This window comes from Streptomyces sp. NBC_01551, assembly GCF_026339935.1.
In the GTDB taxonomy this organism is placed as follows: domain Bacteria; phylum Actinomycetota; class Actinomycetes; order Streptomycetales; family Streptomycetaceae; genus Streptomyces.
Window position 1 is genome coordinate 3,777,501 of the sequence record NZ_JAPEPX010000001.1, and the last position, 54,145, is coordinate 3,831,645.

Genomic DNA, 54,145 nt, shown 5'->3' on the forward strand with positions numbered 1-54,145 from the left:
AAGTCCGTGAAGCCGTTCCGGACCCTTCGGGGAAAGGAAAGTGGTGGAGCCGACGAACCAGACTTGTAGTAGGTAAGCGATGGGGTGACGCAGGAAGGTAGTCCAGCCCGGGCGGTGGTAGTCCCGGGGTAAGGGTGTAGGCCGAGGGGTAGGCAAATCCGTCCCTCATTAAGGCTGAGACCTGATGCCGAGCCGATTGTGGTGAAGTGGATGATCCTATGCTGTCGAGAAAAGCCTCTAGCGAGTTTCATGGCGGCCCGTACCCTAAACCGACTCAGGTGGTCAGGTAGAGAATACCGAGGCGTTCGGGTGAACTATGGTTAAGGAACTCGGCAAAATGCCCCCGTAACTTCGGGAGAAGGGGGCCATCACTGGTGATCGGACTTGCTCCGTGAGCTGGGGGTGGCCGCAGAGACCAGCGAGAAGCGACTGTTTACTAAAAACACAGGTCCGTGCGAAGCCGTAAGGCGATGTATACGGACTGACGCCTGCCCGGTGCTGGAACGTTAAGGGGACCGGTTAGTGCGCTTTCGGGCGTGCGAAGCTGAGAACTTAAGCGCCAGTAAACGGCGGTGGTAACTATAACCATCCTAAGGTAGCGAAATTCCTTGTCGGGTAAGTTCCGACCTGCACGAATGGCGTAACGACTTCTCGACTGTCTCAACCATAGGCCCGGTGAAATTGCACTACGAGTAAAGATGCTCGTTTCGCGCAGCAGGACGGAAAGACCCCGGGACCTTTACTACAGTTTGATATTGGTGTTCGGTTCGGCTTGTGTAGGATAGGTGGGAGACTTTGAAGCAGCCACGCCAGTGGTTGTGGAGTCGTCGTTGAAATACCACTCTGGTCGTGCTGGATGTCTAACCTCGGTCCGTGATCCGGATCAGGGACAGTGTCTGATGGGTAGTTTAACTGGGGCGGTTGCCTCCCAAAGGGTAACGGAGGCGCCCAAAGGTTCCCTCAGCCTGGTTGGCAATCAGGTGTTGAGTGTAAGTGCACAAGGGAGCTTGACTGTGAGACCGACGGGTCGAGCAGGGACGAAAGTCGGGACTAGTGATCCGGCGGTGGCTTGTGGAAGCGCCGTCGCTCAACGGATAAAAGGTACCCCGGGGATAACAGGCTGATCTTCCCCAAGAGTCCATATCGACGGGATGGTTTGGCACCTCGATGTCGGCTCGTCGCATCCTGGGGCTGGAGTCGGTCCCAAGGGTTGGGCTGTTCGCCCATTAAAGCGGTACGCGAGCTGGGTTTAGAACGTCGTGAGACAGTTCGGTCCCTATCCGCTGTGCGCGTAGGAATATTGAGAAGGGCTGTCCCTAGTACGAGAGGACCGGGACGGACGAACCTCTGGTGTGCCAGTTGTCCTGCCAAGGGCATGGCTGGTTGGCTACGTTCGGGAGGGATAACCGCTGAAAGCATCTAAGCGGGAAGCCTGCTTCAAGATGAGTATTCCCACCTCCTTGAGAGGGTAAGGCTCCCAGTAGACGACTGGGTTGATAGGCCAGATGTGGAAGCCCGGTAACGGGTGGAGCTGACTGGTACTAATAGGCCGAGGGCTTGTCCTCAGTTGCTCGCGTCCACTGTGTTAGTTCTGAAGTAACGACCGTGTTGTCATCCGGTTGATATCTTCATAGTGTTTCGGTGGTCATAGCGTTAGGGAAACGCCCGGTTACATTCCGAACCCGGAAGCTAAGCCTTTCAGCGCCGATGGTACTGCAGGGGGGACCCTGTGGGAGAGTAGGACGCCGCCGAACAATCATTGTGGGAAGCCCCGCACCAGGTAACTGGTGCGGGGCTTTTCTGCGTTTACGGGTCGGTGGGCCGTTCGCACCAGGCCCGGTCGGGTTGTCCTGCGGATGCCCGGCATGGGGTTCGGGTTGACGCGGTCTGACTACTCGTAATGTTGTGACATGGGCTACGACCTCGTCATCTTCGACAACGACGGCGTGCTGGTGGACAGTGAGCCGCTCGCCAACGGGATCCTCGCCGGGTACCTGAGCGAGCTGGGACACCCCACCTCCTACGACGAATCCCTCCGCGACTACATGGGGGCGGCCGTGCACCGGGTTCACGACGTCGTCTTCGAGCGGACCGGGGAGCGGTTGCCGGCCGAATTCGACGAGACCCTCCACGCGCGGACGTTCGCCGCGTTCGAGCGCGAGCTGAAGCCCGTGCCGGGTGTGGAAGACGTGCTCGGGGCGCTGACCGCGCAGGGGGTGGCGTACTGCCTGGCCTCCTCCGGGACCCACGAGCGGATCCGGGTCGGGCACCGGGCCGCCGGGATCGACGGGTGGTTCGAGGAGGAGTGGATCTACAGCTCGGAGGACGTCGGGCAGGGGAAGCCCGCCCCGGACCTGTATCTGCACGCGGCGGACCAGATGGGCGTCTTGCCCTCGCGGTGCGTGGTCGTCGAGGACAGCCCGCTCGGGGTGCGGGCCGCCGTCGCCGCGGGGATGGACGTGTACGCGTTCACCGGGATGCTGCCGGCCGAGCGGCTCCCTGGGGCCACCGGGTACTTCGGGGACATGAAGCAGCTGATCGGGCTGCTCGGACTGGAGGCCTGAGCCCGTCCCGTCACCTGCGGGCTGATCACAGCGGACATTGGTGTGTGATCTCTCTACCCACGGGTAGCCCGCGGCCCTACGCTGTGCCGCCATGACAGCTGATGTGCGGCTCCGGCGTGGGCGCGGGGCCCTGGGGTTCAGTTTCTTCGTGCAGGGCGTGACCTTCGCCCTGCTCGTGACCCGGATCCCGGCCATCCAGGACCGGTACGGGATATCCGACGGGCTGCTGCCCGCCTTCCTCGCCGCCGTGCCCGTCCTCGCCGGGGTCGCGAGCGTGGCGACCGAGCACCTCGTGAAGCGGATCGCGCCCGCCGCCGTACTGCGGTGGGCGCAGCCGCTGGTGCTGCTGTCCCTGCTCGGGGTCGGCGCCGGCACGCAGATGTGGCACGTGGCGGTGGCCCTGGGGGCGTTCGGGCTGTCGGTGGGTGCGCTGGACGCGTCCATGAACATGCTCGGCGTCAGTCTCCAGCGGGCGTACGGGCGCAGCATCATGCTCGGCTTTCACGCGTCGTACAGTCTCGGCGGGATCGTGGGGGCGTCGGCGGCCTGGGCCGGGGCGCACTGGCACCTCTCGCTGCTCGCCGGCTACGCCCCGGCGGTGGCCGCGCTGCTGCCGCTCGCGTTCTACGGGAGCCGGTTCTACGTCGGGCAGCAGGGGCAGGGGCAGGGGCAGGGGGAGGTCGCCGAGAAGGGGCTGGGGGCCGGCGGGTTCACGTTGTTGCTGCCGCTGTGCCTCGTGATGGCGTGCGCGTACATCGGGGATTCGACGGTCTCGAACTGGAGCGCCAAGTACCTCCAGGACGTGCTGGGGAGCTCGGAGCAGCTGGCGACGGTCCCGTACAACGTGTACATGGTGACGACCCTGATCGGGCGGGCCGTCGGGGACCTGGGCGTGCGCCGGTTCGGGGCGGTGGCCGTGGTGCGGGTCGGGACGGTGGTGGCCGCGGGCGGGTTCGCGGTGGTGGCCGCCGCGCCCGGGGCGTGGCTGGGGATGCTCGGGTTCACGCTGCTGGGGATCGGGCTGTGCGTGATCGTGCCGCAGACGTTCGCGGCCGCCGGCAGGTTGTTCCCCGGGGCGTCGGACACGGCGATCGCTCGGCTGAACATCTTCAATTACGTCGGGTTCCTGATCGGGTCGCCGCTCGTCGGCGGGATCGGGGACGCGTGGAGCTACCGGGGCGCGATGCTCGTGCCGATGGTGCTGGTGCTGGTGACGCTCTTCTACGCCCGCTCGTTCGGCGCGGAGGGCGCCCGATACGGTGTCCGGCATGAGCGGCCGCGGGTTGTTGATGTGGGACGAGGCGGTAACGAGGTATGACTTCGGACCGAGCCATCCGATGGATCCGGTGCGCCTGGCGCTGACCATGGGCCTGGTGCGCGCCTTCGGGCTGGACCGGGCGATGGAGGTACGGGCGGCCCCGGAGGCCGGGGATTCGACGCTGCGGCTCGTCCACCGCGAGGACTACGTGGCGGCCGTGCGCGAGGTGTCGGCGGATCCCGGGGTGGCCGACGGTTCGTACGGGCTCGGGACCATGGACGATCCGGCGTTCCACGGCATGCACGAGGCGTCCGCGCTGATCGCGGGCCAGTCGGTGGCGGCCGCGGAGGCGATCTGGCACGGGGAGGCCGAGCACGCGGTGAACTTCGCGGGCGGGCTGCACCACGCGATGCCCGGCGGCGCGGCGGGGTTCTGCGTGTACAACGACGCGGCGCTCGCGATCGCGCGGCTGCTGGAGCTGGGGGCCGAGCGGGTCGCGTACGTGGACGTGGACGTGCATCACGGCGACGGGGTGCAGGCGGCGTTCTGGGACGACCCGCGGGTGCTGACGATCTCCCTGCACGAGCATCCCCGGACGCTGTTCCCGCAGACGGGCTGGCCGGAGGAGACGGGCGGGCCGGCCGCCCAGGGCTCGGCGGCGAACGTCGCGCTGCCCGCCGGGACCGGCGACGAGGGCTGGCTGCGGGCGTTCCACGCGACGGTGCCGGAGCTGCTTGCGGACTTCCGGCCGCAGGTGCTGGTGACGCAGCACGGGGCCGATACGCACTTCGAGGACCCGCTGGCCCATCTGGCGGTGTCGCTGGACGCGCAGCGGGCCGTGCAGGAGGCCTGTCACCGGCTCGCGCACGAGCACGCGGGCGGGCGCTGGCTGGCGCTGGGCGGCGGCGGGTACGCGGTGGTGGACGTCGTACCGCGGTCGTGGACGCACCTGGTGGGGATCGCGGCGCACCGGCCGGTGGATCCGGCGGCGGTGGTCCCGGACGCGTGGCGCGACGAGGTGTACGCGCGGACCCGGCAGCCGGCGCCGGCCCGGATGACGGACGGGCGCGATCCGGCCTGGCGGGACTGGGACGCGGGCTACGACCCGGCGGACCGGACGGATCAGGCCGTTCTCGCGACGCGGCGGGCGGTGTTCCCGTTGCGTGGCCTGCTCACGTAAGCCGCTCGCGCGCCGCCCGGGCGCTGTGATGCATCGTTACGCCAACGGTGGGGCTCCTCAGCGGAATTGATGATCCGTCGGATTCGTTGCGGCAGCATCGGAGGGTGTTGAGCACCGCCGCGCTGCGCGCGCATCTGCTGGCCGCCCGGTTGGCCGGGCCCGTCGCGACGTCCCGGGAGGAGAGCCTGCGCAGTTACCGGCTGTTCGCGGCGCGCGATCCGCGGGTGATGCTGGGGCTCGATCCGGAGTGGTGCTGGGGCGAGGGTGACTTACTGCGGCTGATGGCGGACAAGTGCGGGGTCTCGGCGGACCCTTCGCACGTCAGCGGCCCGGACGTGATCGATCCGGAGCGGACGGTGGCGGCCCTGGAGGCGTTCGCGGAGCGGCTGCGCGAGGCGGCCGGGGCGCGGTCGCCCGTCCTGCTCGGGACGGGGCATCCGCACCGGCTCCTGGGCTTCTACGTCAGCTTGGCGCAGGCGTTGTCGGCGGCGGGATGTGATGTCCTCACCCCGGCGCAGGGGGCCGGTGTCGACATGGCGACCCGGTTCGGCGTACGCCCGCACCGCATCGATTACGTACGGGGGGTCGCACTGGTGCGGGAACCCGGCGCGCGGCCACCCGGGAGTGCCACCGGCGCGCACACCCATTCACCGCTGCCGGTTCGGATCGCGCTCGGGGCGCTGGCGGAGGCCGGCGGGCCGCTGCCGGAGCTGGTGGTGGGGGATCACGGGTGGGTCTGCGGCGCAGGTCAGCTCGGTGTGGACGCGATCGGCCTGGCGGACACGGATGATCCGGCGCTGTTCGTGGGAGAGGCCGAGGGGCGCGTCGCGGTGGCCGTTCCGCTTGATGACGGGGTGCGCTCGGACTACTACCGACCGCTCACTCGGTATGTACTCCATCGGGCGAGTCTTTCGGTGGGCCAGGAGTGGCTGTAGCTCCTCTTCCCCACTCGTATCACACGCCCCTACTCTGGGGAGTGAGCGTGCGACGACGAGGAGTAACCGGAGGGGAAGCCGGTGCCCGTCATGCGCGGAAGGTCAAGGTGTGTCATGGCTGCTGGCGAGAGGCCTCTCAGCGAGGTCGTGTTCCTGACCGTGGCAGAGGTTGCCTCGGTGATGCGAGTGTCGAAGATGACCGTGTACCGCCTGGTGCACAACGGTCATCTGCCCGCAATCCGGGTGGGCCGGTCCTTCCGGGTCCCCGAAAACGCGGTCCACGAGTACCTTCGAGAGTCCTATGTGGGGGTGGAGTCGGCCTGAGGGGGACACCTCGGCTCCCCGCGGATGCCCTCGGATTACAAGCTCAGAGCTCGGGCGGGTAGGCTAGGCCGACGTAGGTCGTGTGGGCCCAGACGCCCCGCACCGAGTGAAGAGAAGTGAGCGAGGGTAGTCGTGGGCTCTGTTATCAAGAAGCGGCGCAAGCGGATGGCTAAGAAGAAGCACCGCAAGCTGCTCAAGCGCACCCGCGTCCAGCGTCGTAACAAGAAGTAAACGGCAGCTGTACGTGTTCTCCGCAGCCCCTCCACCATCCTGGTGGAGGGGCTGCGGTGCAGCCGGGGGACTTCTTCGAGGGAGGCGCTGAGCTCGTGGGGAAGGTCGTGCTCGTCACCGGGGCTGCCCGGCAGCTGGGAGGCCGCTTCGTGCGCCGTATCCAGCGCGACCCGGAAGTGGACCGGGTGATCGCCGTGGACGCGGTGACCCCGCCGCACCGGCTCGGATCGGCCGAGTTCGTCCGTACGGACATCAGACAGTCGGCGATCGTGCGCGTGCTGGCCGAGCACGCCGTGGACACGGTGGTCCACCTGGCGGTCACCGGAGGCACCGCGGTGCCGGGTGGCGGCCGCAGCACCGTCAAGGAAACCAACGTCATCGGGACCATGCAGCTCCTCGGGGCCTGCCAGAAGTCCCCGACGGTCCGGCGGCTCGTGGTGAAGTCCAGTACCAGCGTGTACGGGGGCACCTCGCGGGATCCGGCCGTCTTCACCGAGACCACGCAGCCGAAGTCGCTGCCGTCGGGCGGCTTCGCCAAGGACGCCGCCGAGGTCGAGGGCTACGTACGGGGCTTCGCGCGCCGGCGGCCCGACGTGGCCGTGTGCGTGCTGCGTTTCGCGAACATCCTGGGGCCCTACGCCGACTCGGCGCTCGCCGAGTACTTCTCGATGCCGGTGATGCCGACGGTGCTGGGCTACGACCCGCGGCTCCAGTTCGTGCACGAGGACGACGTCGTGGACGTGCTGCGGCTGGCGGCGCGCGAGCCCCGGCGCGGGACGCTGAACAGCGGGACCTTCAACATCGCGGGCGACGGCGTGATGCTGCTGTCGCAGTGCTCGCGGCGGCTGGGGCGGCCCACGGTGCCGCTGCTGCTGCCCGCGGTGACGTGGGTGGGGGCCGCGCTGCGGGCGGTGGGGGTCACGGACTTCTCGCCCGAGCAGATCAGGCTGCTGACGCACGGGCGGGTCGTGGAGACCGCGCAGATGCGCGACACCCTGGGGTTCAAGCCGATGTACACCACCGCCGAGACCTTCCTCGACTTCGCGCGGAGCCGGGGGAACGGGCTGCTGCCGCCGGAGCGGGCGGCGCGGGCGGTGGACCGCGTGGCCGAGGTGCTGAACGCGGATCTGACGAGTGCCGGGGCTACGGCTGAGGGAGCGAAGCGATAGTGGCGGACGCCAAGGTCATTCCGTTCGACGAGGACCGGCCGAGGCGGCGTCCGCCGCGCCGGGTGCGGGTCGCCGCGGCGGCGGAGCCGGAGGCGGTGGCGCCGGACGCGGCGTCAGAGCGGCCCCTGGAGCCCGTGGAGGCGGGTGGCGGCAGCTGGGACCGGCGGATCGCCGGCGGGCTGGCGTTCCTGCGGCGGCGGGTCACCGGGGAGTACGAGGTCGACGACTTCGGCTACGACAAGGAGCTGACGGACCAGGTCCTGATGTCCTTGTTGCGGCCGCTGTACGACAAGTACTTCCGGGTCGAGGTCAAGGGCATCGAGAACATCCCGAAGGAGGGCGGCGCGCTGATCGTGGCGAACCACTCCGGGACTCTCCCGCTGGACGGCCTGATGATGCAGGTCGCGGTGCACGACCACCACCCGGCGCAACGGCACCTGCGGCTGCTGGCGGCGGACCTGGTGTTCATGCTGCCGGTGGTCAACGAGCTGGCGCGCAAGGCGGGGCACACCCTGGCGTGCGCGGAGGACGCGCAGCGGCTGCTGGAGGCCGGGGAGCTGGTCGGTGTCATGCCGGAGGGCTTCAAGGGGATAGGGAAGCCGTTCGGAGAGCGGTACAAGCTCCAGCGGTTCGGGCGGGGCGGGTTCGTGTCGACCGCGCTGCGGGCGGGGACGCCGATCGTGCCGTGCTCGATCGTGGGGGCGGAGGAGATCTACCCGATGGTCGGCAACGCGAAGACGCTGGCGCGCCTGCTGGGGGTCCCGTACTTCCCGATCACGCCGACGTTCCCGTGGCTGGGGCCGCTGGGGGCGGTGCCGTTGCCGACGAAGTGGACCATCCAGTTCGGCGAGCCGATCGCCACGGACGGGTATCCGCCGGAGGCGGCGGAGGACCCGATGCTGATGTTCAACCTCACGGACCAGGTGCGGGAGCAGATCCAGCACACCCTGTACCGCTTGCTCGTGCAGCGGCGGTCCGTGTTCTTCTGACCCCACGCGTCGAACGCCGGCGAGGCTGGATTGGCCTCGCCGGCGTTCGTTTACCCGGCCCGCTACTCCGGTGCGCCCTCCGCGCCCAGGCCCAGGCCCGGGAGGAGGCCCGGCAGGAGGGGTGGGAGGGTGATGTCCGGCTTCGGGAGTTCCGGGGTGACCGCCGAGGGGGCGGGGGACTGGCCCGAGGGCGGGTTCAGGAGCTCGCCCGTACCCCCCAGGAGGCCGCCGGAGGCCGGGGACTTGCTGGTGGCGCCCCCCGCCGGGGATGACGGACCGGCGGGGTGGCCGCCGGCCGTCGGGGTGCCCGGGGAGGCGGCGGGCTGCTGCTTCCCGGCGGGCGTGCTCGGCTTGGCCGAGGACGGTCCCGTCCCGCCGCGGGTCTGCTCCGGTGGCTTCGGGAGCAGGTTCTGTAGCGGCGCCACGTCTTCGTCTATGGCCTGGAAGACCGACTCCACCTCTCCGCCGACGTCGCCCAGCTGTGGCGGGAGCTTGTCGCGGAGCTTTCCCCACGCGTCGCGGTGCGAGCGGGAGAACGACGACAGGGCCTGGATCGGGCCGAGCGAGCCGTCCCGTTCGTACGCGGCCTGGAGGAGCCGGTGGCCCTCCGACGCGTCGTGCTTCATGCCGGCCAGCGCCCGGCGGATCTCGCCCAGGGACTCGTGGTCCAGGACGCCCGTACGGCCGCGCTCCATCAGCCGGCGGGCCTCCGACAGGCGGTTCGAGGCCTGGTCGAGATAGAGCTCGCCCCGGTCCGAATCGTCGTCGGCCATCCCCAGCTTCAGATCCTCCATGCCCCGCTTGACGGGGTAGAGGGAGTCACCCGGCAGGGCGTCCGTGCTGGCAGCGGCCACTCCGCTGAATGCCCCCGCGGCCACACCGACGGTGAGGCCGCCCGCTGCGATGCCCTTGGACCAGCGGGAGCGGGGCCGCAATTTCCGGAGCGAGGTCGCCCGGTGGGCGCCGCGGCCGGTCCGCTGCTCGGGCACCAGAGGGTCCGAGGCGGCACCGCCCCCGGCCCTCTCCTCCAGCACCATGGCCTCCATGGCGGCAACGAGCTGTGCTCGCTGCACCACTTTGACCTCGGGATCCAGCTCCGGGCGCGGCATACGTTCACCGAGCACGTTCGCCAGGGCCAACAACCGGTCGTGGTCAGCAGGTTCGGCAGGTGCCTCGGACTGCTCGGCCGCCGGGTCCGGTTCCGAAGGATCGGATGGGTTCCGATCCTCCAGGGCCTGGGCGAAGGCGTTCGCCCGCCGGTGCGGAGTCACGTTCGCGATCACTGGCGGCACCTCCTCTCGTCATGACGATCGACTCCCCAAGGTGTCCGGAAGGTTGCCTTCCTTGAGCACATCCACCCTTTCGGGTGAGCGGCTTCGGGCAGGGCGTGTCCACAGGGAGCCTGCATTCCGCACAACGAGCGGCGCGGCACTTGGGTTACGGACGAAGGATGATCGGACCACAGCGTCATCAGAGTCAGGTTGTTTTGTCGTGTAGGCGCGGCAGCGGGCGGGGGAGTGACGTCGGTGCGGGGGCACCCTCAGCGGGCGTCGTCCGGGAGAAGGCGGGCCAGGGTGCGCACCGCCCGGTACTGGAGCGTCTTGATGGCGCCCTCGTTCTTCCCCATCACACGGGCCGTCTCGGCGACCGAGAGGCCCTGGAGGAAGCGCAGGGTCACGCACTCCTGCTGCTGCGGATTGAGTTTCCGTACGGCCTCCAGCAGGGCCGCGTTGGACAGGGACTCCAGGACGGAGTCCTCGGGGGACCGTTCCACCTCGTTGGCGTCCAGCATTTCGCCGGTCGTCACTTCGAGCCGGAAACGGCTCGATTTGAAGTGGTCCGCGACCAGGTTGCGGGCGATCGTCACCAGCCAGGCGCCGAAGTCGCGGCCCTGCCAGGTGAAGGTGGAGATGCGGCGCAGCGCGCGCAGGAAGGTCTCGCTGGTGAGATCCTCCGCCGTCGCCTTGCCGCCGACCCGGTAGTAGATGTACCGGTACACGGTGTCGCTGTACTGGTCGTAGAGCCGGCCGAAGGCCTCGGCCTCTCCGGCCTGGGCGCGTTCGACCAGGTCCATCATGCGGGCCTGGTCGCTGTCCGCGGTGGGGCGGCGGGCGGTGGGGGCGCTCGTGCCGGTGGCACCGCCGCCCGCGTTCCCGGCCGTGCGACCGCGTCTGCCCACGGTCGCTCCGCCGTCGGTCAGGGCATAGCAAGGACCGGCCGGGCCGAGGCCGGCAGGGACGGCGGCGGCGAAGGCGGGGACGGCGTACGCGGTGGGGACGAAGCCGCGCAGGTGGTCGAGGACCGTTGCGCGCAGCGTAGCCAGGCCCGAGGCGTCAACCCCGACAGGTGGGTACACGGGACTCCCAGAGGCAGAGCTTCCATCACGTGCAGTGCGGGACCGTTCACCCGTCGTGGCGACAGATGGCCGGTGGCATGCGTTTGAGGAGAATAACGCTTCGTACAGGCAGCGCTACACCCAGTTGCTCAAATCACCGATTCCGACACTTCTGTTGCGTGTCGAGGGCATATTCAGTCGCAGTTGGTGATCGCTTCTTGATCGGTTGGCGGCGCGGAATGGACGCTTCCGAGGTGGCTCGCGACCGAGTCGGGCATGCCGGAGTGCCGTGCCGAAGGCACGGGTAGGGGTGAGGGATCGCTCCCGGGGCAGCGGGCCGGGAGGGCGGCGCGGAGCCGCCCGCGGGCGTGCGGGTGCTCCGGCGCAGGCGGGCGCCGGGTGCCGGTGCCCCGGTGTGTCAGCGGCGGCGGCGGTGCAGGGCGATGGCGGCGGCCGCGCCGCCCGCGATCGCGCCGACTCCGGCGGCGGCGGGGACGCCGACCTTCACGGCCTTGCGGCCGGTCCGATAGTCGCGCAGCCGCCAGTCGTTGGCCCTGGCATGCTTGCGCAGTTTTGTGTCGGGATTGATCGCGTACGGGTGCCCGACGAGCGACAGCATCGGGATGTCGTTGTGCGAATCGCTGTACGCGGCGCAGCGTTCGAGATCGAGTCCCTCGGCGGCGGCCAGCGCGCGGACGGCCTCGGCCTTCGCGGGGCCGTGCAGCGGCTCGCCGACGAGCCGGCCGGTGTAGACGCCGTCCACGGACTCGGCGACGGTGCCCAGGGCGCCGGTCAGGCCGAGGCGGCGGGCGATGATCGTGGCGGTCTCGACGGGGGCGGCCGTGACGAGCCAGACCTTCTGTCCGGCGTCGAGGTGGGCCTGGGCCAGGGCGCGGGTGCCCGGCCAGATCCGCTCGGCCATGTACTCGTCGTAGATCTCCTCGCCGATCGACATGAGCTCGCTGACCCTGTGGCCCTTGACGATGGACAGGGCGCTGTCGCGGGCGTCCTGCATGTGCTCGGGGTCCTCGACGCCGGCCAACCGGAACCAGGCCTGCTGCCACGCGAAGCGGGCGAGCTCGCGCCGCTGGAAGAACTCCCGCTTGTAGAGGCCGCGTCCGAAGTGGAAGATCGCGGCGCCCTGCATGACGGTGTTGTCGAGGTCGAAGAAGGCGGCGGCCAGTTCGTCACCGGCGACGGGGAACGGGGCCGGGGCGGCCGCGGCGGCCTCATCGGCCTCCGCCTGCGCCGTGTTGACCTCGGCGTTCTCGGTTTCCTCGGTGATTTCGGCATCCGGCGCACCGGTCAGAGCGGTCTTGCGGGCGGCCTCGGCCGAGGCCTCGCCTGCCAGCACGCTCCGCGCGGTCGCGGAGCGCCTACGGGGGGTGAGCCATCCCAGAGCGGCCATGACGCGAGCATAGCCACTGTGTTCGGGAGTTCCCGAACCGATGGGATGCGGAGGCGTGAACTCTTCGGGGCGGGGGTGTTACGGGCGGCGCGGGAGAATGGTGCGCATGAGCCCTTTGCTGCGCCGTAAGGAAAAGAAGCGCCCCGAGGACCGGATGGTCACGCTCATCGGGAAGCCGGGGTGTCATCTCTGCGATGACGCACAGGAAGTGATCGAGAAGGTGTGCGCCGAGACCGGTGCACAGTGGGAGAAGAAGGACATCTCGCAGGACGAAGAGCTCTACCGGCTCCACTGGGAGCAGATCCCGGTGGTCCTGGTCGATGGTGAACAGCACACCTTCTGGCGGGTGAACCCTGAGAGGCTTCGCCGGGCATTGGGAGCCTGACCGCCCGGGCGGTTACCATCATGGGCGATTTATGGGGACTCGGGGGCGTATCGATGAGGAGTGTGTACGGTTTTGCCCCCATCCGGATTTGAACGGGTTCGGCCCGTTCCCGGTTCCCGCCCTGTGCGCCCGGACCGCGTGACCCCGGTCACTTTGCTCGGACAAAGCGGACACAATCTTTGTGCACGCGTTCACAAAGACATAGCCTGCTTTCGACGGGGCGGTCTAGGGACAAGTGACCGCCTGCAGCCCCGCTCATCCCGCAGGAGCATCGTGGCAACTGGCCGAACTCACCGACCGGCGACCCGCAGCCGAGGTATTCCCGAGGCCACGGTCGCCCGGCTTCCGCTGTACTTGCGCGCCCTCACCGCGCTCTCCGAGCGATCGGTGCCCACGGTGTCCTCCGAGGAGCTCGCGGCCGCCGCCGGAGTCAACTCCGCGAAGCTGCGCAAGGACTTCTCGTACCTCGGCTCCTACGGGACGCGCGGTGTCGGCTACGACGTCGAGTACCTCGTCTACCAGATCTCGCGCGAGCTCGGCCTGACGCAGGACTGGCCGGTTGTCATCGTCGGCATCGGTAACCTCGGCGCCGCCCTGGCCAACTACGGCGGTTTCTCCGCGCGCGGGTTCCGCGTCGCGGCCCTCATCGACGCCGACCCGGCCATGGCCGGGAAGCCGGTCGCCGGCATGCCCGTGCAGCACACCGATGATCTGGAGAAGATCATCTCGGAGAACGGCGTCTCGATCGGCGTGATCGCGACCCCCGCGGGCGCGGCGCAGCAGGTCAGCGAGCGGCTGATCGCGGCGGGCGTGACCTCCATCCTGAACTTCGCGCCGACCGTGCTGTCCGTGCCCGAGGGCGTGGACGTGCGCAAGGTCGACCTGTCGATCGAGCTCCAGATCCTGGCGTTCCACGAGCAGCGCAAGGCGGGCGAGGAAGCGGCGGCCGCCGGGATCGTCGACGCCGGCGAGGCGGACGGCGGCGCGGGTGCCAGCGCGGGTGCCGGCGCGGGTGCCGGTTCCGGCGATGACGCCGGCGTCGGCACGGGGGCGGCTCCGGCCGCGGCCCTGATGCCGCCCGCCGGGCGCGGCGCCGCCGCCGCGCGCAAGGGCGGTCCCGAGGGCGACGTTCCGGCGGTGATGCCGGCATGAGTCTGCTCGTCGTGGGGCTGAGCCATCGCAGCGCGCCGGTCAGCGTGCTGGAGCGGGCCTCCCTGAACGCCGACGCCAAGGTGAAGCTGCTGCACGACACGCTGGCCGCGGAGCCGGCGGCGGAGGCGGCGGTGCTCGCCACGTGCAACCGGATCGAGCTGTACGCGGACGTGGACAAGTTCCACGCCGGTGTCGCCGAGCTGTCGACGCTGCTCGCGCAGCACAGCGGGGTGGCTCTGGAGGAGCTCACTCCGTACCTGTACGTGCACTACGAGGACCGGGCGGTGCACCACCTGTTCTCGGTGGCGTGCGGGCTGGACTCGATGGTGGTCGGCGAGGGCCAGATCCTCGGCCAGATCAAGGACGCGCTGGCGCTGGGGCAGGAGCTGCACACCGCCGGGCGCCTGATCAACGATCTCTTCCAGCAGGCGCTGCGGGTCGGCAAGCGGGCGCACTCGGAGACCGGGATCGACCGGGCCGGACAGTCGCTGGTGACGTTCGGCCTGGAGCAGCTGGCCGTGCACCTGCCGGTGGGGGAGTGGGCCGCCGGCAAGCGGGCGCTGGTCATCGGGGCCGGATCGATGTCGTCGCTGGCGGCGGCGACGCTGGCGCGGGTCGGCGTCGCCGAGGTCGTGGTGGCGAACCGGACCGCCGAGCGGGCGGAGCGTTTGGTCGAGATTCTGGTTGCCTCGGGCACCGGGGTGCGGGCCCGTTCTGTCGCGATGGCGTCCGTCGCCGATGAGCTGACACGTGTTGACGTGGTCGTCTCCTGCACGGGGGCCACCGGGCTGGTGCTGACCGGGGACGACGTGGCCGCCGCGCTGGCCGCGGGTGGCCCCGCGGGGCTGATCCCCTCCCCGCCCCTTCCCGATTCCCGGGGCTTCGCCCCGGCCCCCGCGCCTCAAACGCCGATGGGGCTGGATGTGGCCGGCGCCGTTGACGCCGGGGTCGTGGCGCGGCTCGCGGCTGCCGCCGCGGCCGGGGTGCGGCTCGCCGACGGTGGCGTCGCGCGCACCATCGCCCCCGGCGCCGACCGCGACGGCTGCCCGGTCGACGCGCCGGCCGGCGACGGTCGCGCCGCGATCGCCGGGGTGGACGCCAGTTCGCTCGAACTGCACGGGACCTGGGCCGACCAGGGGGAGGCCGCCGCGCAGCGGCAGCCCCGGCGTGGGGTGCGGGCGCACGTGGACGGGGTCGCCGTGCGGCTCGCGCTGCTGGACCTGGCCATGCCCCGGGACATCGACGCCGCCGTGCACCGGATCCCCGGGGTGCGGCTCGTGGACATCGAGTCGCTCGCCGAGGCCTCCGCCGACGCGCCCATGGCTGCCGATGTGGACGCCGTACGTGGGATAGTCGCCGAGGAAGTGGCCGCCTTCGGCGCCGCGCAGCGGGCCGCTCACATCACGCCCACCGTCGTGGCCCTGCGGGCGATGGCCGCCGAGGTCGTGGCCATGGAAGTGGCCCGCCTCGACGGGCGGGTCCCCGACCTCGACGAACGGCAGCGGGCTGAAGTGACTCAGACCGTGCGGCGCGTCGTGGACAAGCTGCTCCACGCGCCCACCGTGCGCGTCAAGCAGCTCGCGAGCGAGCCCGGCGGCGCCGGGTACGCGGAGGCGCTGCGCGAACTCTTCGATCTCGACCCGCAGACGGTGGCCTCCGTCAGCCGGGCGGACGCGGCAGACAAGAACGACGACTCAGGACGGGCATCATGAATCCACGTCTCGACCAGCCCCTGCGGCTCGGCACGCGGCGCAGCAAGCTGGCCATGTCCCAGTCCGGCCATGTCGCCGACGCGGTACGGGCGATCACCGGTCGGCCCGTCGAGCTCGTGGAGATCACGACGTACGGGGACGTGTCCCGTGAGAACCTCGCGCAGATCGGCGGCACCGGCGTCTTCGTGACGGCGCTGCGCGACGCCCTGCTGCGCGGTGACGTCGACTTCGCCGTGCACTCGCTGAAGGACCTGCCGACCGCGCAGCCCGACGACCTCGTGATCGCGGCCATGCCGCTCCGCGAGGACCCGCGCGACGCGCTCGTCGCCCGGGACGGGCTGACCTTCGAGCAGCTGCCCGACGGTGCCCGCATCGGCACCGGTTCGCCGCGCCGCACGGCGCAGCTCAACCACTACGCGCGGGCCCTCGGCAAGCGCATCGAGACCGTCGCCATTCGGGGGAATGTCGACACCCGGATCGGGTTCGTGCGCGACGGCGAGCTCGATGCCGTCGTCCTCGCGGCCGCCGGGCTCAACCGGATCGGCCGCAGTGATGAAGCGACCGACCTGCTGTCCGTGGACAGCGTGCTGCCGGCTCCGGGCCAGGGCGCCCTGGCCGTGGAGTGCCTCGCGTCCAACGCGGAGCTCATCGCCGCGCTCGGCCGGCTCGACGACCCGCACACCCGGGCCGCCGTGACCGCCGAGCGTTCCCTGCTCGCCGCCCTGGAGGCCGGCTGCAGCGCCCCCGTGGGCGCGCTCGCCGACCTTCTGGCCGACGGGCAGATTGTCAATGAAATGCGCCTGCGCGGCGTCGTCGGCACCCTCGACGGCTCGACGCTCGTGCAGCTGTCCACCACCGGACCCGTGCCCCAGTCGTACGACGAGGCCATGGCGCTCGGCCGCGAACTCGCGGACGAGATGCTGGCCAAGGGCGCGGCCGGTCTTATGGGGGAGCGATCGCTTTGAACCCCTCAAGTCCGACCACCTCCGCCTTTCCGGCCGTCGCCGCACAGGGGCACGTCACCTTCCTCGGTGCCGGCCCCGGCGATCCGGGTCTGCTGACGCTGCGCGCCGTCGAGGCGCTCACCGCCGCGGACGTACTGATCGCGGAGCCCGAGGTGCTCGACGTCGTACGGACCCATGCGCGCGCGAGTGTCGACACGCCGCAGCTGACGGTCGCTGACGAGGCGTCAGCAGCCGCCGGGATCCCGGCGATCCGGGACGCCGCCAATCTTGTCATGGAGGCCGCGCGCTCCGGCAGGCGGGTCGTGCGTGCCGTCACCGGAGACCCCGGGCTCGACGGGAACGCGGCCCAGGAGATGCTCGCCTGCGCCACCGCGGGGATCCCCTTCGAGGTGGTTCCCGGTGTCGCGACCGCCGTCGGCGTGCCCGCCTACGCGGGCGTTCCGCTGCGCGGCGAGCAGGGCGCGGACGTCCGCTTCGTCGACGCCCGTACCGCCTCGGCGCGCTGCTGGAGCGAGGTCGGCGCCAGCGACGGTGTCCTCGTCGTCTCCGCGACCCTGGAGACGGTGTCCGCCGCGGCCGCCGAGCTGGTGAGCGCCGGGCGCAAGCCCGACACCCCGCTGACCGTGACCGTGGGCGGCACGACGACCCGCCAGCGCACCTGGTGCGCGACGCTCGGCACCATCGCCGCGGTGTTCAAGCAGGGCAAGGTGCTCCCCTCCCCCGAGGGCGGCCGCCCGGTGATAGCCGTGGTCGGTGAGCACGGTGCCACCGCGCGCCGCGAGGAGCTGGCCTGGTTCGAGTCGAAGCCGCTGTTCGGCTGGCGGGTGCTCGTGCCGCGTACCAAGGAGCAGGCCGCTTCGCTCTCCGACCAGCTGCGTTCGTACGGCGCGGTGCCGCACGAGGTGCCGACCATCGCCGTGGAGCCGCCGCGCACCCCGCAGCAGATGGAGCGGGCCGTGAAGGGGCTCGTCACCGGACGCTACGAGTGGATCGCCTTCACCTCGGTCAACGCCGTGAAGGCCGTCCGGGAGAAGTTCGAGGAGTACGGGCTCGACGCCCGCGCCTTCGCCGGGATCAAGGTCGCCGCCGTGGGCGAGCAGACCGCCGCCGCGCTCGTCGAGTTCGGCGTCAAGCCGGACCTGGTGCCCAGCGGCGAGCAGTCCGCGGCCGGGCTGCTGGAGGACTGGCCGCCCTACGACCCGGTCTTCGACCCGATCGACCGCGTCTTCCTGCCGCGCGCCGACATCGCGACCGAGACGCTGGTCGCGGGCCTGATAGAGCTCGGCTGGGAGGTCGACGACGTCACGGCCTACCGCACCGTCCGGGCCTCGCCGCCGCCGGCGGACACCCGTGAGGCGATCAAGGGCGGCGGCTTCGACGCCGTTCTCTTCACGTCGTCCTCGACGGTGCGCAACCTCGTCGGCATCGCCGGCAAGCCGCACAACGTCACCGTCATCGCCTGCATCGGACCGGCGACCGCCAAGACGGCGGAGGAGCACGGCCTGCGCGTCGACGTCCTGTCGCCCGAGCCGAGCGTCAGCAAGCTGGCCGAGGCCCTCGCCGAGTACGGCGCGGCCCGCCGTGAGGCGGCCAAGGAGGCCGGCGAGACGGTGTTCCGCCCGAGCGAGCGCCGCCCCGGCGCGCGGCGGCGCCGCACCACCTGACCGGTGGGCAGAGGCTGATCAGGGCCCGGACGCACCGCGTCCGGGCCCTGACCCGTGCCGGGGGGGGCGTCCGCGCGGCGGGCCCGGCCGGGAGCGCCGTCGGGCACGCCCTACGCTGGATCCCGACTGTTCTCGAAGCTCGAAGAGGCGACTGAGTATGAGCGCGTACGGATCCTTCCCCGGCTCCCGGCCCCGCCGGCTGCGGACCACCCCGGCGATGCGGCGGATGGTCGCGGAGACCCGGCTGCACCCCTCGGACCTGATCCTCCCCGCGTTCGTGCGCGAGGGCATCAGCGAGCCGCTGGCCATCTCCGCGATGCCGGGCGTGGTCCAGCACACCCGGGACACGTTGCGGAAGGCCGCAGTGGAGGCGGTGGAGGCGGGCGTCGCGGGCATCATGCTCTTCGGCGTCCCGGCCGACGAGAACAAGGACGCGCTGGGCACGGCGGGCACCGAGCCGGACGGCATCCTCCAGGTCGCGATCCGCGACGTGAAGGCGGAGGTCGGCGACGACCTCGTCATCATGTCCGACCTGTGCCTGGACGAGTACACCGACCACGGCCACTGCGGCGTCCTGGACGAGCACGGCCGCATCGACAACGACGCCACGCTGGAGCGGTACGCGGAGATGGCCCAGGTCCAGGCTGACGCGGGCGTCCACGTGGTGGGCCCCAGCGGCATGATGGACGGTCAGGTCGGCGTCGTCCGCGACGCCCTCGACGAGACCGGCCACGAGGACGTCGCGATCCTCGCCTACACCGCGAAGTACACCTCCGCCTTCTACGGCCCCTTCCGCGAGGCCGTCGGCTCCTCGCTCCAGGGCGACCGCAAGACGTACCAGCAGGACCCGGCGAACGCCCGCGAGTCCCTGCGGGAGCTGGCGCTGGACCTGGAGGAGGGTGCCGACATGGTCATGGTCAAGCCGGGCGGCCCCTACCTCGACATCCTCTACCGGGTCGCGCAGGCCGTGGACGTACCGGTGTCCGCGTACCAGATCAGCGGCGAGTTCGCGATGATCGAGGCGGCGGCCGAGAAGGGCTGGATCGAGCGCGACCGCGCCATCCTGGAGTCCCTGCTCGGCTTCAAGCGGGCGGGCGCGGACACGATCCTCACCTACTGGGCGACCGAGGTCGCCGGCTGGCTCCGCCAGGAGCGCTAGGCCGACTGGCCGTACCCCGGTGCCGGGCGCACCCTGGAGGGATAGAGGTCGACCTCTGGAGGTGAGTCACCATGTCCACGCTGGTCGGGTGGCATGTGGAGCTGGAATTCACCGAGGAGGGCAACCGCACGAGCGCGGCTGCCCTGGTCAGACTCGGGGACGGCTCCGAGATGAGGGCGCGCGGCTACGCCATGCGCCACCCCACCGACCCGGAGCAGCTGCGGGTCGGCGAGGAGATCGCGGGATCGCGAGCGCTGATGGATCTCGCGTCCCAGATGCTGCAGAAGGCGCACGCCGAGATCGACGAGGTCTCCGGCAGACATTCCTATCCGCTGACCCAGTGAGTCAGACCCGTCCAGGTTGAGGGCGAGAGCGTGAGGGTCGGGCCGTGCGGGACTTTCGAGTCCCGCACGTGCACTTCGTCTGCCGACGTGCAGGGGGCCACCTCGACGCATGCGCCGCCCTCGCTGCCGCTGTAGCTGGACTTCCGCCAGGCGATGGCGACCTCCAGGCACTGGCCGCCCTCGCTGCCGCTGTAGCTCGACTTGAACCACTTGAGATGGGTGCTCATCACTCTCCTAGCAGCTGGTCCAACAGGCCTTTCGTCTGAACGACGTTGAGGGCCTGGGATCGCAGCATTGCATACTTCTGGGAGAGGATGCTGACCTCGTTGGGGTCCCGAACGAGGATGCTGCCGCGCTGGGTCTCCGAGTACGCGAGGCGCTGGAGGTCGGGGGTTTCCAGGAGGATGAACGGTCCGTCGAGACCGGCGTGAGCGGTGATGCCCAGGGGCAGGACCTGGAGCGAGATGGTCGGGCGGTCGGCGCAGGCCCGCAGGTGGCGCAGCTGCTCGCGGTAGATCTCCTCGCCGCCGATCCGGTCGCGCAGGGCGGCTTCCCAGACGACGAACCCGAGGGTGGGCGGAACCGGGCGGCCCAGTATTTCCTGGCGCTTCATGCGACGGGCGGTCTGGAACTCGATCTTCTCCTCTCCCATGTACGGGACGCGGCAGCGGAACACGGCGCGGGCGTAGGCCTCGGTCTGGAGCAGGCCCGGGACGATCAGCGTGTCGTACCAGGACAGGGAGAAGGCCTCGGCCTCGCGCTCGAAGTACTCCTCCGCCCACGGCGGGATCGAGTCCACCTCGGGCATCTTGTTCGCGGCGACCGCCAGGAGCCCGGGCAGCCCCAGGATCCGGTCCATCCGCTCGGCGACGTCGGGCATCAGTACGCGTCTGCCCTGCTCGATGGAGGCGAGCGTCTCGATGTCCATCACGACCTGCTCGGCGAGCTCGCGCTGGGTCAGTCCTTTGGCGACGCGGGCGGCGGCAACCAGTGCGCCGACCATCTTCATCGCCGTCGCATTGGGCCGGGGCCTTTTCCTGGGTGGCATGAACGTGAACTCCCCACCTGGGCATGAGAGATAGCCGTACCAACCCGTACTCGGCAATCAGTACGGGTTGGACGTCTCACTCACGCTAGTCACGGACGGCGACGATCGTCAGGTGAATCTGAATATTCAACCCGCCCTGATGCGGGACCGCCTCTACCCGCGCAGTCGCCAAACCATCGGCTCTGCCAGGGAGTTCACCGGTGTCACCCTTGACGCGTGGGGTGTGACATCGCGCCGGTACGACCTGTTGCTCTGCGTGAGCGAGCTCGCCACCAACGCCCTGCTGCACGGCGTACCGCCCGGCCGGGGCTACCGGCTGCGGCTGCTCCGGTTCGAGGGCGTCGTGCGGGTCGAGGTCCACGACAGCGGCGCCGGGCGGCCCCGGATCGCCGAGCGGGACCCGTCGGCCGAGCGGGGGCGGGGGCTGCTGCTCGTCGCCGCGCTCGCGGACCGGTGGGGGGTCGGGGTGCGGACGCCCGGAAAGGTGGTGTGGGCCGAGTTCGACGGCTGACGCCGGGGCTCAGCCGAGCCGGGCCTCCAGGCGGGCCATGGCGTCGGCCAACTCGGCCGCCGCGCCCAGCGGGACGATCGCCGCCCGGCCCGGGACGCGGACCCCGCCCGTCAGGGCCACGCGGGTGCCGCCGCCCGGCTCCGGCGCGGCGGCCATGCCGATGATCAGGAACCGGCTCTGCAACCAGCACCAGCCGGGCCGCAGCACGCCCCGGAAGTGGGCCCGCAGCCCCCACCGGCTGCGGGCCAGCGCCTCCACCCGGTCGCCGGTCACCCGCAGCACGCGGACCCGGCGCATGTCCGGCTGGAAGCGGCCGAACTCGCCCTCCAGGTCGGACATGACCGCCCACACCCGCTCGACCGGCGCGGGCAGGACCCGTTCGACGACCCGGGCCCCCCGGATGCCGGCCGCCATGATCCGCAGCCGGGCCACCGTGTCGATCGCGGCCGCGCCACTCGCGTACGCCGTCATGAGAACCACGCCTTCCGAAAGCTCGAACGGGCCCGGTGCAGCCGGGATTTGGCGGTGCCCGCCGGGACGCCGAGGAGGGCCGCCGCGGACTCCTCGTCCAGGCCCTCCACGTCCCGCAGGACCAGGACGGCCCGGTGGCCGGGAGAGAGCCGGGCCAGCACGTCGTCGATGTCGGCGGCCAGCTGCGGATCCCCGCGCTCCGGTACGTCGGCCAGCTCGGCCGGGACGGCGCGCGCCGCGCGTTGGGCGACCCGTACCGCCTCGCGCACCGCGATGGCCCGCACCCAGCCGTACAGGGTCTCCGGCTCGCGCAGGCCCCGTAGCGCCTTGAACACGGCGACCAGCGCCTCCTGCGTGGCGTCCGGGCCGTCGGCCCGCGCGATCGGGGTGCAGATCCGGGCGACGTACGGGGTGAGGTGGTCGAGCAGGTCGTCCATCGCGAGGGTGTTCCCGGCACGGGCCGCCCGGGCGAGGGCGATGCCGCGGTCCCGGTCGGCCGGGCTCACCGGGCGCGGGCCAGCCGGGCCGCCGCCCAGCCCAGGCCGAGGCAGGCGGGCGTGTACAAGGCGAGGTTGAGGAAGCGGAACGGGCCGGGCGGGGTGTCGAGGAGCCCGGCCGCCCAGCCCAGGCCCGCCAGGCCCCGTACGGCCAGCCCGCCCGCGACGGCGCCCGTGACCAGCCGGGTCGCGGCCCCGCCGCGGCCGTGGGCGTGCGCCAGGACGGCGCCGGCGGCCGTGAGGGTCAGCGCCGCCAGCGGGAGCACCACGCGCGGGGCGAAGGACACCTCCGTGCCGAGCACGGCCAGCGACAGCGCCCGCTCGCTCGCGGCGGGCCAGGTCAGGCCGGTGGCCCAGTACAGGTGCGCGAGCCCGTCCGCGGCCAGTACCGCCGCGGCCGCGATCCCCGTACGGCGCCTCCGTGCTGTCTCGTTCATGAGCGCTCCCCCTCGGTGTGGACGGCCGACACCCAAAGGAGGAGGCGCACAGGGAGAAGGTTCCCTGTGCGCCTCGTCACACCGGCGGGGCGAGGGCCGTCAGAGGCGCTCGGGGGTCCGGATGCCCAGCAGGGACATGCCCTTGGTGAGCGTGCGGGCCGTCAGGTCGCACAGGAACAGGCGGTTCTCGCCGACGACGAGCTCCGGCTCCGGCTTGATGACCGGGCACTGGTCGTAGAACGTCGTGAACAGCGAGGACAGCTGGTAGAGGTACGCGGCCAGCTTGTGCGGGGCGTGCTCGGCGGCGGCCTCGGCGATCAGCTCGCCGAACCCGTCCAGGTGCAGGCCCAGCGCACGCTCGGCCGGGGCCAGCTCCAGCTCCGGGTGCGCGACCGGGGTGCGGTCGCCCGCCTCGGCCGCCTTGCGCAGGATCGACTTGATGCGGGCGTACGCGTACTGGAGGTACACGGACGTGTCGCCGTTGAGCGAGACCATCTGGTCCAGGTCGAACTTGTAGTCGCGCGCGGCCGAGGTGGAGAGGTCCGCGTACTTCACGGCGCCGATGCCCACGAACTGGCCGTTCTCGACGATCTCCGCCTCGGACAGGCCGACCTTCTCCGCCTTCTCGCGCACGACGGCGGTCGCCCGGTCCACGGCCTCGTCGAGGAGGTCCACCAGCCGGACCGTCTCGCCCTCACGGGTCTTGAACGGCTTGCCGTCCTTGCCGAGGACCGTGCCGAAGGCGAGCTGGACGGCCTGGACGTCCTCGTTCAGCCAGCCGGCGCGGCGGGCCGTCTCGAAGACCATCTTGAAGTGGAGCGACTGGCGCGCGTCCACGACGTAGATGAGGGTGCTTGCCTTCAGGTTGCCGACGCGGTCGCGGATCGCCGACAGGTCGGTCGCGGCGTAGCCGAAGCCGCCGTCCGACTTCTGGACGATCAGCGGGGTCGGGTTGCCGTCCGGTCCCTTGTACTCGTCGAAGAACACGCACAGCGCGCCGTTGGAGCGGACGGCGACGCCCGAGTCCTCCAGCAGCTTGCAGGTCTCCGTCAGCATGTCGTTGTAGCCGGACTCACCGACCACGTCCGCGTCCTGGATGTCCATGTCCAGCTTGTTGAAGACGGAGTAGAAGTAGATCTTCGACTCGTCCACGAACCGCTGCCACATGGCGAGGGTCTCGTCGTCACCGGCCTGGAGGTCCACCACCCGGGCCCGGGCCCGCGTCTTGAACTCCTCGTCGGAGTCGAAGAGCGCGCGCGAGGCCTTGTAGAGGCGGTTCAGGTTGGACATGGCCTCCTCGCCGGAGACCTCGATGTCCTCTTCGGCGCTCGTGGCGGCCTTGTGGTCCAGCTCGTGCGGGTGCTCGATCAGGTACTGGATGAGCATGCCGAACTGGGTGCCCCAGTCGCCGATGTGGTGGCGGCGGACCACCTTCTCGCCCGTGAACTCCAGGATCTCGACCATCGCGGCGCCGATCACGGCGGAACGCAGGTGGCCGACGTGCATCTCCTTGGCGACGTTCGGCTGCGCGTAGTCGATCACCGTGGTCCCCGCGTTCGGGGAGTACGGGACGCCGAGCCGGTCGTCACCTGCGCGCGCGGCCAGGGTCTCGATGATCGCCCGGTCGGAGACGGTGATGTTGAGGAAGCCGGGGCCCGAGACCTCGATCTCCTTGATCACATCGCCCTCGCCGCCGGTCGGGATCCCCCCGACCACGGTCGTCGCGAGCTCGCGCGGGTTGGCCTTGGCCTTCTTCGCGAGCGCCAGGATGCCGTTGGCCTGGAAGTCGGCCCGGTCGCTTCGTCGCAGCAGCGGGTCGGCGGCGCCGGCCTCCGGCAGGGCGGAGGCGAGGGCGTCCGCGACGCGCTGATTGACGGAAGAAGCGAGGGAAGGGACCGATGCCATGAGCTGCCGTTCCTGTGAGGTGGGGGTGGGTGCTGCGATTGGTTGTTCCGACAAGTGCCGAGTATCCCACGCGTGCGCCATCCGTTTCGCGGCATAAAACAACCACGGAGCGCCCTGTGACGTCTGGGAGAATGGCTGAAGCCAGCATTCGAGATAGAAGGACGTGTCGTGGCTCAGAGCAGCACCGAGACCGACTGGGTCTCCCGTTTCGCGGACGAGGTCATCGCCGAGGCGGAGCGCCGAGCACCCGGCAAACCTGTCGTCGTCGCGTCCGGACTCTCCCCCTCCGGCCCCATCCACCTGGGCAACCTGCGCGAGGTCATGACCCCGCACCTGGTCGCCGACGAGATCCGCCGCCGCGGCATCGAGGTCCGGCACGTCCTGTCCTGGGACGACTACGACCGCTACCGCAAGGTGCCGGCCGGCGTCGAGGGCGTCGACCCGTCGTGGGCGCAGCACATCGGCAAGCCGCTGACCGCGGTCCCGGCCCCGGCCGGTTCGGCGCACGGCAGCTGGGCCGAGCACTTCAAGGCCGCCATGGTCGAGGCGCTGGCCGAGCTGGGCGTCGAGTACGACCCGATCAGCCAGACCGAGCAGTACACCACCGGCGCGTACCGCGAGCAGGTGCTGTTCGCGATGAAGCACCGCGGCGACATCGACGCCGTGCTCGACCAGTACCGGACGAAGGTCAAGCCGGGCGGCAAGAAGCCGCAGCAGAAGCCGGTCGACGAGGCCGAGCTGGAGGCCGCCGAGGGCTCCGGCGCGGCCGCCGAGGACGACGGCAGCGCGGCGGGCTCCGAGTACTTCCCGTACAAGCCGTACTGCGGCGAGTGCGGCAAGGACTTCACCAAGGTCACCTCGTACAACGACGAGACGACCGAGCTGACCTACGTCTGCACCGAGGACGAGTTCACCGAGACGGTCAAGCTCAGCGAGTTCAACCGCGGCAAGCTGGTCTGGAAGGTCGACTGGCCGATGCGCTGGGCCTTCGAGGGCGTGATCTTCGAGCCGTCGGGCGTGGACCACTCCTCGCCCGGGTCGTCCTTCCAGGTCGGCGGGCAGATCGTGCACATCTTCGGCGGCGAGCAGCCGATCGGCCCGATGTACGCGTTCGTCGGCATCAGCGGCATGGCCAAGATGTCCTCCTCGAAGGGCGGGGTCCCGACTCCGGCCGACGCGCTGAAGATCATGGAGCCGCAGCTGCTGCGCTGGCTGTACGCGCGCCGCCGCCCGAACCAGTCCTTCAAGATCGCGTTCGACCAGGAGATCCAGCGGCTCTACGACGAGTGGGACAAGCTGGAGGGCAAGGTCGCCGACGGCTCCGTGCTGCCGGCCGACGCCGCGGCGCACACGCGCGCCGTGCGGACCGCCGCCGGTGAGCTGCCGCGCACCCCGCGCCCGATGCCGTACCGGACGCTCGCGTCCGTCGTCGACATCACCGCCGGGCACGACGAGCAGACCCTGCGCATCCTGTCCGACCTGGACCCGACGACGCCGCTGACCTCGCTCGACGAGGTCCGGCCGCGCCTGGACCGCGCCGAGAACTGGATCACCACCCAGGTCCCGGCGGACCAGCGCACGCTGGTGCGGGAGGACGCCGACACCGAGCTGCTGTCGTCGCTGGACGACGAGGGGCGGGAGTCGCTGCGGCTGCTGGTCGACGGGCTCGACTCGCACTGGTCGCTGGACGGGCTCACCACCCTCGTCTACGGCGTGCCGAAGGTGATGGCGGGGCTGGAGCCGGACGCGAAGCCGACGCCGGAGCTGAAGGTCGCGCAGCGGACGTTCTTCGCACTGCTGTACCGCCTGCTCGTGACCCGGGAGACCGGGCCGCGCCTGCCGACGCTGCTGCTGGCGGTGGGGGCGGACCGGGTGCGCAAGCTGCTGGCCGCCTGACCCCGTAGGCACGGCATGTGAAAGGGCCCGCACCCCGAGGGGGCGCGGGCCCTTTCGCATGCCTTGGTGTTTTCGTCAGGCGATGTGCTCGCTCTCCAGCTCGCGCTGGTAGCGCATCTTCAGGCCCGGCATGAGCTTGCGGATCATCGAGGAGCTGCGGGGGTGCTCGATCCCGTGGCGGTCGGCGAGGTGTATGTCCACCTGCTCCGGGGTCGGGAAGTCGGAGTGCTCGTCGAGGTAGGAGCGGAACACCTCGTAGGCCGCCTCGTTGAACTTGACCTGGTCGAAGCCGGAGTCGTCGTCATCGGCCGTCGCGGGTGCGTCGGCGTCGGCGTCGGCGGGCGGCTCGGGGAGCTCCTCCTGCTGCGGACCCTCCGCCTCCGGAGCCGGCTCCCCGGGGTTGTAGCCGCCCTCGTACGAGGCCTGCGGGGCGAGCGGCGCCGCGAACCAGGCGCTGTTGTGCGCGGCCGGCATGGCGGTCGGATCCACCGCGAACGCGGGGGGAAGGTGCCCGTTCGCCTGGCCGGCGCTCTGACCCGGGAACGGGCCGTTCACCGGGCCCTGGCCCTGGCCCTGGTTGTTCCCCTGGCCGGGGAACTGGCCGCTGAGCTGGCCGGCGGCCTGCGCCTGGAACTGCCCGTTCGCCTGGCCGGCGAGCGGGCCTCCGGCCTGACCCGGCACCTGGCCATCGGCCTGGCCGTTCGCCTGGCCGTTCGCCTGGCCCGCGAACTGACCGTTCGCCTGGCCGTTGATCTGCCCGGGGAACTGGCCTGCGAGCTGGCCGTTCGCCTGGCCCCGGCCCTGGGCGTCGGGCTGGCCGGGGATCAGACCGTTCGCCGCGCCCGCGAGGTGGCCGGTCGTCTGGCCGTTGATCTGCCCGGGTATCTGGCCTGCGGCCTGACCCGCGACCTGGCCCGGGCCGTTCGGCTGCCCGGTCAGCGGGCTCGGGGCCTGGTCGTTGGCCTGCCCCGCGACCTGGCCCGCGAGTTGCCTCGCGGTGGCCTGGTCCTGCCCGGCCAGGGCGGCGGCAGCGGCGGGGTCCTGGTCCCGCCCGGCCAGGACAAGGGTCTCGTCCCGCCCGGCCAGGGCAGGGGGTACCGGCTTCACCGGGGGGAGGAGGACCGGGTCTATGCCCGCCGCGGCCAGGCCTTCCGGGGCCGTCTGGGAGAGGGGGACGCCGATGCGGGCCAGCCGCAGCGGCATCAGCGCCTCGACCGGGGCCTTGCGGCGCCAGGCCCGCCCGTAGCGCGCCTGCAGGCGGGCCTGGTAGATCAGCCGGTCCTGCTCCATCCCGACGGCCTGCTCGTAGGAGCGCAGCTCCCACAGCTTCATCCGGCGCCACAGCTTGAACGTGGGGACGGGGGAGAGCAGCCACCGCGTGATGCGGACGCCCTCCATGTGCCGGTCCGCGGTGATGTCCGCGATCCGGCCCACGGCGTGCCGGGCCGCCTCCACCGTGACCACGAACAGGATCGGGATCACCGCGTGCATGCCCACGCCCAGCGGGTCCGGCCAGGCCGCCGCGCCGTTGAAGGCGATCGTCGCCGCCGTCAGCAGCCACGCCGTCTGCCGCAGCAGCGGGAACGGGATGCGGATCCAGGTCAGCAGCAGATCCAGCGCCAGCAGCACGCAGATGCCCGCGTCGATGCCGATCGGGAACACCAGCGAGAAGCTGCCGAAGCCCTTCTGCAGCGCGAGCGCGCGCACCGCGGCATACGATCCCGCGAAACCGATCCCCGCGATGACCACGGCACCGGCGACCACGACACCGATCAATATGCGGTGCGTACGAGTCAGCTGCATCGCGGCCACCCGCGATCCCCTCCCCTTAATGAGCTATGGCAGGCACAGCGTACGGCCTGTCGTCAGGAGGTCGACTGCGACGGCTGCGGGGACTCCTTCTTGGGCTCTTCCTTGCTCTCTTCCTTGGCCTCGCCCTTGTTGGCCGCCTCGACCGACGCGACCGTCTCCTTGGCCGCCGCGATGGCGTTCTCCATCAGCTTCGCCTGGTCGGGGGCGTCGGCACCCTCGTAGGACGCGCCGTTGTAGTCGACCGTCACGACGACGTTCTGGGTGCGCGCCACGATCGTCGTGTTGAAGAACTGCACGTCCTTCTTCACGCCGTACACGACCGACGTGCCCTCGTCGCCGATGCTGCCCGCCGGCTCCACCTTCACGTCGGTGGCGTCCTGCGTCGCCTTCGCCGTCTCGACCTGCTTCTTGTACTGTTCCTCGGCGCGCTTGTTGCCGCTGCCGAGCGACGCGTGCGACTCGTAGCGGATCAGCGAGACCGAGAGCCAGCGGTACTTCGAGCCCTTCAGGCCGTCCACGTCGAGGCCGTTCCAGGAGCAGCTGGCGCGGCTGGACAGGTCGTTCGACTTGGTCGCCGTACCGCTCTTGTCCTTCGCCTCCGGGACGAGCGAGTCGATGCTCTTCTCGGCTATGGCCTTGCAGGGCTCGGGCAGCGTGGCGTACGCGACCTTCTCCAGCGCGGCGGAGCCCTTCGGGTTCGGCTTGGAGGAGGACGCGGACGACCCGGACTTCTTGCCGTTGTCCGAACCCGAACCCGAGTCCTTGCCCGAATCGGAGGAGCATCCGGCGACGGTGAGGATCACCGGGACGGCTGCGCAGGCGAGAACGCGGGTGAGGCGCGAGGCTGATCGGTGCATGGTTCCTTCAGACGTTGTGGGTCTTCATCGGTCTTCGTACGGGCGTATCGAGGGCACGGGACCCGAGCAACGGTAGCCCGACGCGGCGCGAGCCTGCTGTGCGCGCCGTCACGCGGACCCCCCGTACGCCCCCGGTCACTCGCTGAACCGCTCCGCCAGGGCCTGCGCCAACTGGCGCGCCCGGTCCTGGGTTTCGGTGCTCGGCGGGACGGCGCCGGCCGGTGAGGGCTGGACGCTGTACTCGACGGTGACCAGGACATTGGAGGTGCGGAACACAATCCGCACGCTGCGCGCCTGCGCGGCGGTGGCGCCGGCCGCGCTCAGCTTGTCCTCGATGAAGGCCTCGTCGCCGAGGTCCTCCAGGACGCGGGAGCCGAGCTCGGGCGTGGGGGTGGGGGTGGCGCTGCCGGGGCTCGCGCCGGGGCTGCGGGGGCCGGTGCTCGCGCTCGCGCTGGGGCTCGCACCCGCACCCGCACCCGTACTGGCACTCGCGCTCGGGCTCGCGCTGGGGCTCGCGGTCGTTCCGGGCGTGGGGCTCGTGCCGGTGCTGGGGCTGGTGGTGGGCCCGGGGAAGGGCAGCTTCGCGTCCGTCAGCCGGCGCACGTACACCTGGCGGGCCCGGTCGTCGTCGCTGGCGGTGGCGCGGTCGTACGAGACCACGCGCTCGAATCCGACGTACAGCAGTCGCGTTTCGGCGGGCGTGGTCGCGGTCCAGCGGCAACCGACGTGCCGGTCGCCGTCGTAGGAGGTGTCCGCGGTGCCGGCGTAGAGCTTGTCGAGCGTTTCCTCGGTGAGGGAGTCCGGAGCCGGCAGCATCGCCTTGAGGCGCTTGCTTTCGGGGGCCTTGCAAGGGGAGGGCAGGCTGCGGTACTTCCCGGCGGGCGCGGGGGCGGGGTTGCCGCCGGCCTTCGCGTCGTTGACGGCTCCGCCGCCGCTGCCGCTGGTACACCCGGTGAGACCGACGGTCGCGAGCGCGGTGAGCATCGCGATGCCGGGCAGGACTCGTCGTACTGCATTGGCCGCCTTGGCTGCCTTGCGCTGCACGTCCACTGGCTCCCTTCGACCGGCCGGTCGCCCGGGCCGGTCAGGAAAATGCGTTGCCGCGGCTGGGGCGCGGCTGGACACAATGTCTATCGCACACGCTGGTGCCGGCGCCGGTCCGCTGTCTGTTTTGGGGCTATGAGCGAGGCTTTTGCGTATTGAGACTTTTCTTTGATTAACGGGGTATTGGGGCTGTTATGTCGTATGTAGAGGTGCCCGGGGCGAAGGTCCCGATCCGGATGTGGACCGACCCGAAGTCGGTCGAGCCCGGTGCGATGCAGCAGCTCCACAACGTGGCGACCCTCCCGTGGATCAAGGGCCTGGCCGTGATGCCGGACGTCCACTACGGCAAGGGCGCCACGGTCGGCTCGGTGATCGCCATGAAGGACGCGGTCTGTCCGGCGGCGGTGGGCGTGGACATCGGCTGCGGCATGTCGGCGGTCAAGACGTCCCTGACGGCGAACGACCTGCCGGGCGACCTGTCGGCGCTGCGCTCGAAGATCGAGCGGGCGATCCCGGTCGGGGCGGGCATGCACCGGGATCCGGTGGACCCGGACCGGCTGTACGGGTTTCCGGTGGACGGGTACGGGGGGCTGTGGGAGCGGTTCGACTACCTGGCGGACGAGGTGAAGTTCCGGCGAGAGCGGGCCCTGCGGCAATTGGGTAGCTTGGGCACGGGAAATCACTTCTGGGAGTTGTGTATTGATGTGTCCGGTTCGGTGTGGATCATGCTGCACTCCGGTTCCCGGAACATCGGCAACGAACTCGCCGAGCACCACATCGGCGTGGCCCGGGGGCTCTCGCACAATCAGGGTCTGGTCGACCGCGACCTGGCGGTGTTCCTGGCGGCCACCCCGGAGATGCAGGCGTACCGGAACGATCTCTTCTGGGCGCAGGAGTACGCCAAGTACAACCGTGCCGCGATGATGAGCCTGTCGAAGGAGGTCATCCGCAAGGAGTTCCGGAAGGCCAAGGTCTCCTTCGGTGAGGAGATCAGCTGCCACCACAACTACGTGGCGGAGGAGCGGTACGACGGCATGGACCTGCTGGTCACGCGGAAGGGCGCGATCCGCGCCGGCAGCGGGGACTACGGGATCATCCCGGGCTCCATGGGGACGGGCTCGTACATCGTGAAGGGCCTCGGGAACGAGAAGTCCTTCAACTCGGCCTCGCACGGCGCGGGGCGGAAGATGAGCCGGACGGCGGCGAAGAAGCGGTTCTCGGCGCGGGACCTGGCGGAGCAGACCAAGGGCGTGGAGTGCCGTAAGGACTCGGGCGTCGTGGACGAGATCCCGGGTGCGTACAAGTCGATCGAGCAGGTCATCGACCAGCAGACCGATCTGGTCGAGGTCGTGGCGAAGCTCAAGCAGGTCATCTGCATCAAGGGCTGAGGCCCGCCGGTGCAGTTGTCGGGGGAGTGGAAGGGCCCGGACCGATCTCTCGGTCCGGGCCCTTCCGCGTCGCTCCCCGTGTCCGTCTTTGTCCCCGTCCGCCCCGCCTCAGCCGGGCGGTATCGGGCCGTCCGGCACCTTGTCGGTCCAGTCGGTGTCGAAGACCAGCTCCGCCAGCCGGAAGACGACGCGCGTGCGCGAGAGTCTGCTGTAGACGCGGACGTAGTACGCGTCTTCGCCGCCGTACCGGAACACCATGCGCCGCTTGGGCGATTGCGGGATCCCGGCCACGTACCCGGACTCGGCGACGGCCCGCAGCTGCGCCTGCGCCTCCTCGCGGGTGCCGTCGAACTGCTTCACCGTCTGGAACGCGTGCATGTCGGAGTCGTGATTCTCCGCGGTGATCACCCACTGGGCCATACGGTCCCCCCTGTCAGGTCGTGTGACGTGCCGACGGTGATCCAATCAGACGACCCCGCCCTCAGGGCGCCGTGAGGCCAGGCCGCGCGGCGCGGACGGGGTGGTCGGTGTGGGCGGGGGCAACTGCCTCCGGGCGCGCGGGGTTTTCGGGTCAAGAGACTCTCCGGCGGGGGTTGACGGGGCGAGTTGGTCTAGACCAGGGTGGCGGGCATGTGGAGATCTCGTGTGCTCGTCACCGCGTTCGCTTCGTTGTCGCTCGCCCTTGGGACGGTCGGGTCCGCAGGGGCGGCTCGGGTTGGGTTGCCGCCCGTCGTGTCGCACGTGCCGACCGGCGAGAAGGTCGTCTTCATCACGATCGACGACGGGTGGGTGCATGACCCGGCCGTCGCGCGGAGCCTCGTGGAGAAGCAGATCCCGGCGTCGCTGTTCCTGCTGCCGGGGGCGACCTCGTACGACACCCCGTACTTCACCGGGCTCGTGGAGCGGGGGCGGGTGAGCGTGGAGAACCACACCGTCAACCACCCGGACCTGACCACGCTCGACGCTGCCGGGAAGGACGCCGAGGTGTGCGGCGCCGGGGAGCAGCTGGCGGCGACGTTCGGGCGGGAGCCGAAGCTGTTGCGGCCGCCGTACGGGGCGGTGAACGACGAGGTGCGGCTCGCGGCGAAGGCGTGCGGGGTGAAGGCGCTGGTCACGTGGACGTACGACTTCACGACCTGGGGCGAGACGCCGCCGACTCCGCGGCTCGTGGCGGGGGACATCGTGCTGCTGCACTTCACGCCGACCCTGGGGGCGGACCTGCAGCGGGCCCTGGACGCGGCGAAGGCCGCCGGGTTGAAGCCGGCGGCCCTCATGCCGCATCTCAAGGCCGCGGGAGTCGTGTAGCGGCTGGTCTGCGCTACAGCTCGCGGTGGACCTTCGTGTTCGAGGCCTGGGCGCGGGGGCGGACCACGAGGAGGTCGATGTTGACGTGGCTGGGGCGGGTGACGGCCCAGGTGATGGTGTCGGCCACGTCGTCGGCGGACAGGGGCTGGGCGACGCCCGCGTAGACCTTGGCGGCCTTGTCGGTGTCGCCGCGGAAGCGGGTGGTCGCGAACTCCTCGGTCTTGACCATGCCGGGGGCGATCTCGATGACGCGGACGGGCTGGCCGACGATCTCCAGGCGGAGGGTCTCGGCGAGGACGCGGGCGCCGTTCTTGGCGGCGACGTAGCCGGCGCCGCCCTCGTACGTGGAGTGGCCGGCGGTGGAGGAGAGGACGACCACCGTGCCGTCGCCGGAGGCGGTGAGGGCGGGGAGCAGGGCCTGGGTGACGTGGAGCGTGCCGATGACGTTGACCTCGTACATCGTGCGCCAGTCGGCGGGGTCGCCGGTGGCGACGGGCTCGGCTCCGATGGCGCCGCCGGCGTTGTTGACGAGCACGTCGCAGCGGTCCAGGGAGGCGGCGAAGGCGTCGACGGCGGCGCGGTCGGTGACGTCGAGGGCGTACGCGGTGGCGGCGCGGCCGGCGGCGGTCAGCTCGGCGGCGAGGGCCTCGATGCGGTCCTTGCGGCGGGCGGTGAGGACGACGTGGTAGCCGGCCTCGGCGAGCTGCCGGGCGGTGGCCGCGCCGATTCCGCTGCTCGCGCCGGTGACTACGGCGGTTCGGGTGGCGGCCGTGCTCATGTGCGGGCTCCTCGGTCGTTCGTACGGGCGATTACTCGCCAGCATAGGCGGGGGTCAGCGGCCGCGCGGGGCGTACATGATCACGGCCATGCCGGCCAGGCAGACGAGGGCGCCGGCGATGTCCCAGCGGTCTGGGCGGTAGCCGTCGGCGACGGCGCCCCAGACGAGGGATCCGGCGACGAAGACTCCGCCGTAGGCGGCGAGGACGCGGGCGAAGTCGCCTTGGGGCTGGAGGGTGGCGGCGAAGCCGTAGAGGCCGAGGGCGATGACTCCGGCGCCGATCCAGGCCCAGCCCCTGTGCTCGCGGACGCCCTGCCAGACGAGCCAGGCGCCGCCGATTTCGAGGAGGGCGGCGAGGGCGAAGAGGGCGGCGGAGCGGGCGATCAGCATGGCCGGAAGCCTACGAGGGGTGGCGCGGCGGGCGGTGCGGCGAATGGGGGAGGCTCGCCCTCGTTCGTGTGATGGTCCGACCGGCGGGCGGGTGTGCTGGCTAGCGTCCGCGCGTGGAGGTGGTGGCGGTGCGCCGTGGTGCCGTACGAAGTGTGGTGGTGGCGGGTTCGCTGGTGCTCGGTGTGGCGGGCCTGGCCGGTGGTGCGCAGGCGTCGGCCCGCGACGTCACAGGCGCGTGGGCCGGGCCCGAGGCCGACGTGTCGTATCACGGGCGGGTGAAGCTGACCCAGGGCCGGCTCCGCGTGTGGCTGGTCCCGGAGAACGACGGGCCGTCGGCGCTGCCCAACGCCACGGTGCGGGTGCGGCTGTCGGCCGACCTCGCGGACCGGCAGGCGCTGTCGGAGGGCTGCGCGCGGATCGGGACGCGCGAGGTGGTGTGCGAGACGGGGGCGCTGCCGGAGCACGGGCGGGGCCGGCACATCACGCTGGCGCTGGAGCTGCGCGAGCGCCCGCCGGAGGTGTCGGTGCGGTTCGACACCTGGTGGAACGGCGGCGCCTCCGACCGCAACCGCTCGAACAACGAGCTCGCGGTGCTGGCCCTGGACACGGGCGACTCCTACGCCTTCTGAGCCGGGCGGGGGCCGCTTGGCCGGTCCGGCCGGTCTGGCCGGACGGCCGGTCCTACTGGTCCGACTGGTCCGGCCTGGGCGGCCCGTCCGCCCCGACGGGCAGCAGCCAGGTCCCCACGGCGGCGGCGAGTTCGGCGTCCGTGGCCGCGGGGGCGCTCCAGGCGAGGTATCCGTCGGGGCGTACGAGTGCGCAGGAGCTACGGCTGCTCGTACGCCAGTGCACGTGCGTGAGCGGGGTCGCGGGCGGGGTGGCCGCGCCGGGCGGGGTGATGAGGACGAAGCGGCCCGCGCGCAGCGCCTCGTACAGCCGCTGTCCGCCCGCGAGGGCGACGTCGGGGGCGCGCCGGCCGGCGGGGCGGTGGGTGCCGGGCAGGGGCGGGTAGGAGATGCCGAGGCCGGAGATGGTGCCGAGGGCGCGGTCCTGGGCGGGTCCGATCCGGCCGAGGAGGGAGGCGCCGAGGTCGCGGACGGTGCGCTGGATCGCGCCGCGGGCCATGACGACGCGGACGAGGGCGCCGCTGACGCGCAGGACGAGGCGGCCGACGGGGTGGCGTTCGCGGTGGTAGCTGTCGAGGAGGGCGCCCGGGTCGGGGGCCTGGCCGTGGAGGACGGCGGCGAGCTTCCAGGAGAGGTTGGCGGCGTCCTGGAGGCCGGTGTTCATGCCGAGGCCGCCTGCGGGGGAGTGGACGTGCGCGGCGTCGCCGGCGAGGAAGACGCGGCCGACGCGGTAGGTGGGTACCTGGCGTTCGTCGCTGCGCAGGCGTGAGATCCAGCGGGGGTCGTGCATGCCGTGGTCGGTGCCGAGGGCGGCGGTGGCGATGGCGCGCAGTTCTTCGAGGTCGGCGGGGTCGCCTTCGGCCTCGTGGGCGTCGCGGTGCCAGGCGATGGCGCGGTACCAGCCGTCGCCGAAGGGGACGAGGAAGGCGAAGGCGTCGGCGGTGCCGTTGACGGCGAGGAGGTCCTCGGGCGGATGGGTCAGGCGTACGTCGGCCAGGATCATGGAGCGGATGACGGCCTGGCCGGGGAAGGGCAGGCCGAGGGCCTGGCGGACGGTGGAGCGGACGCCGTCGGCGCCGACGGCGTGGCGGGCGTTGATCCGGCGGATGCCGTCGGGGGTGCGGAAGTCGACGGTGACGCGGCCGGGTTCGCGGTCTTGGTGGAGGCCGATGACCTCGCGGTCATATCGGATGACCGCCCCTGTGGACAGCGCGCGGCGCTCCAGCAGTTTCTCTGTCTCATATTGAGGGGTGATCAGCACGAACGGGTAGCGGGTCCGCAGTCGTTGGAGGGAGAGGGCGGTGCCACCGAAGGGGCTTACGCGGTCGATCTTTCGGCCGGTGGAGACGAGTTCGTCGGCGAGGCCGCGCGCGTCGAGGAGTTCGAGCGTGCGGGCGTGGACGGCGAAGGCGCGGGTGAGGTTGGCGGCGGTGCGGGCGCGTCGTTCGAGGAGGATGACGTCGAGTCCGGCGGCGGCGAGGTCCCCGGCGAGCAGGAGCCCGGTGGGGCCGGCGCCGACCACGACGACATCGGCGGTTTCGGTGATTGCGGCTGCGTCCTCGGCGGCGGTCATGCTTCGGCAGTGTGCCAGCCGGGCGCCTCCGGGTGGTGGTGCTACGCGGTGCCGACGCCGCCGAATTCGGCGACCGCGTCGTCCACGATCCGCTCCAGGCGGGCGTGGTGGGCGCCGCGCCAGTAGACGCGCTCGCAGTCGGTGCACTGGGCGAACACGTCGTACGAGCGGTGCGTGCCGTGTTCGAGGCGGTCGCCGACGCTGTCCTTGTCGGCTTCGTGGAGCGGGCCGTTGCAGGCGGTGCAGCGGGTCCACGGGGCGAGGGTGGGGGCGAACCGGCTCAGGACGTCACGCAGTTGCTCGTCGGGGTTGTCGCTGTAGACGTACGCGCCGGCGAAGATCTCGCGGCGGCGCAGCAGTCCGCGGTCGCGGGAGAGCAGTACGCGCTGCTCGGCGGCCGAGCGGGTGGCGAGCGCGGGGTCGCCGATGTCCTCGTTCTCGTACGCGGCGTCGACGCCGAGCAGGCGCAGGCGGCGGGCGAGGGTGCCGAGGTGGACGTCGAGGAGGAAGCGGAGCGGGGCGCCGGGGATCTGCTGCGGGCGGCTGACTCCGAGTACTTCCACGGACTGGCCGGCCCGGGGCACGTAGGAGACGGGCACTTCCTCGCCGTCGACGAGGAGGCGGCCGACCTCGGTGAGCGGGACTCCGGCCGATTCGACGACGTGGCCGATGCTGGACGCGCCGTCGGTGCTGGTCGCAACGCGGTCGGCGCGCCGGCTGGGCGGCGCGAAGATGCGCAGTTCAGGGGCGAGGGTGAGCTCAATGCCGGGTCCGTTCACGGGCCCAGCATGCCATTGGCCGGCGGCGCGGTGCGGCGGATTTACGCGGATGCCGGATTTACGCGAGCGCTTCGTCGTAGGTGTCGCCGTGCGCTCACCTGGCCCGTCTGGTGGCCGGAACCCGCCCTTGACGCCGCCCCGCGCCAAGGAACCCGCTCCGGCGCGTGCCGGCTCCGGCCCGCGGCGTCACGCACGCTCGCCTTGCGGTGGCGGCGACCGCGAAGGGGCGGGTCGGTTCGGGCGGCGGCTACGGCCAGACCAGGCAGTACGGCTGGTGGCCGGCTTCGTGGAGGCGGTGGGAGAAGTCCTGCCACTCGTGGAGCAGCTGGTAGACGTTGAACGCGTCGCGCGGGCCGCCGCGGTCGGGGACGGTGGACCAGATGAAGGCGGCCGCGCCGACCGACTCCTCGCCGATGCCGCGCAGCGGGTCGACGACCGTCATCGGGAGCTTGACCACGGCGTAGTCGGGGTGGAGGACGACCAGTTCCAGCGGGGGCACCTTGTGCAGGGGTATGCCCTCGATGCCGGTCAGGACCATCGCGGCCACCGTTTCCGGCTTGATCTTGGTGAACATGCCGCCCATGCCGAGCTCGTCGCCGCCCAGCTCCTCCGGCCGCATCGTCACCGGCACCCGGGCCGCCGTCGCGCCGTCGGGGGCGCCGAAGTACTTGTAGGTCACGCCCATGCCGCGGCCCCTGGGCACGCCGTCCTGGTCGTCGTCCTCGGGCGACTGGAACGGGCCCGGTACCGCGTCCGCGGCGTCCGTGGCGCGCCTGCGGTGCTTGCCGCGGCGGCGCGCATCGCGGGCGCGCTGCGGGTCGAGGCCGTCCGTACCCTCGCCCGGTCCACCACCGCGTTGCATATCTCCACCCGACTGGTATTGCCTGCCCCGGCCCCGCGGCCCCCGCCACGCAGCCTGATCATCATGGCAGTGACCTCCCCCGGGGCGGCGCGGTGAAACGCCCGTCCGCAAGTCAGTCGCGGCCTCTGAGACCATGGCTGGTGTGAGCTACCCGTATCCGTATGAAGCCCCAGTCTCGCAGAACCTGTTTACGCGTGCGTCCCTCGTGACGCCGGGCGGCGTGAACTCTCCCGTGCGCGCCTTCCGCGCCGTGGGTGGAACGCCCAGGTTCATGGTGTCTGGTACCGGTCCCTATCTGACCGATGCCGACGGCCGCGAGTACGTCGACCTGGTCTGCTCGTGGGGTCCGATGATCCTCGGACACTCCCACCCGGCCGTCACGGAGGCGGTCATGGCCGCCGTCGCCCGCGGCACCTCCTTCGGTACGCCCGGCGAGGGCGAGGTCGCGCTCGCCGAGGAGATCGTCGCGCGCATCGAGCCGGTCGAGCAGGTCCGTCTGGTGTCCTCGGGCACCGAGGCGACCATGTCCGCGATCCGGCTGGCCCGCGGCTTCACGGGCCGGGCGAAGGTCGTGAAGTTCGCCGGCTGCTACCACGGCCACGTGGACGCGCTGCTGGCCGCCGCCGGCTCGGGCCTCGCGACCTTCGCGCTGCCCGACACCCCGGGCGTGACCGGCGCGCAGGCCGGCGACACGATCGTGCTCCCCTACAACGACCTCGACGCGGTCCGGGCGGCCTTCGCCGCGCACCCCGGCGAGATCGCCTGCGTGATCACCGAGGCCGCGCCCGGCAACATGGGCGTCGTGACCCCGGCGCCGGGCTTCAACCAGGGCCTCGCGGCCGTGTGCCGGGAGAACGGCGCGCTCTACATCTCCGACGAGGTCATGACGGGCTTCCGCACCTCGCGCGCCGGCTGGTACGGCGTGGACGGGGTCAAGCCCGACCTGATGACCTTCGGCAAGGTCATGGGCGGCGGCTTCCCGGCCGCGGCGTTCGGCGGCCGCGCCGACGTCATGGGCCACCTGGCCCCGGCCGGCCCGGTCTACCAGGCGGGCACGCTCTCCGGTAACCCGATCGCCACCGCCGCGGGCCTCGCGCAGCTGCGGCTGCTCGACGAGGCCGCGTACGAGACGGTCGACGCGGTGTCGGCGCAGGTCCAGGCGCTCGTCACCGAGGCGCTGACCAAGGAGGGCGTGGCGCACCGGCTCCAGACGGCCTCCAACATGTTCTCCGTCTTCTTCACCGAGGACGAGGTCACGAACTACGACGACGCGAAGAAGCAGGAAGCATTCCGCTTCAACGGGTTCTTCCACTCGATGCTGGCGCAGGGCGTCTACCTGCCGCCCTCCGCCTTCGAGTCCTGGTTCGTGTCCACGGCCCACGACGAGCAGGCCATCGAGCGCATCGCGGCCGCGCTGCCCGCCGCCGCCCGCGCGGCGGCCGAAGCCACGCCGGAGGCGTCCGCATGAGCGAGATCACCGTCGTCCACCTGATGCGGCACGGCGAGGTGCACAATCCGGACGGCGTCCTCTACGGCCGCCGCGCCGGCTACCACCTCTCCGAGCTCGGCCGCCAGATGGCCGACCGGGTCGCGGAGCACCTGGAGAGCCGGGACATCACGCACGTGGTGGCCTCCCCGCTGGAGCGGGCCCAGGAGACGGCCGCGCCGATCGCGAAGCTGCACGGCCTGGAGCTGGCCACCGACGGCCGCCTCATCGAGGCGGGCAACGTCTTCGAGGGCAAGACCTTCGGCGTCGGCGACGGCGCGCTGCGCAAGCCGGGCAACTGGAAGCACCTGACGAACCCGTTCAAGCCGTCCTGGGGCGAGCCGTACGTCGAGCAGGTCGTGCGGATGATGAGCGCCATCGAGGCCGCGCGCGACGCGGCCCGCGGGCACGAGGCGGTCGCGGTCAGCCACCAACTGCCGATCTGGATCGTGCGCAGCTTCGCGGAGAAGCGGCGGCTGTGGCACGACCCGCGCCGCCGGCAGTGCACGCTGGCCTCGCTGACCTCGTTCACGTACCAGGGCGACGCGCTGGTGTCGGTGGGGTACAGCGAGCCGGCCCGGGACCTGGTCCCGGCGCACCTGCTGGCCGGGGCGAAGCCGGTGAAGGGCAAGTCCAAGGCGTTCGGCGCCTGACCGGCACGAGCGCTGCTGACCAGCGCCTCGGCACCCCGTCGGGGGGCGCGGAAGATCGGCAAATCGCCCATGCGAAACTTTTCACATGAGCCTTAGCCGCGCCCCCCGTCGCCGCCGCTCGACCAGCGGCCGCGCCATCCTGCTGACCGCGGTGACCCTCGCCGGCGCCCTCACCCTTGCGGCGTGCGGCGATTCGGGCAGCGGCAGCAAAAGCGCCGGTTCCGCCGGCGGCAACTACGTGACGGGCCCCAGCGGCATCTCCACCGTCTCCAAGGCGGACCGCACGGACGCGCCCAAGCTCGACGGCGAGACCGTCGACGGCAAGACCCTCGACACCACCACCCTCAAGGGCAAGGTCGTCGTCCTGAACGTCTGGGGCTCCTGGTGCCCGCCGTGCCGGGCCGAGGCGCCGAACTTCGCCAAGGTCTCCAAGGAACTCGCGGACGCCGGCAAGGACGTCGCCTTCGTGGGCATCAACACCCGCGACAACAGCAAGCAGAACGCGGCCGGCTTCGAGGAGACCTTCGGGATCACCTACCCGAGCCTCTACGACCCGGACGGCAAGCTGATGCTCCGCTTCCCCAAGGGCACGCTGAACGCGCAGTCGATCCCGTCCACGATCGTCCTCGACAAGGAGGGCAAGATCGCCGCCCGCACCCTCGTCGCGGTCAACGAGGAGCAGCTGCGCTCGATGATCGACCCGCTGCTCGCGGAGAAGTGACCTCGTGGTCACCGAACTCTCCCCGCTCCTCCTCGCGGCCGAGCAGACCGGCGTGAACACGACGGTCATGAACGGCGCGCTGCTGCTGGCCCTGCCGCTCTCGCTGCTGGCCGGGCTGGTCTCGTTCTTCTCGCCCTGCGTGCTCCCGCTGGTCCCCGGCTACCTCTCCTACGTGACCGGCGTCGGCGGAGCCGATCTCGCCGAGGCCCGGCGCGGTCGGATGCTGGGCGGCGCGAGCCTGTTCGTCCTGGGCTTCTCGGCCGTCTTCGTCTCCACCGGCGCGCTCTTCGGCTACTTCGGGGACACCCTCGCGGCGAACAAGGACGTCATCTCCCGGGTCCTGGGCGGCCTGGTCATCGTGCTCGGCCTGTTCTTCATGGGGGCGATCCCCGGCCTGACGATGCGGGAGTTCCGCTTCCACAAGAAGCCGGCGGTCGGCCTGGTCGGCGCGCCCGTGCTCGGCGTGCTCTTCGGTGTCGGCTGGACCCCCTGCATGGGCCCGACGCTCGCGGCCGTCAACACGCTCTCCCTCGACCAGGCGACCGCCGGCCGCGGCGCGCTGCTGACCGTCGTGTTCTGCCTGGGACTCGGGCTGCCCTTCATCCTCACCGCCCTCGCCTTCCGCAAGGCGCTCGGCGCGTTCGGCTGGGTGAAGCAGCACTACGCGTGGGTGATGCGCATCGGCGGCGGCATGCTGATCCTGACGGGTCTGCTGCTCGTCACAGGAATGTGGAGCAGCATCGTCGGCGAGATGCAGAGCTGGACCAACGGCTTCACGGTGGGGATCTGAGGACTACACGGACATGAGTAAGAACGACTACGCGCCTTCCGAGGCGCCACGCGACTCCGCCGCGGCCTCGGCGGAGGACTCCGCCGAGGCCGCCGCCGGGGCCCAGCTCTCCACCGCCCCCCTCGACGACGCCCCCGCCGACCCCGTCGGCATCGGCGTCTTCGGCTGGGCCCGCTGGTTCTGGCGTCAGCTCACCTCCATGCGGGTGGCGCTGATCCTGCTCTTCCTGCTGTCCCTCGGCTCCATCCCCGGCTCCCTCATCCCGCAGACGCAGGTCGATGCCCTCAAGGTCGCCCAGTGGAAGAAGGAGCACGCCTCCTGGGTCGGGATCGCCGAGAAGCTCCAGCTCTTCGACGTCTACAGCTCGGTGTGGTTCTCCGCGATCTACCTGCTGCTGTTCATCTCGCTGATCGGATGCATCCTGCCCCGCTCCTGGCAGTTCGTCGGCCAGCTCAGGGACCGTCCGCCGGGCGCCCCCAAGCGGCTCGACCGGATGCCCGCGTACGCGACCTGGCGCATGCACAAGCCCGCCGACGAGGTCCTCGCGCAGGCCAAGACGCTGCTCGGCGGCCGGCGCTTCCGTACCGAGGCGTCGGGGAACTCCGTCGCCTCCGAGAAGGGCTATCTGCGCGAGGCCGGGAACCTGGCCTTCCACATCGCCCTGATCGTGATGCTGATCGCGTTCGCCTGGGGCCAGCTGTTCAAGTCCGAGGGCGGCAAGCTCGTCCTGCGCGGCAAGGGCTTCTCGAACACGCTCACCCAGTACGACGACTTCAAGAAGGGCGGCTTCTTCGAGCCCGACGACCTGCCGCCGTTCTCCTTCACGCTCGACAAGTTCGACGCGACCTTCGAGGAGTCCGGCCCGCAGAAGGGCACCCCGCGCGACTTCAAGGCGTACGTCACCCTCAGCGAAGGCGCCGACGGCAAGCCGCAGAAGCGCGAGATCGAGGTCAACACGCCCATGGAGGTCGAGGGCTCCAAGGTCTACCTGCTCGGGCACGGATACGCGCCCGTCATCTCGGTGACCGGCCCCGACGGCAAGGTGATCTTCAAGGACGCCGTGCCGATGCTGCCCCAGGACGCCAATCTGACCTCCTCCGGCGCCGTCAAGGTCACCGACGGCTACAAGAACAAGGACGGCAAGGCGGAGCAGCTCGGCTTCAACGCCTGGTTCGTCCCGACCTACGCGGGCGAGGGCAAGGGGACGATGTTCTCCCAGTTCCCCGAGCTGAAGTTCCCCGTGCTCGCGCTCAACGCGTACCACGGCAGCCTCGGCGTTGACTCGGGCCTCCCGCAGAACGTGTACCAGCTCAACACGTCCAAGATGGAGAAGTTCACCGACGAGAACGGCGAGCTGTTCAAGCGCAAGCTGCTCCCGGGCGAGACGATGACCCTCCCCGCCGGCGCCGGCACGGTGAAGTTCGAGGGCATCGAGCGCTGGGCCACCTTCTCCGTCACCCACCAGCCCGGCAGCGGCCTCGCCCTCGCGGGCGCGATCGCCGCCATCGGCGGCCTGGCCGCATCCCTGTTCATCCAGCGCCGCCGGATCTGGGTCCGGGCGGTGACCGGTGAGGACGGCGTGACCGTCGTCGAGATGGCGGGCCTCGGCCGCAGCGAGTCCGCCAAGCTCCCGGAGGAGCTGTCGGCGCTCGCCGCGGCGCTCCACCAGCAGGCGCCCACCGCGCCCGCGCCCGACCGACCTGCCAAGGAAACCGTTGAAGGGGAGCGCGGATGACGCCGCTCGCAGTCGCAACCGATGAGCATCTCGCTCAGATCAGCAACTACCTGGTCTATTCGTCGATGGCGGTCTACACGCTCGCCTTCTTCGCGCACATCGCCGAGTGGATCTTCGGCAGCCGCAGCAAGGTGGGCCGTACGGCCGCCGCGCTGACCGCCGCCAAGACCGCCGACGCGCCCGCCGTGCAGGTGCGCGGCAAGGGGGGAACGGCCGTCCTCGACCGGCCGGAGGTCGTCACGCGTTCCGCCGTCGGATCCCGTGACGTCCCGGACGGTCCGGGCGCGGCCGGCGGCACCGAGCAGGGCGACCTGTACGGGCGCATCGCGATCTCGCTGACGGCGCTCGCCTTCGTCATCGAGGCGGCCGGCGTCGTCGCCCGCGCCATGTCCGTGCAGCGCGCCCCCTGGGGCAACATGTACGAGTTCTCGCTCACCTTCTCCACGGTGGCCGTCGGCGCGTACCTGGTGCTGCTCGCGCTGAAGAAGAACGTCCGCTGGCTCGGCCTGATCCTGGTCACCACCGTGCTGCTGGACCTCGGCATCGCCACCACCTGGCTGTACACCGACAGTGACCAGCTGGTGCCGGCGCTGCACTCCTACTGGCTGTGGATCCACGTCTCCACCGCGATCTTCTGCGGCGCGGTCTTCTACATCGGCGCGGCCGGCGCGGTCCTGTACCTGTTCCGCGACTCCTACGAGGCCAAGCTCGCGGGCGGCGGCACGCCGGGCCGCTTCTCGACCTCGGTCATGGAGCGCCTCCCCTCGGCGGCCTCGCTCGACAAGTTCTCGTACCGCATCAACGCGGCGGTCTTCCCGCTGTGGACGTTCACGATCGTCGCGGGCGCCATCTGGGCGGGCGACGCCTGGGGCCGCTACTGGGGCTGGGACCCCAAGGAGGTCTGGTCCTTCGTGACCTGGGTGGCGTACGCCTGCTACCTGCACGCCCGTGCCACCGCCGGCTGGAAGGGCCGCAAGGCCGCGTACCTCGCGCTCTTCGCCTTCGCCTGCTGGATCTGGAACTACTACGGCGTGAACATCCTGCTCAACGGCAAGCACTCGTACGCGGGCATCTGAGCGCCCGGAGTGGGACGCTGGTGTCATGCCTCCTGTGAGCCATGGCACCAGCGAGAGCCGGGGCGCGGACCGCCGGCTGCTGAGATTCGAGCTGCACCTGCCGTTCGCCTACGAGACGATCTGGCCCGCCCTGACGACGCCGGACGGGCTGCGCGGCTGGCTGGCGGCGGCGGACGTACTGGAGCGGCGCCTCGGAGGGGCGGTCACGCTGCGTTGGCTGAACGGCGGGCCGACGGTGTCGGGGCAGGTCACGGCCTGGGACGTAGAGCGGGTCGTGGAGTACACGCTGGCCGGGCCCGGGCGGATCCGCTTCCACCTGGAGCCCGTGGGCACCGACTCGACGGTGATCCGCTTCCTGAACGAGCGGGGCGGCGGGACCGACGCGGACCGGCTGGACCACCTGGCCGGCTGGCACTCCCACTTCGAGCTGCTGGAGGCCGCGCTGGAGGGCCGCCCGGCGGACTGGTCCGCCTGGAGCGGCGCCCGCTTCGCCGAGCTGCGGGCCTCCTACGCCCCGCCGGCCGCCGCGGCATGAAGGACGGCCCTCACCACACCGGGCGCAGCGCCGGCAGCGGCCCCTCGCCGTGCAGCGCCCGTACCAGCCGGGCCAGCTCCCCGCGCAGGATCCCGAGGTCGGCGGCGTGCGCGAGTTCGGCCTCCAGCTCGTGCAGGATGCGGCCGGCGACGGCGAGGTGGTCGGTCGCCGCCCGCGTCAGGACGACGAGCTTGCGCCGCCCGCCCTCCGGGTGCGGTTCGCGGCGGACGTAGCCGCGCCGCTCCAGGTCGTCGACGATCTGCCCGGCGGCCTGTTTGGTCACCCCGAGCCGTTCGGCGAGCTCGGTGGCGGTGGCCCCGGCGCGCCCCAGCACCTGGAACGTCATCCCGTGCAGGGGCCGCAGGTCCTCGTACCCGGCCGCGGCGACCCGTCGGGTGAACTCGCCGAGCATCAGCTGGAAGCCCATGCCGAGCAGGAAGGTCAGCTCGACGCCCTCGTCTTGGTTGGTCACGGAAACATGGTGACACGTCCGGGTCAAGGTGCTTTACTCGCTATGAGTAAAGCACCTTGACTCACATTGCCGAGAGAACGAGGACGCCACCCCATGCGCGTGATCAGCGTTTCCCCCGAGCACGTCATCACCACCCCGAACGCCACCATGACCGCGTTCGCCGCCCCCAGCCGGGGCAGCTCCGAACTCAGCACCTGGCACGTGGACATGCCCGCCGGCTCCGCCGGCCCCGAGCACTCCGTCAGCCGCGAGCAGGTCTGGACCCTCACCGCGGGCGCCCTGGAGGTCACCTGCGACGGCCGCACGCAGAAGGTCACCGCCGGCCAGACCCTGGTCCTCCCGCCGGAGGTGCTTCGCACCATCAGCGCCCCCGAGCGCTTCGAGGCGTACGTCGCGATGCGCGCGGACGGCGTCGTCACGGTCCCGGGCGAGGAGGGCACCCGCGTCCTGCCCTGGGCGCGGTGAGGAGGGCGGGCCCCTAGTCCTTGTCGCCGTCCTTCTTGTCCTGCTCGTCGCGCAGCGACTTCAAGAACTCCGGGTTGTCGTCCGGGGCCACCCACTGGGTGCGCCGGGACCGGCCCGTGCCGCCGCCGAAACCGCCGCCGAAGCCACCGCCCGCGATCGTCCGCTTCTTGCCCGCCGCCAGCCACACCACCGGGCCGACGATGGAGAAGAGCAGGATGATGATCACCCAGATCACCTTCGGGAGGTGCTTGACCTCCTCCTCCGGCGTGTTCAGGCAGTCGATGAAGGCGTAGATGGTCAGCGCGATGATCAGCAGGAACGGCAGATAGCGCAGCACGGTGTGGGACCGACTCCCGGGCAGTGGCGGCGGGGGCCCGCGCGGGGCGCCCCGGTGACGTGTCCAGGGTAGTTGGTGACGGATACTGGCCCCTATGGCTTACGACGATCTCCGCTCGCTGCTCCGGGCTCTGGAGCGGGAGGGCGACCTCAAGCGCATCAAGGCCGAAGTCGACCCGTACTTGGAAGTCGGGGAGATCGTCGACAGGGTGAACAAGGCGGGCGGTCCGGCCCTGCTCTTCGAGAACGTCAAGGGCTCGGCGATGCCGCTGGCCATGAACGTCTTCGGGACGGACCGCCGCCTCCTCAAGGCCCTCGGCCTGAAGTCGTACGCGGAGATCAGCGAGAAGATCGGCGGCCTGCTCAAGCCGGAGCTGCCGCAGGGCTTCATCGGGGTCCGCGAGGCCTTCGGCAAGCTCGGCTCGATGGTGCACGTGCCGCCGAAGAAGGTGAAGGGCGAGGCAGCCCCCGTCCAGGAGGTCGTCCTCACCGGCGACGACGTGGACCTGGACCGGCTCCCGGCCCTCTTCACCTGGCCCAAGGACGGCGGGTCCTTCTTCAACCTCGGCCTGACGCACACCAAGCACCCCGAGACGGGCGTGCGCAACCTCGGCCTGTACCGCCTCCAGCGCCACGACAAGCGCACCATCGGCATGCACTGGCAGATCCACAAGGACAGCCGCAACCACTACGCGGTGGCGCAGAAGCGCGGCGAGCGGCTGCCGGTCGCGATCGCCTTCGGCTGCCCGCCGGCCGTGACGTACGCGTCGACCGCGCCGCTGCCGGGCGACATCGACGAGTACCTGTTCGCCGGGTTCGTGGCGGGCAAGCGGATCGAGATGGTGGACTGCAAGACGGTCCCGCTCCAGGTCCCGGCCAACGCCGAGGTCGTCATCGAGGGCTGGCTGGAGCCGGGCGAGATGCTGCCGGAGGGTCCCTTCGGCGACCACACCGGCTTCTACACGCCGCAGGAACCGTTCCCCGCGCTGAAGATCGACTGCGTGACGATGCGCAAGCGCCCGCTGCTGCAGTCGATCGTGGTCGGCCGCCCGCCGACGGAGGACGGCCCGCTGGGCCGCGCGACGGAGCGTTTCTTCCTGCCGCTCCTGAAGATCATCGTGCCGGACATCGTGGACTACCACCTGCCCGAGTCGGGCGGCTTCCACAACTGCGCGATCGTCTCGATCGACAAGAAGTACCCCAAGCACGCGCAGAAGGTCATGCACGCCATCTGGGGCGCCCACATGATGTCGCTGACCAAGCTGATCATCGTGGTGGACTCCGACTGCGACGTCCACGACCTGCACGAGGTGTCCTGGCGGGCGCTGGGCAACACGGACTACTCCCGCGACCTCACGGTCGTCGAGGGTCCCGTCGACCACCTCGACCACGCCTCGTACCAGCAGTTCTGGGGCGGCAAGGCGGGCATCGACGCCACGAAGAAACTCCCGGAGGAGGGCTACACGCGCGACGGCGGCTGGCCCGACATGGTGGAGTCCGATCCCGCGACGGCGGCCCTGGTGGACCGCCGCTGGAAGGAGTACGGCCTGTGAGCATCGCCGTGGGCGGCCCCGCCCTCTTCATCGGCAGCGACACCCCCTGCGTCGCCCTCGTGCGCCCCTCGATCGACCCCACCCAGCCGGAGGTCCGCGAGGCCGCCGAGCGGGCCGGGGTCACCCCCGAGGAGTTCGCCGGGCCGTCGGACCTGTGGCAGCTGATCGCCGACCGGACCGACGGCGAGGGCCGCGAGATCGCCCTCGACACCCTCTCCGACGCCGAGGCCGCCGCCTTCGCCGAGGGCCTGCTGGCCGCGACCGCCGAACCGGACGCCGAGTTCACGCTCGTCCTGACGGTCGCCGCGCACGACGTCCTGCGCCTGGACGGCCGCCCCGCAGGCGAGGGCTTCGCCTTCGTGGCCGCCGTCGTCCCGCCGCCGTCGGAGGGCACCCCGGCCCTGGAGGTCGAAATCGGCCCCCAGTCCCTCACGGACCTCCGCGCCGAACTCGAACAGTTCCGGAGGAACCTCGGATGACGACGACCGCCGATGGGGTGATCGGGCCCGGACCGGCGCCGCAGCCGACCGGGAAGGTCAAGGCGTTCCTGCGGCTCGTGATGATCGAGCACTCGGTCTTCGCGCTGCCCTTCGCCTACATCGCCGCGCTCACCGCGATGTTCGAGCTGGACCGCACCATGCACTGGCGGGAGCTGCTGCTCGTCACCGTCTGCATGGTCGGCCTGCGGACCTTCGCGATGGCCGCGAACCGGATCATCGACCGCGAGATCGACTCGCGGAACCCGCGCACCGCCGGGCGCGAGCTCGTGACCGGCGCGGTGTCGGTGCGGTCCGCGTGGACCGGGGCCGGGATCGCGCTGGTGCTGTTCCTCGGCTCGGCGGCGCTGCTGAACCCGCTGTGCCTGATGCTGGCGCCGCTCGCCGTGGTGCCGATGGTGGTGTACCCGTACGGGAAGCGCTTCACGAACTTCCCGCACGCGATCCTGGGTCTGGCCCAGGCGATAGGCCCGATCGGGGCCTGGCTGGCCGTCACCGGCGAGTGGTCCTGGGACGCGGTCGTCCTCGGCGTCGCCGTCGGCGTGTGGATCGGCGGCTTCGACCTGATCTTCGGCTGCCAGGACGTGGCGGCGGACCGCGCCGAGGGCGTCAAGTCCGTCCCGGCCCGCTTCGGCATCCCGGCCGCCCTGTGGGGCGCCCGCGCGGCGCACGTCGTGACCACCGGCCTGCTCGTCTGGTACGCGCTCGCCACCGACGCGGGCGCGCTGTTCTGGTTCGGCCTGCTGATCGTCGCGGCGGCGTTCCTCTACGAGCACACCATCGTCAAGCCGCACGACCTCTCCCGCCTGAACCGCGCCTTCTTCACGGTCAACGGCTTCATCGGCATCGCCCTCTTCCTCTGCGCCGTCCTCGACCTCGCCACCCGCGGCCTGGCCCTGTAACCCGATCGTGTGGGCGCCGCCGGACCCCGTGGTTCGGATTCCGACCCATTCGCCAGCGTGCGGCCTGCCATCGGGTGCAGGGAAGGAGACCGACGTGACGATCTCGGAGAGAGACCGCCTGCACTCGCAGCTCAGCCGGTTCGAGGACGCATAGAACTCGCCGTCGAAGTGGTCAGCTCGCGGCGGGGGAAGAGGAAGGCCGCCGCCGCGCCCGCGAGCAGGCCGAAGAGGTGCGCCTGCCAGCTGATCACGGAGTTGGTCGGGAGAATGCCGACCAGGGCCGTCGTCCCCCACAGGGCGGCGATGACGACGCCGACGACCACGCCCAGCGGTCTGCGCTCCACGAAGCCGCGCACCACCAGGTAGCCGAAGAGGCCGAAGATCAGGCCCGAGGCGCCCGCGGTGATGGTGTGCGAGGGGGATGTCAGCCACACCGCGAGCCCGTCGGCCACGGTGATCACCGCGCAGACGGCGAGGAAGCGGCGGATGCCGCTGAGCGCGGCGACGAAGCCGAGCACCAGCAGCGGCAGGCTGTTGCCGGCCACGTGGTCGAAGCCGAAGTGCAGGAAGGGGGCGGCGAGGATGCCGCCGAGGGCGTCGGGGTCGCGCGCGACGATCCCGTACGCGTCGAGGGCGTGGCCGGTGGCGAGGTCCAGGGCCTCTATCAGCCACAGCAGACCCACCCAGCCCAGCATGAGCTTCCCGGCCGCCTTGGCCCGATCGGCCTGGCTCCACTCCTCGACCCGCGTGTCCTGACCCGCGTACGCCATGGATCCCCCTTTCCCTTCCGGTGGTCTTCTCGTCCCACCCTGTGAACGTCGGGTCACCTTACTCAGTGCCCACCAGCGGTGGCCGGATAGTCTCGTAGGCATGACTGACGGCAAGCGCACCCCCTGGGTGGTCGGGGTTTCCGGGGCGTCCGGGACGCCGTACGCGGCGGCGGTGATCCGAGGGCTGCTGGCGGCGGGCGAGAGTGTGGACCTGGTGGTCAGCCGGGCCTCGCGGCTCACCCTGCTGGACGAGACCGGGATCGCGTTCCGCGACGCGCACTGGCGCGACGATCTGGGGGAGTGGCTCGGGCACGGGGCCGACGGGAAGCCGGAGACGTTCGCGCGCCCGGACCTGGACGACGTCCGCTACTGGGGCGCCGGCGACCTGGCCGCCGGACCGAGTTCGGGTTCGTACCCGGTGAAGGGGATGCTCATCGTCCCCGCGTCGACGGCGTGCGTGGCGGGGGTGGCGCTGGGGCTCTCGAAGGACCTGCTCCAGCGCGTGGCGAGCGTGACGCTCAAGGAGCGGCGCCGGCTGGTGGTCGCGGTGCGGGAGACCCCGCTGAACGGACAGACGCTGAGGCATCTGGTGGCGCTGGACGAGGCGGGCGCAGTGGTGCTGCCCGCCTCTCCGGCGTTCTACGCGGGTGCGACGCACATCCAGGATCTGGTGGATTTCGTCGCGGGGCGGGTGCTCGACGCGGCAGGGGTGCCGCACGGGCTGTACCGCCGCTGGGAGGGGGAGCTCGGTGGCTCCCGCCCCCGGGAGGCAAGCGGTGGCTAGCGCTTCTTGGAGCGGCCGGGCTTGCGGGTCTTGTCGACGCGGTGGGCCGCGGCGGGCTGGTCGGTGCGGGATCGGTTGGCCAGCTCCTGGAGCTGTCGCATGTGCGCGTAGGCCATCTCGATCGTGTACACGGTGAACCACTCCTGATGTCGTCAGATCGTCGAGATCGTCGCAGATCTGTTGAAAGATTCACAGGGTGTTGACCCTGTGTGCCTTAGATTCTATACCTAAACTTGCAGGATCGCCGAATAATGGAAGGCTCCACGTAATGGACACGGTGGACAGGCAGCTCATCCAGGCACTCCGGGAAAACGGCCGTGCCTCGTACGCGGAGCTGGGCCGTCTCGTGGGCCTCTCCGGCCCCAGCGTCACCGACCGCATCAACCGCCTGGAGACGGCCGGTGTGATCACCGGCTACCGCGCGACCGTGGACTCGGCGTCGCTCGGCATGGGCGTCACCGCCCTCATCGGCATCTCCCTCTCGGACGCCGCCGACCACGAGGACGTGGCCCGCCGGCTGCGCGACCTCGCCGAGATCGAGGACTGCTGGTTCATCGCCGGCGACGACTCGTACATGCTCAAGGTGCGCGCCGGCGACGTGGACGGCCTGGAGCGGATCATCCGCAAGCTCTCCAGCACCAAGGGCGTCTCGCGCACCCGTACCACGATCGTGCTCTCCACGAAGTGGGAGAACCGGGTCGGGGATCTCCCCGAAGAGGCCTGAGAGTACGGTTGCACAGGCAGTACGGGCAGTACGGGACAACGAGGAGGCGACCGGTCGATGGATGCTGGGCTCAAGCGTGAGCTGGAGGAGAAGGTCCGCTCCGGCGAGCGGCTGACCCGTGAGGACGGCATCGCCCTCTACGAGTCGGACGACCTGGCATGGCTGGGCGGTCTCGCCCACGAGGTGCGCACGCGCAAGAACGGCGACGTCGTCCACTTCAACGTCAACCGTCACCTCAACATGACGAACGTGTGCACCGCGTCCTGCGCGTACTGCTCGTTCCAGCGCAAGCCGGGCGAGAAGGACGCGTACACGATGCGCATCGAGGAAGCCGTCCGCCTGGCCAAGGCCATGGAGAACGAGAACCTCACCGAGCTGCACATCGTCAACGGCCTGCACCCGAGCCTGCCGTGGCGCTACTACCCGCGCTCGCTCTCCGCGCTGAAGGAGGCGCTGCCGAACGTCTCGCTGAAGGCGTTCACGGCGACCGAGATCCACCACTTCGAGACGATCTCCGGGATGTCGGCCTCCGACATCCTGGACGAGCTGATCGAGGCGGGCCTGGAGTCGCTCACCGGCGGCGGCGCCGAGATCTTCGACTGGGAGGTCCGCCAGCACATCGTCGACCACCGCACCCACTGGGAAGACTGGTCGCGCATCCACCGGCTCGCGCACGAGAAGGGCCTCAAGACCCCGTCCACGATGCTGTACGGGCACATCGAGGAGCCGCGCCACCGCGTGGACCACGTGCTGCGGCTGCGCGAGCTCCAGGACGAGACCGGCGGTTTCCAGGTCTTCATCCCGCTGCGCTACCAGCACGACTTCGTGGACATGAAGGACGGCAAGGTCCGCAACAAGCTCCAGGCGCGGACGACGATGGCCACCGGCGCCGAGGCGCTCAAGACCTTCGCGGTCTCGCGGCTGCTGTTCGACAACGTCCCGCACGTCAAGGTCTTCTGGGTGATGCACGGCGTGCAGACCGCCCAGCTCGCGCTCCAGCACGGCGCGGACGACATGGACGGCTCGGTTGTCGAGTACAAGATCACGCACGACGCCGACAACTACGGCACCCCGAACAAGCTGGGCCGCGACGACCTCCTGGAGCTCATCCGCGAGGCCGGCTTCCGCCCGGTCGAGCGCAACACGCGCTACGAGATCATCCGCGAGTACCCGGGCCCGAACACCGAGCTGCGCGAGACCCCGCAGCCGATGCGGGTCTGACGCGGTTCGGCAGTGACGGGAAAGCCCCGGTCCCCATGGACCGGGGCTTTCCCGTGTCGTGGCGCCATATCCGTTGCCTTCGAGGTGAGGTAATGGCTAGTCTCGCTATGTGACCCTTACCTTCACCTTCGATCCGGTCGTCGACCCCGCCCTGCGCGACGGCCTCGTCGACCTCTGGACCGACACCTCCAACGCCGGCGGAGCCATCGGCTTCGTGCCGCCCGTCACCCGCGAGGACATCCGGCCCGAGCTGGTCAAGCACCTCGTCGCCATGGCCGAGGGCCGCAACCGCCTCGTCGTCGGCCTCGACGGGAGCGGCCGGGTCCAGGCGGCGGCGTTCCTCGCGCTCAACACGCACCGCCTGCAACGCCACTGGATCTGGGTCTACACGGTCATGGTCCACCCCGACCTCCAGGGCCGGGGCGACGGCCGCGCCCTGATGGCGGCCGTCGCCGACGCCGCCCGCACGCTCGACGGCATCGACGCGATCCGGCTCGGCTGCCGAGGCGGCCACGGCCTGGAGCGCTTCTACGCCGCCTGCGGCTACAAGGAGGTCGGCCGGGTTCCCGGTGCCATCCGGGTGGCCCCGGGCGACGACCGCGACGACATCACGATGCTGCTGCCGCTGCCCTGACCCCGCCGGGCGGGAGGGGGCCCCGGGCGTGCTTCACTGGACGGGCACGTCCGGACGTACGAGAGAGAAGGGGTCACCGTGTCCCTCAAAGCGAGCGCAACGATCCGCTACACCGCGATGCGGCTGGGCATCTTCGTCGGCTGCTTCATCGCCGTCCTGATCCTGGTCCAGCTCCACTGGGTGCCCGCCGGGATCGGCGACGCGAACATCGCCTGGGTCGCGCTGCTCGCCCTGGTGCTGTCCGCCCCGCTCTCCTTCGTCCTGCTGCGCAAGCAGCGCGACGACATGTCCGAGCAGATCGCCGGACGCGTCGCGGGTGCGAAGGAGAAGCTCGCGTCGAACCGTTCGCAGGAGGACGCGGCCGACGACGCCGCCCGGGTGACCTCGTAAGGATCCCGTTAGCTTCATCACACACCGAACCGCCCCAGCGCTGGCCGAACCGCCGGTAGTGCTGGGGCGTTGGCGTTTTCCGGGGACCGTACGGGCCGCGCAAGGGGGCCTGTCGCGCCGCTGGCTCAAAGGGTGCCTTTGAGGTTCTCAAAGGGTAAGTGTTAGCGTGTTCAACATGTTGACCTCAGCTGCGCACCCGATGACCGCGAGCCTTCCGCTCGTGGCGCGCCTGCACGTCGACCTCTGCCGCCGCGTGTCCGCGGCCTGTTGCTGTTGTCGCTGACCGACGTTGAGCCGGTGTCGGGCAGGCGCTGAGCCGGCCCCTCGCCGAATCGATACAGCAGCGGTCCCGGCCGGCACCCTTCCGGCTGCCGCACCGCCTCACCACCGCAGAAAATCCCCCGCCTTTCCTTTGTGCGTCACTTCCGGAGTGTGTCCGTGTCCGCGA

At 70.8% G+C, this 54,145-nt stretch carries 59 protein-coding genes and 2 rRNA genes (2 of these 61 only partly in view); 39 read left to right on the forward strand and 22 right to left on the reverse strand.

Annotated features, from left to right (window positions below; all coding sequences use genetic code 11):
- The 10 genes from OG982_RS16995 to OG982_RS17040 all read left to right on the forward strand — a co-directional run.
- A 23S ribosomal RNA gene (locus tag OG982_RS16995) occupies positions 1-1,565 on the forward strand; it begins 1,557 nt to the left of the window's first position.
- A gap of 72 nt (positions 1,566-1,637) precedes the next feature.
- A 5S ribosomal RNA gene (gene rrf, locus OG982_RS17000) occupies positions 1,638-1,754 on the forward strand.
- 156 nt (positions 1,755-1,910) lie between these two features.
- Entirely contained in the window at positions 1,911-2,564 is a 654-nt protein-coding gene (locus tag OG982_RS17005) for an HAD family phosphatase (protein WP_266785896.1), read from the forward strand.
- 91 nt (positions 2,565-2,655) lie between these two features.
- On the forward strand, positions 2,656-3,882 hold the full coding sequence (locus tag OG982_RS17010) for an MFS transporter (protein ID WP_266948817.1): 1,227 nt from the start codon (positions 2,656-2,658) through the stop codon (positions 3,880-3,882).
- Positions 3,833-5,002 carry an acetoin utilization protein AcuC gene (locus OG982_RS17015; protein ID WP_266785892.1) on the forward strand — a complete coding sequence of 390 codons (1,170 nt, stop codon included), beginning with the start codon at positions 3,833-3,835 and terminating at the stop codon, positions 5,000-5,002. Before OG982_RS17010 ends, OG982_RS17015 begins: the two co-directional genes overlap by 50 nt.
- Before the next feature lie 104 nt (positions 5,003-5,106).
- Positions 5,107-5,937 (forward strand): phosphatase, encoded by an 831-nt coding sequence (locus tag OG982_RS17020; RefSeq protein WP_266785890.1) that lies wholly within the window; start codon positions 5,107-5,109, stop codon positions 5,935-5,937.
- 114 nt (positions 5,938-6,051) lie between these two features.
- Positions 6,052-6,261 (forward strand): helix-turn-helix domain-containing protein, encoded by a 210-nt coding sequence (locus OG982_RS17025; RefSeq protein ID WP_158708561.1) that lies wholly within the window; start codon positions 6,052-6,054, stop codon positions 6,259-6,261.
- Positions 6,262-6,393: 132 nt separating this feature from the next.
- The gene (locus tag OG982_RS17030; protein ID WP_003948845.1) at positions 6,394-6,492 is read left to right on the forward strand and encodes an AURKAIP1/COX24 domain-containing protein; all 99 of its coding nucleotides are present in this window, start codon (positions 6,394-6,396) and stop codon (positions 6,490-6,492) included.
- A gap of 95 nt (positions 6,493-6,587) precedes the next feature.
- Positions 6,588-7,661, forward strand: a complete 1,074-nt coding sequence (locus tag OG982_RS17035) for an NAD-dependent epimerase/dehydratase family protein (RefSeq protein WP_266785886.1) — start codon at positions 6,588-6,590, stop codon at positions 7,659-7,661.
- Positions 7,661-8,650 carry a lysophospholipid acyltransferase family protein gene (locus tag OG982_RS17040; RefSeq protein WP_266785884.1) on the forward strand — a complete coding sequence of 330 codons (990 nt, stop codon included), beginning with the start codon at positions 7,661-7,663 and terminating at the stop codon, positions 8,648-8,650. The genes OG982_RS17035 and OG982_RS17040 overlap by 1 nt, the downstream gene beginning before the upstream one ends.
- 62 nt (positions 8,651-8,712) lie before the next feature.
- On the opposite strand, the gene OG982_RS17045 is transcribed toward OG982_RS17040, so the two are convergent.
- The 3 genes from OG982_RS17045 to OG982_RS17055 form a co-directional block, all read right to left on the reverse strand.
- Positions 8,713-9,933, reverse strand: a complete 1,221-nt coding sequence (locus tag OG982_RS17045; RefSeq protein ID WP_266948819.1) for a DUF5667 domain-containing protein — start codon at positions 9,931-9,933, stop codon at positions 8,713-8,715.
- A 257-nt stretch (positions 9,934-10,190) separates the two neighbouring features.
- The gene (locus OG982_RS17050; RefSeq protein ID WP_266785880.1) at positions 10,191-11,006 is read right to left on the reverse strand and encodes an ECF subfamily RNA polymerase sigma factor, BldN family; all 816 of its coding nucleotides are present in this window, start codon (positions 11,004-11,006) and stop codon (positions 10,191-10,193) included.
- A gap of 397 nt (positions 11,007-11,403) precedes the next feature.
- Positions 11,404-12,393 (reverse strand): HAD family phosphatase, encoded by a 990-nt coding sequence (locus OG982_RS17055; protein ID WP_266785878.1) that lies wholly within the window; start codon positions 12,391-12,393, stop codon positions 11,404-11,406.
- A gap of 106 nt (positions 12,394-12,499) precedes the next feature.
- Here OG982_RS17055 and OG982_RS17060 point away from each other — a divergent pair, with 106 nt between their 5' ends.
- The 7 genes from OG982_RS17060 (at position 12,500) to OG982_RS17090 (ending at position 19,774) form a co-directional block, all read left to right on the forward strand.
- Positions 12,500-12,778, forward strand: coding sequence for a glutaredoxin family protein (locus OG982_RS17060; protein ID WP_266785876.1), 279 nt, complete (start codon positions 12,500-12,502; stop codon positions 12,776-12,778).
- Between the two features lie 273 nt (positions 12,779-13,051).
- Positions 13,052-13,930: a redox-sensing transcriptional repressor Rex gene (locus tag OG982_RS17065; RefSeq protein ID WP_266948820.1), complete on the forward strand. Its 879-nt coding sequence runs from the start codon at positions 13,052-13,054 to the stop codon at positions 13,928-13,930.
- On the forward strand, positions 13,927-15,642 hold the full coding sequence (locus OG982_RS17070; protein WP_266785872.1) for a glutamyl-tRNA reductase: 1,716 nt from the start codon (positions 13,927-13,929) through the stop codon (positions 15,640-15,642). Before OG982_RS17065 ends, OG982_RS17070 begins: the two co-directional genes overlap by 4 nt.
- Positions 15,639-16,607: a hydroxymethylbilane synthase gene (gene hemC, locus OG982_RS17075; RefSeq protein WP_266785870.1), complete on the forward strand. Its 969-nt coding sequence runs from the start codon at positions 15,639-15,641 to the stop codon at positions 16,605-16,607. The genes OG982_RS17070 and hemC overlap by 4 nt, the downstream gene beginning before the upstream one ends.
- Positions 16,604-18,271, forward strand: a complete 1,668-nt coding sequence (locus tag OG982_RS17080; RefSeq protein ID WP_266785868.1) for a bifunctional uroporphyrinogen-III C-methyltransferase/uroporphyrinogen-III synthase — start codon at positions 16,604-16,606, stop codon at positions 18,269-18,271. Before hemC ends, OG982_RS17080 begins: the two co-directional genes overlap by 4 nt.
- 157 nt (positions 18,272-18,428) lie before the next feature.
- Positions 18,429-19,430 carry a porphobilinogen synthase gene (hemB, locus tag OG982_RS17085; RefSeq protein WP_266948822.1) on the forward strand — a complete coding sequence of 334 codons (1,002 nt, stop codon included), beginning with the start codon at positions 18,429-18,431 and terminating at the stop codon, positions 19,428-19,430.
- Positions 19,431-19,501: 71 nt separating this feature from the next.
- The gene (locus OG982_RS17090; RefSeq protein WP_266785864.1) at positions 19,502-19,774 is read left to right on the forward strand and encodes a DUF1876 domain-containing protein; all 273 of its coding nucleotides are present in this window, start codon (positions 19,502-19,504) and stop codon (positions 19,772-19,774) included.
- On the opposite strand, the gene OG982_RS17095 is transcribed toward OG982_RS17090, so the two are convergent.
- The gene (locus OG982_RS17095) at positions 19,756-20,001 is read right to left on the reverse strand and encodes a DUF397 domain-containing protein (RefSeq protein WP_266785862.1); all 246 of its coding nucleotides are present in this window, start codon (positions 19,999-20,001) and stop codon (positions 19,756-19,758) included. The two genes, OG982_RS17090 and OG982_RS17095, sit on opposite strands and share 19 nt — an antisense overlap.
- Complete coding sequence (locus OG982_RS17100) at positions 20,001-20,783, reverse strand: helix-turn-helix transcriptional regulator (protein ID WP_266785860.1); 783 nt, start codon at positions 20,781-20,783, stop codon at positions 20,001-20,003. Before OG982_RS17100 ends, OG982_RS17095 begins: the two co-directional genes overlap by 1 nt.
- Before the next feature lie 178 nt (positions 20,784-20,961).
- Between OG982_RS17100 and OG982_RS17105 the strand changes: the two genes are divergently transcribed.
- On the forward strand, positions 20,962-21,333 hold the full coding sequence (locus OG982_RS17105; protein ID WP_266949933.1) for an ATP-binding protein: 372 nt from the start codon (positions 20,962-20,964) through the stop codon (positions 21,331-21,333).
- Between the two features lie 9 nt (positions 21,334-21,342).
- On the opposite strand, the gene OG982_RS17110 is transcribed toward OG982_RS17105, so the two are convergent.
- The 4 genes from OG982_RS17110 to argS form a co-directional block, all read right to left on the reverse strand.
- A complete protein-coding gene (locus OG982_RS17110) occupies positions 21,343-21,804 on the reverse strand; it encodes an SRPBCC family protein (RefSeq protein WP_266948823.1) in 462 nt (153 codons plus the stop codon).
- Positions 21,801-22,310, reverse strand: coding sequence for an RNA polymerase sigma factor (locus OG982_RS17115; RefSeq protein WP_266948825.1), 510 nt, complete (start codon positions 22,308-22,310; stop codon positions 21,801-21,803). Before OG982_RS17115 ends, OG982_RS17110 begins: the two co-directional genes overlap by 4 nt.
- Positions 22,307-22,738 (reverse strand): DUF3995 domain-containing protein, encoded by a 432-nt coding sequence (locus OG982_RS17120; RefSeq protein WP_266785854.1) that lies wholly within the window; start codon positions 22,736-22,738, stop codon positions 22,307-22,309. The genes OG982_RS17115 and OG982_RS17120 overlap by 4 nt, the downstream gene beginning before the upstream one ends.
- A gap of 99 nt (positions 22,739-22,837) precedes the next feature.
- On the reverse strand, positions 22,838-24,643 hold the full coding sequence (gene argS / locus OG982_RS17125; RefSeq protein WP_266785852.1) for an arginine--tRNA ligase: 1,806 nt from the start codon (positions 24,641-24,643) through the stop codon (positions 22,838-22,840).
- 168 nt (positions 24,644-24,811) lie between these two features.
- On the opposite strand from argS, the gene lysS reads away from it, so the two are divergent.
- A complete protein-coding gene (gene lysS, locus OG982_RS17130; protein WP_266785850.1) occupies positions 24,812-26,539 on the forward strand; it encodes a lysine--tRNA ligase in 1,728 nt (575 codons plus the stop codon).
- 75 nt (positions 26,540-26,614) lie between these two features.
- Here the strand turns inward: lysS and OG982_RS17135 are convergent, their stop codons facing one another.
- The 3 genes from OG982_RS17135 to OG982_RS17145 form a co-directional block, all read right to left on the reverse strand.
- On the reverse strand, positions 26,615-28,342 hold the full coding sequence (locus tag OG982_RS17135) for a DUF2637 domain-containing protein (RefSeq protein ID WP_266948827.1): 1,728 nt from the start codon (positions 28,340-28,342) through the stop codon (positions 26,615-26,617).
- Between the two features lie 62 nt (positions 28,343-28,404).
- Positions 28,405-29,208, reverse strand: coding sequence for a DUF3558 domain-containing protein (locus tag OG982_RS17140; RefSeq protein ID WP_266785846.1), 804 nt, complete (start codon positions 29,206-29,208; stop codon positions 28,405-28,407).
- A gap of 135 nt (positions 29,209-29,343) precedes the next feature.
- Positions 29,344-30,252 (reverse strand): DUF3558 domain-containing protein, encoded by a 909-nt coding sequence (locus OG982_RS17145; protein ID WP_266948829.1) that lies wholly within the window; start codon positions 30,250-30,252, stop codon positions 29,344-29,346.
- Positions 30,253-30,446: 194 nt separating this feature from the next.
- Here OG982_RS17145 and OG982_RS17150 point away from each other — a divergent pair, with 194 nt between their 5' ends.
- Positions 30,447-31,640 carry an RtcB family protein gene (locus OG982_RS17150; RefSeq protein ID WP_266948830.1) on the forward strand — a complete coding sequence of 398 codons (1,194 nt, stop codon included), beginning with the start codon at positions 30,447-30,449 and terminating at the stop codon, positions 31,638-31,640.
- Positions 31,641-31,748: 108 nt separating this feature from the next.
- Here the strand turns inward: OG982_RS17150 and OG982_RS17155 are convergent, their stop codons facing one another.
- Entirely contained in the window at positions 31,749-32,060 is a 312-nt protein-coding gene (locus OG982_RS17155; protein WP_266785840.1) for a hypothetical protein, read from the reverse strand.
- Between the two features lie 312 nt (positions 32,061-32,372).
- On the opposite strand from OG982_RS17155, the gene OG982_RS17160 reads away from it, so the two are divergent.
- Positions 32,373-32,945: a polysaccharide deacetylase family protein gene (locus OG982_RS17160; RefSeq protein ID WP_266785838.1), complete on the forward strand. Its 573-nt coding sequence runs from the start codon at positions 32,373-32,375 to the stop codon at positions 32,943-32,945.
- A gap of 13 nt (positions 32,946-32,958) precedes the next feature.
- Here OG982_RS17160 and OG982_RS17165 read toward each other — a convergent pair whose 3' ends face one another.
- Positions 32,959-33,723 carry an SDR family NAD(P)-dependent oxidoreductase gene (locus OG982_RS17165; protein WP_266785836.1) on the reverse strand — a complete coding sequence of 255 codons (765 nt, stop codon included), beginning with the start codon at positions 33,721-33,723 and terminating at the stop codon, positions 32,959-32,961.
- A 54-nt stretch (positions 33,724-33,777) separates the two neighbouring features.
- Positions 33,778-34,113, reverse strand: a complete 336-nt coding sequence (locus OG982_RS17170; protein ID WP_266785834.1) for a YnfA family protein — start codon at positions 34,111-34,113, stop codon at positions 33,778-33,780.
- Between the two features lie 113 nt (positions 34,114-34,226).
- Between OG982_RS17170 and OG982_RS17175 the strand changes: the two genes are divergently transcribed.
- Positions 34,227-34,742 carry a hypothetical protein gene (locus tag OG982_RS17175; protein WP_266785832.1) on the forward strand — a complete coding sequence of 172 codons (516 nt, stop codon included), beginning with the start codon at positions 34,227-34,229 and terminating at the stop codon, positions 34,740-34,742.
- Positions 34,743-34,794: 52 nt separating this feature from the next.
- On the opposite strand, the gene OG982_RS17180 is transcribed toward OG982_RS17175, so the two are convergent.
- The 3 genes from OG982_RS17180 to OG982_RS17190 all read right to left on the reverse strand — a co-directional run bounded on the left by OG982_RS17180 (position 34,795) and on the right by OG982_RS17190 (position 37,776).
- Positions 34,795-36,312 carry an FAD-dependent monooxygenase gene (locus OG982_RS17180; protein ID WP_266948832.1) on the reverse strand — a complete coding sequence of 506 codons (1,518 nt, stop codon included), beginning with the start codon at positions 36,310-36,312 and terminating at the stop codon, positions 34,795-34,797.
- A gap of 41 nt (positions 36,313-36,353) precedes the next feature.
- Positions 36,354-37,091 (reverse strand): Mut7-C RNAse domain-containing protein, encoded by a 738-nt coding sequence (locus OG982_RS17185; protein WP_266948834.1) that lies wholly within the window; start codon positions 37,089-37,091, stop codon positions 36,354-36,356.
- Positions 37,092-37,338: 247 nt separating this feature from the next.
- A complete protein-coding gene (locus tag OG982_RS17190; protein WP_008738524.1) occupies positions 37,339-37,776 on the reverse strand; it encodes a hypothetical protein in 438 nt (145 codons plus the stop codon).
- Between the two features lie 310 nt (positions 37,777-38,086).
- Between OG982_RS17190 and hemL the strand changes: the two genes are divergently transcribed.
- The 7 genes from hemL to OG982_RS17225 all read left to right on the forward strand — a co-directional run bounded on the left by hemL (position 38,087) and on the right by OG982_RS17225 (position 44,949).
- Complete coding sequence (gene hemL / locus OG982_RS17195; protein ID WP_266948836.1) at positions 38,087-39,421, forward strand: glutamate-1-semialdehyde 2,1-aminomutase; 1,335 nt, start codon at positions 38,087-38,089, stop codon at positions 39,419-39,421.
- Positions 39,418-40,092: a histidine phosphatase family protein gene (locus OG982_RS17200; RefSeq protein WP_266785824.1), complete on the forward strand. Its 675-nt coding sequence runs from the start codon at positions 39,418-39,420 to the stop codon at positions 40,090-40,092. Before hemL ends, OG982_RS17200 begins: the two co-directional genes overlap by 4 nt.
- 85 nt (positions 40,093-40,177) lie before the next feature.
- Positions 40,178-40,813: a TlpA disulfide reductase family protein gene (locus tag OG982_RS17205; protein WP_266785822.1), complete on the forward strand. Its 636-nt coding sequence runs from the start codon at positions 40,178-40,180 to the stop codon at positions 40,811-40,813.
- A 67-nt stretch (positions 40,814-40,880) separates the two neighbouring features.
- Positions 40,881-41,603, forward strand: coding sequence for a cytochrome c biogenesis CcdA family protein (locus OG982_RS17210; RefSeq protein ID WP_266949935.1), 723 nt, complete (start codon positions 40,881-40,883; stop codon positions 41,601-41,603).
- A gap of 13 nt (positions 41,604-41,616) precedes the next feature.
- Positions 41,617-43,338, forward strand: coding sequence for a cytochrome c biogenesis protein ResB (locus tag OG982_RS17215; protein ID WP_266948838.1), 1,722 nt, complete (start codon positions 41,617-41,619; stop codon positions 43,336-43,338).
- Complete coding sequence (ccsB, locus tag OG982_RS17220) at positions 43,335-44,414, forward strand: c-type cytochrome biogenesis protein CcsB (RefSeq protein WP_266785818.1); 1,080 nt, start codon at positions 43,335-43,337, stop codon at positions 44,412-44,414. Before OG982_RS17215 ends, ccsB begins: the two co-directional genes overlap by 4 nt.
- Before the next feature lie 25 nt (positions 44,415-44,439).
- Positions 44,440-44,949, forward strand: a complete 510-nt coding sequence (locus OG982_RS17225) for an SRPBCC domain-containing protein (RefSeq protein ID WP_266785816.1) — start codon at positions 44,440-44,442, stop codon at positions 44,947-44,949.
- A 10-nt stretch (positions 44,950-44,959) separates the two neighbouring features.
- Here OG982_RS17225 and OG982_RS17230 read toward each other — a convergent pair whose 3' ends face one another.
- Positions 44,960-45,376 (reverse strand): MarR family winged helix-turn-helix transcriptional regulator, encoded by a 417-nt coding sequence (locus OG982_RS17230; protein WP_266949937.1) that lies wholly within the window; start codon positions 45,374-45,376, stop codon positions 44,960-44,962.
- A gap of 138 nt (positions 45,377-45,514) precedes the next feature.
- Between OG982_RS17230 and OG982_RS17235 the strand changes: the two genes are divergently transcribed.
- The gene (locus tag OG982_RS17235; RefSeq protein WP_266785814.1) at positions 45,515-45,886 is read left to right on the forward strand and encodes a cupin domain-containing protein; all 372 of its coding nucleotides are present in this window, start codon (positions 45,515-45,517) and stop codon (positions 45,884-45,886) included.
- A gap of 13 nt (positions 45,887-45,899) precedes the next feature.
- On the opposite strand, the gene OG982_RS17240 is transcribed toward OG982_RS17235, so the two are convergent.
- Positions 45,900-46,223, reverse strand: coding sequence for a PLD nuclease N-terminal domain-containing protein (locus OG982_RS17240; RefSeq protein ID WP_266785812.1), 324 nt, complete (start codon positions 46,221-46,223; stop codon positions 45,900-45,902).
- A 94-nt stretch (positions 46,224-46,317) separates the two neighbouring features.
- Between OG982_RS17240 and OG982_RS17245 the strand changes: the two genes are divergently transcribed.
- From OG982_RS17245 to mqnP, 3 genes are read left to right on the forward strand one after another with little or no spacing between them, the layout of a single operon-like run.
- Positions 46,318-47,775: a menaquinone biosynthesis decarboxylase gene (locus tag OG982_RS17245; protein WP_266948840.1), complete on the forward strand. Its 1,458-nt coding sequence runs from the start codon at positions 46,318-46,320 to the stop codon at positions 47,773-47,775.
- Positions 47,772-48,254, forward strand: a complete 483-nt coding sequence (locus OG982_RS17250) for a hypothetical protein (RefSeq protein ID WP_266948841.1) — start codon at positions 47,772-47,774, stop codon at positions 48,252-48,254. Before OG982_RS17245 ends, OG982_RS17250 begins: the two co-directional genes overlap by 4 nt.
- Positions 48,251-49,174 carry a menaquinone biosynthesis prenyltransferase MqnP gene (mqnP, locus tag OG982_RS17255; RefSeq protein ID WP_266948843.1) on the forward strand — a complete coding sequence of 308 codons (924 nt, stop codon included), beginning with the start codon at positions 48,251-48,253 and terminating at the stop codon, positions 49,172-49,174. Before OG982_RS17250 ends, mqnP begins: the two co-directional genes overlap by 4 nt.
- Before the next feature lie 131 nt (positions 49,175-49,305).
- Here the strand turns inward: mqnP and OG982_RS17260 are convergent, their stop codons facing one another.
- The gene (locus OG982_RS17260; RefSeq protein ID WP_266948844.1) at positions 49,306-49,944 is read right to left on the reverse strand and encodes a rhomboid family intramembrane serine protease; all 639 of its coding nucleotides are present in this window, start codon (positions 49,942-49,944) and stop codon (positions 49,306-49,308) included.
- Positions 49,945-50,044: 100 nt separating this feature from the next.
- On the opposite strand from OG982_RS17260, the gene OG982_RS17265 reads away from it, so the two are divergent.
- Positions 50,045-50,728, forward strand: a complete 684-nt coding sequence (locus OG982_RS17265) for a UbiX family flavin prenyltransferase (protein ID WP_266785802.1) — start codon at positions 50,045-50,047, stop codon at positions 50,726-50,728.
- On the opposite strand, the gene OG982_RS17270 is transcribed toward OG982_RS17265, so the two are convergent.
- Positions 50,725-50,859, reverse strand: a complete 135-nt coding sequence (locus OG982_RS17270; RefSeq protein WP_266785800.1) for a hypothetical protein — start codon at positions 50,857-50,859, stop codon at positions 50,725-50,727. The two genes, OG982_RS17265 and OG982_RS17270, sit on opposite strands and share 4 nt — an antisense overlap.
- 137 nt (positions 50,860-50,996) lie before the next feature.
- Here OG982_RS17270 and OG982_RS17275 point away from each other — a divergent pair, with 137 nt between their 5' ends.
- From OG982_RS17275 to OG982_RS17295, 5 genes are all read left to right on the forward strand, one after another.
- A complete protein-coding gene (locus tag OG982_RS17275) occupies positions 50,997-51,452 on the forward strand; it encodes an Lrp/AsnC family transcriptional regulator (protein WP_266785798.1) in 456 nt (151 codons plus the stop codon).
- Between the two features lie 57 nt (positions 51,453-51,509).
- Positions 51,510-52,673 (forward strand): aminofutalosine synthase MqnE, encoded by a 1,164-nt coding sequence (gene mqnE, locus OG982_RS17280; RefSeq protein WP_266785796.1) that lies wholly within the window; start codon positions 51,510-51,512, stop codon positions 52,671-52,673.
- A gap of 109 nt (positions 52,674-52,782) precedes the next feature.
- The gene (locus OG982_RS17285; RefSeq protein ID WP_266785794.1) at positions 52,783-53,307 is read left to right on the forward strand and encodes a GNAT family N-acetyltransferase; all 525 of its coding nucleotides are present in this window, start codon (positions 52,783-52,785) and stop codon (positions 53,305-53,307) included.
- 78 nt (positions 53,308-53,385) lie between these two features.
- Positions 53,386-53,697 (forward strand): DUF4229 domain-containing protein, encoded by a 312-nt coding sequence (locus OG982_RS17290; protein WP_266785792.1) that lies wholly within the window; start codon positions 53,386-53,388, stop codon positions 53,695-53,697.
- A gap of 432 nt (positions 53,698-54,129) precedes the next feature.
- Positions 54,130-54,145, forward strand: partial view of a dicarboxylate/amino acid:cation symporter gene (locus OG982_RS17295; RefSeq protein WP_266785790.1) — the start only. The gene runs 1,292 nt beyond the window's last position; the window shows 16 of its 1,308 coding nt (coding positions 1-16); the start codon lies at positions 54,130-54,132; the stop codon falls past the right edge of the window.

What these genes read in the sequence shown, in the direction of transcription:
- OG982_RS17005 (WP_266785896.1), top strand. Translation starts at nt 1,911, where the DNA reads ATGGGCTACGACCTCGTCATCTTCGACAACGACGGCGTGCTGGTGGAC.
- OG982_RS17010 (WP_266948817.1), top strand. Translation starts at nt 2,656, where the DNA reads ATGACAGCTGATGTGCGGCTCCGGCGTGGGCGCGGGGCCCTGGGGTTC.
- OG982_RS17015 (WP_266785892.1), top strand. Translation starts at nt 3,833, where the DNA reads ATGAGCGGCCGCGGGTTGTTGATGTGGGACGAGGCGGTAACGAGGTAT.
- OG982_RS17025 (WP_158708561.1), top strand. Translation starts at nt 6,052, where the DNA reads ATGGCTGCTGGCGAGAGGCCTCTCAGCGAGGTCGTGTTCCTGACCGTG.
- OG982_RS17055 (WP_266785878.1), bottom strand. Translation starts at nt 12,393, where the DNA reads ATGGCCGCTCTGGGATGGCTCACCCCCCGTAGGCGCTCCGCGACCGCG.
- OG982_RS17060 (WP_266785876.1), top strand. Translation starts at nt 12,500, where the DNA reads ATGAGCCCTTTGCTGCGCCGTAAGGAAAAGAAGCGCCCCGAGGACCGG.
- OG982_RS17070 (WP_266785872.1), top strand. Translation starts at nt 13,927, where the DNA reads ATGAGTCTGCTCGTCGTGGGGCTGAGCCATCGCAGCGCGCCGGTCAGC.
- hemC (WP_266785870.1), top strand. Translation starts at nt 15,639, where the DNA reads ATGAATCCACGTCTCGACCAGCCCCTGCGGCTCGGCACGCGGCGCAGC.
- hemB (WP_266948822.1), top strand. Translation starts at nt 18,429, where the DNA reads ATGAGCGCGTACGGATCCTTCCCCGGCTCCCGGCCCCGCCGGCTGCGG.
- OG982_RS17090 (WP_266785864.1), top strand. Translation starts at nt 19,502, where the DNA reads ATGTCCACGCTGGTCGGGTGGCATGTGGAGCTGGAATTCACCGAGGAG.
- OG982_RS17095 (WP_266785862.1), bottom strand. Translation starts at nt 20,001, where the DNA reads ATGAGCACCCATCTCAAGTGGTTCAAGTCGAGCTACAGCGGCAGCGAG.
- OG982_RS17100 (WP_266785860.1), bottom strand. Translation starts at nt 20,783, where the DNA reads ATGAAGATGGTCGGCGCACTGGTTGCCGCCGCCCGCGTCGCCAAAGGA.
- OG982_RS17105 (WP_266949933.1), top strand. Translation starts at nt 20,962, where the DNA reads ATGCGGGACCGCCTCTACCCGCGCAGTCGCCAAACCATCGGCTCTGCC.
- OG982_RS17110 (WP_266948823.1), bottom strand. Translation starts at nt 21,804, where the DNA reads ATGACGGCGTACGCGAGTGGCGCGGCCGCGATCGACACGGTGGCCCGG.
- OG982_RS17120 (WP_266785854.1), bottom strand. Translation starts at nt 22,738, where the DNA reads ATGAACGAGACAGCACGGAGGCGCCGTACGGGGATCGCGGCCGCGGCG.
- argS (WP_266785852.1), bottom strand. Translation starts at nt 24,643, where the DNA reads ATGGCATCGGTCCCTTCCCTCGCTTCTTCCGTCAATCAGCGCGTCGCG.
- OG982_RS17135 (WP_266948827.1), bottom strand. Translation starts at nt 28,342, where the DNA reads ATGCAGCTGACTCGTACGCACCGCATATTGATCGGTGTCGTGGTCGCC.
- OG982_RS17140 (WP_266785846.1), bottom strand. Translation starts at nt 29,208, where the DNA reads ATGCACCGATCAGCCTCGCGCCTCACCCGCGTTCTCGCCTGCGCAGCC.
- OG982_RS17150 (WP_266948830.1), top strand. Translation starts at nt 30,447, where the DNA reads ATGTCGTATGTAGAGGTGCCCGGGGCGAAGGTCCCGATCCGGATGTGG.
- OG982_RS17155 (WP_266785840.1), bottom strand. Translation starts at nt 32,060, where the DNA reads ATGGCCCAGTGGGTGATCACCGCGGAGAATCACGACTCCGACATGCAC.
- OG982_RS17165 (WP_266785836.1), bottom strand. Translation starts at nt 33,723, where the DNA reads ATGAGCACGGCCGCCACCCGAACCGCCGTAGTCACCGGCGCGAGCAGC.
- OG982_RS17170 (WP_266785834.1), bottom strand. Translation starts at nt 34,113, where the DNA reads ATGCTGATCGCCCGCTCCGCCGCCCTCTTCGCCCTCGCCGCCCTCCTC.
- OG982_RS17180 (WP_266948832.1), bottom strand. Translation starts at nt 36,312, where the DNA reads ATGACCGCCGCCGAGGACGCAGCCGCAATCACCGAAACCGCCGATGTC.
- OG982_RS17190 (WP_008738524.1), bottom strand. Translation starts at nt 37,776, where the DNA reads ATGGGCGTGACCTACAAGTACTTCGGCGCCCCCGACGGCGCGACGGCG.
- hemL (WP_266948836.1), top strand. Translation starts at nt 38,087, where the DNA reads ATGGCTGGTGTGAGCTACCCGTATCCGTATGAAGCCCCAGTCTCGCAG.
- OG982_RS17200 (WP_266785824.1), top strand. Translation starts at nt 39,418, where the DNA reads ATGAGCGAGATCACCGTCGTCCACCTGATGCGGCACGGCGAGGTGCAC.
- OG982_RS17205 (WP_266785822.1), top strand. Translation starts at nt 40,178, where the DNA reads ATGAGCCTTAGCCGCGCCCCCCGTCGCCGCCGCTCGACCAGCGGCCGC.
- OG982_RS17210 (WP_266949935.1), top strand. Translation starts at nt 40,881, where the DNA reads ATGAACGGCGCGCTGCTGCTGGCCCTGCCGCTCTCGCTGCTGGCCGGG.
- OG982_RS17215 (WP_266948838.1), top strand. Translation starts at nt 41,617, where the DNA reads ATGAGTAAGAACGACTACGCGCCTTCCGAGGCGCCACGCGACTCCGCC.
- ccsB (WP_266785818.1), top strand. Translation starts at nt 43,335, where the DNA reads ATGACGCCGCTCGCAGTCGCAACCGATGAGCATCTCGCTCAGATCAGC.
- OG982_RS17225 (WP_266785816.1), top strand. Translation starts at nt 44,440, where the DNA reads ATGCCTCCTGTGAGCCATGGCACCAGCGAGAGCCGGGGCGCGGACCGC.
- OG982_RS17230 (WP_266949937.1), bottom strand. Translation starts at nt 45,376, where the DNA reads ATGGGCTTCCAGCTGATGCTCGGCGAGTTCACCCGACGGGTCGCCGCG.
- OG982_RS17235 (WP_266785814.1), top strand. Translation starts at nt 45,515, where the DNA reads ATGCGCGTGATCAGCGTTTCCCCCGAGCACGTCATCACCACCCCGAAC.
- OG982_RS17245 (WP_266948840.1), top strand. Translation starts at nt 46,318, where the DNA reads ATGGCTTACGACGATCTCCGCTCGCTGCTCCGGGCTCTGGAGCGGGAG.
- mqnP (WP_266948843.1), top strand. Translation starts at nt 48,251, where the DNA reads ATGACGACGACCGCCGATGGGGTGATCGGGCCCGGACCGGCGCCGCAG.
- OG982_RS17260 (WP_266948844.1), bottom strand. Translation starts at nt 49,944, where the DNA reads ATGGCGTACGCGGGTCAGGACACGCGGGTCGAGGAGTGGAGCCAGGCC.
- OG982_RS17265 (WP_266785802.1), top strand. Translation starts at nt 50,045, where the DNA reads ATGACTGACGGCAAGCGCACCCCCTGGGTGGTCGGGGTTTCCGGGGCG.
- OG982_RS17275 (WP_266785798.1), top strand. Translation starts at nt 50,997, where the DNA reads ATGGACACGGTGGACAGGCAGCTCATCCAGGCACTCCGGGAAAACGGC.
- mqnE (WP_266785796.1), top strand. Translation starts at nt 51,510, where the DNA reads ATGGATGCTGGGCTCAAGCGTGAGCTGGAGGAGAAGGTCCGCTCCGGC.